At 65.4% G+C, this 55,152-nt stretch carries 59 protein-coding genes (2 of these 59 cut by a window edge); 39 read left to right on the top strand and 20 right to left on the bottom strand.

Features of this window, described 5'->3' with window-relative positions:
* The 3 genes in view from HDC35_RS19215 to HDC35_RS19205 are tightly spaced (each overlapping or abutting the next) and all read right to left on the bottom strand, a layout consistent with a single transcriptional unit that may run on beyond the window.
* Positions 1–40, bottom strand: partial view of an FAD-dependent oxidoreductase gene (locus HDC35_RS19215; protein WP_184649001.1) — the start only. 1,229 nt of this gene lie to the left of the window's left edge; the window shows 40 of its 1,269 coding nt (coding positions 1–40); its start codon is at positions 38–40; the stop codon falls past the left edge of the window.
* Positions 30–1,694 (bottom strand): amidohydrolase family protein, encoded by a 1,665-nt coding sequence (locus HDC35_RS19210; RefSeq protein WP_184649000.1) that lies wholly within the window; start codon positions 1,692–1,694, stop codon positions 30–32. The genes HDC35_RS19215 and HDC35_RS19210 overlap by 11 nt, the downstream gene beginning before the upstream one ends.
* Positions 1,691–2,569: an NAD(P)-dependent oxidoreductase gene (locus HDC35_RS19205; RefSeq protein WP_184648999.1), complete on the bottom strand. Its 879-nt coding sequence runs from the start codon at positions 2,567–2,569 to the stop codon at positions 1,691–1,693. The genes HDC35_RS19210 and HDC35_RS19205 overlap by 4 nt, the downstream gene beginning before the upstream one ends.
* Before the next feature lie 57 nt (positions 2,570–2,626).
* On the opposite strand from HDC35_RS19205, the gene HDC35_RS19200 reads away from it, so the two are divergent.
* The 4 genes from HDC35_RS19200 (at position 2,627) to HDC35_RS19185 (ending at position 5,794) form a co-directional block, all read left to right on the top strand.
* A complete protein-coding gene (locus tag HDC35_RS19200; RefSeq protein ID WP_184648998.1) occupies positions 2,627–3,877 on the top strand; it encodes a threonine ammonia-lyase in 1,251 nt (416 codons plus the stop codon).
* A complete protein-coding gene (locus tag HDC35_RS19195) occupies positions 3,874–4,272 on the top strand; it encodes a thioesterase family protein (protein WP_184648997.1) in 399 nt (132 codons plus the stop codon). The genes HDC35_RS19200 and HDC35_RS19195 overlap by 4 nt, the downstream gene beginning before the upstream one ends.
* Positions 4,273–4,344: 72 nt before the next feature.
* Positions 4,345–5,271: a homocysteine S-methyltransferase family protein gene (locus HDC35_RS19190; protein ID WP_184648996.1), complete on the top strand. Its 927-nt coding sequence runs from the start codon at positions 4,345–4,347 to the stop codon at positions 5,269–5,271.
* 40 nt (positions 5,272–5,311) lie between these two features.
* The gene (locus HDC35_RS19185; protein WP_184648995.1) at positions 5,312–5,794 is read left to right on the top strand and encodes a GNAT family N-acetyltransferase; all 483 of its coding nucleotides are present in this window, start codon (positions 5,312–5,314) and stop codon (positions 5,792–5,794) included.
* A 435-nt stretch (positions 5,795–6,229) separates the two neighbouring features.
* On the opposite strand, the gene HDC35_RS19180 is transcribed toward HDC35_RS19185, so the two are convergent.
* Both HDC35_RS19180 and HDC35_RS19175 read right to left on the bottom strand, forming a co-directional pair.
* The gene (locus tag HDC35_RS19180; protein WP_184648994.1) at positions 6,230–6,925 is read right to left on the bottom strand and encodes a class I SAM-dependent methyltransferase; all 696 of its coding nucleotides are present in this window, start codon (positions 6,923–6,925) and stop codon (positions 6,230–6,232) included.
* A complete protein-coding gene (locus HDC35_RS19175) occupies positions 6,918–7,382 on the bottom strand; it encodes an Rrf2 family transcriptional regulator (RefSeq protein ID WP_184648993.1) in 465 nt (154 codons plus the stop codon). Before HDC35_RS19175 ends, HDC35_RS19180 begins: the two co-directional genes overlap by 8 nt.
* Before the next feature lie 119 nt (positions 7,383–7,501).
* Between HDC35_RS19175 and HDC35_RS19170 the strand changes: the two genes are divergently transcribed.
* Positions 7,502–8,851: a hypothetical protein gene (locus HDC35_RS19170; RefSeq protein ID WP_184648992.1), complete on the top strand. Its 1,350-nt coding sequence runs from the start codon at positions 7,502–7,504 to the stop codon at positions 8,849–8,851.
* 198 nt (positions 8,852–9,049) lie between these two features.
* Positions 9,050–9,568 carry a GNAT family N-acetyltransferase gene (locus HDC35_RS19165; RefSeq protein ID WP_184648991.1) on the top strand — a complete coding sequence of 173 codons (519 nt, stop codon included), beginning with the start codon at positions 9,050–9,052 and terminating at the stop codon, positions 9,566–9,568.
* A 10-nt stretch (positions 9,569–9,578) separates the two neighbouring features.
* Here the strand turns inward: HDC35_RS19165 and HDC35_RS19160 are convergent, their stop codons facing one another.
* The 5 genes from HDC35_RS19160 to HDC35_RS19140 form a co-directional block, all read right to left on the bottom strand.
* Positions 9,579–9,902 carry a hypothetical protein gene (locus HDC35_RS19160; protein WP_184648990.1) on the bottom strand — a complete coding sequence of 108 codons (324 nt, stop codon included), beginning with the start codon at positions 9,900–9,902 and terminating at the stop codon, positions 9,579–9,581.
* Positions 9,903–9,945: 43 nt separating this feature from the next.
* Positions 9,946–10,686, bottom strand: coding sequence for a triacylglycerol lipase (locus HDC35_RS19155; protein WP_184648989.1), 741 nt, complete (start codon positions 10,684–10,686; stop codon positions 9,946–9,948).
* 43 nt (positions 10,687–10,729) lie between these two features.
* Positions 10,730–11,905, bottom strand: a complete 1,176-nt coding sequence (locus HDC35_RS19150) for a PQQ-dependent sugar dehydrogenase (RefSeq protein ID WP_184648988.1) — start codon at positions 11,903–11,905, stop codon at positions 10,730–10,732.
* A gap of 68 nt (positions 11,906–11,973) precedes the next feature.
* The gene (locus HDC35_RS19145) at positions 11,974–12,600 is read right to left on the bottom strand and encodes a sigma-70 family RNA polymerase sigma factor (protein ID WP_184648987.1); all 627 of its coding nucleotides are present in this window, start codon (positions 12,598–12,600) and stop codon (positions 11,974–11,976) included.
* A complete protein-coding gene (locus tag HDC35_RS19140; protein ID WP_184648986.1) occupies positions 12,600–12,857 on the bottom strand; it encodes a NepR family anti-sigma factor in 258 nt (85 codons plus the stop codon). The genes HDC35_RS19145 and HDC35_RS19140 overlap by 1 nt, the downstream gene beginning before the upstream one ends.
* 149 nt (positions 12,858–13,006) lie before the next feature.
* Here HDC35_RS19140 and HDC35_RS19135 point away from each other — a divergent pair, with 149 nt between their 5' ends.
* Together HDC35_RS19135 and HDC35_RS19130 are read left to right on the top strand one after the other, a co-directional pair.
* Positions 13,007–13,411, top strand: coding sequence for a BLUF domain-containing protein (locus HDC35_RS19135; RefSeq protein WP_184648985.1), 405 nt, complete (start codon positions 13,007–13,009; stop codon positions 13,409–13,411).
* Positions 13,412–13,553: 142 nt separating this feature from the next.
* Positions 13,554–14,108 carry a sigma-70 family RNA polymerase sigma factor gene (locus HDC35_RS19130; protein ID WP_184648984.1) on the top strand — a complete coding sequence of 185 codons (555 nt, stop codon included), beginning with the start codon at positions 13,554–13,556 and terminating at the stop codon, positions 14,106–14,108.
* Positions 14,109–14,141: 33 nt separating this feature from the next.
* Here HDC35_RS19130 and HDC35_RS19125 read toward each other — a convergent pair whose 3' ends face one another.
* Positions 14,142–14,936, bottom strand: coding sequence for a response regulator (locus HDC35_RS19125; RefSeq protein ID WP_184648983.1), 795 nt, complete (start codon positions 14,934–14,936; stop codon positions 14,142–14,144).
* 210 nt (positions 14,937–15,146) lie between these two features.
* Here HDC35_RS19125 and HDC35_RS19120 point away from each other — a divergent pair, with 210 nt between their 5' ends.
* From HDC35_RS19120 to fghA, 13 genes are all read left to right on the top strand, one after another.
* The gene (locus HDC35_RS19120; protein ID WP_184648982.1) at positions 15,147–16,694 is read left to right on the top strand and encodes a sensor histidine kinase; all 1,548 of its coding nucleotides are present in this window, start codon (positions 15,147–15,149) and stop codon (positions 16,692–16,694) included.
* A gap of 59 nt (positions 16,695–16,753) precedes the next feature.
* Entirely contained in the window at positions 16,754–18,004 is a 1,251-nt protein-coding gene (locus HDC35_RS19115; protein ID WP_184648981.1) for a putative DNA modification/repair radical SAM protein, read from the top strand.
* A complete protein-coding gene (locus tag HDC35_RS19905) occupies positions 18,001–19,428 on the top strand; it encodes a UdgX family uracil-DNA binding protein (RefSeq protein ID WP_184648980.1) in 1,428 nt (475 codons plus the stop codon). The genes HDC35_RS19115 and HDC35_RS19905 overlap by 4 nt, the downstream gene beginning before the upstream one ends.
* On the top strand, positions 19,428–20,444 hold the full coding sequence (locus HDC35_RS19105; RefSeq protein WP_184648979.1) for a ligase-associated DNA damage response exonuclease: 1,017 nt from the start codon (positions 19,428–19,430) through the stop codon (positions 20,442–20,444). The genes HDC35_RS19905 and HDC35_RS19105 overlap by 1 nt, the downstream gene beginning before the upstream one ends.
* The gene (locus HDC35_RS19100) at positions 20,441–22,009 is read left to right on the top strand and encodes a cisplatin damage response ATP-dependent DNA ligase (protein ID WP_184648978.1); all 1,569 of its coding nucleotides are present in this window, start codon (positions 20,441–20,443) and stop codon (positions 22,007–22,009) included. The genes HDC35_RS19105 and HDC35_RS19100 overlap by 4 nt, the downstream gene beginning before the upstream one ends.
* 111 nt (positions 22,010–22,120) lie before the next feature.
* Positions 22,121–22,735: a superoxide dismutase gene (locus HDC35_RS19095; protein ID WP_184648977.1), complete on the top strand. Its 615-nt coding sequence runs from the start codon at positions 22,121–22,123 to the stop codon at positions 22,733–22,735.
* 205 nt (positions 22,736–22,940) lie between these two features.
* The gene (locus HDC35_RS19090) at positions 22,941–24,320 is read left to right on the top strand and encodes an L-serine ammonia-lyase (RefSeq protein ID WP_184648976.1); all 1,380 of its coding nucleotides are present in this window, start codon (positions 22,941–22,943) and stop codon (positions 24,318–24,320) included.
* 361 nt (positions 24,321–24,681) lie between these two features.
* Positions 24,682–25,794, top strand: a complete 1,113-nt coding sequence (locus HDC35_RS19085; RefSeq protein ID WP_184648975.1) for an S-(hydroxymethyl)glutathione dehydrogenase/class III alcohol dehydrogenase — start codon at positions 24,682–24,684, stop codon at positions 25,792–25,794.
* Positions 25,794–26,180, top strand: a complete 387-nt coding sequence (locus tag HDC35_RS19080) for a VOC family protein (RefSeq protein WP_184648974.1) — start codon at positions 25,794–25,796, stop codon at positions 26,178–26,180. Before HDC35_RS19085 ends, HDC35_RS19080 begins: the two co-directional genes overlap by 1 nt.
* 1 nt (position 26,181) lies before the next feature.
* The gene (gene purU, locus HDC35_RS19075; RefSeq protein WP_184648973.1) at positions 26,182–27,054 is read left to right on the top strand and encodes a formyltetrahydrofolate deformylase; all 873 of its coding nucleotides are present in this window, start codon (positions 26,182–26,184) and stop codon (positions 27,052–27,054) included.
* Positions 27,055–27,106: 52 nt separating this feature from the next.
* Entirely contained in the window at positions 27,107–27,484 is a 378-nt protein-coding gene (locus HDC35_RS19070) for a VOC family protein (RefSeq protein WP_184648972.1), read from the top strand.
* A gap of 5 nt (positions 27,485–27,489) precedes the next feature.
* Positions 27,490–27,993 (top strand): prolyl-tRNA synthetase associated domain-containing protein, encoded by a 504-nt coding sequence (locus tag HDC35_RS19065; RefSeq protein WP_184649016.1) that lies wholly within the window; start codon positions 27,490–27,492, stop codon positions 27,991–27,993.
* Positions 27,990–28,838: an S-formylglutathione hydrolase gene (gene fghA, locus HDC35_RS19060; RefSeq protein ID WP_184648971.1), complete on the top strand. Its 849-nt coding sequence runs from the start codon at positions 27,990–27,992 to the stop codon at positions 28,836–28,838. The genes HDC35_RS19065 and fghA overlap by 4 nt, the downstream gene beginning before the upstream one ends.
* A 27-nt stretch (positions 28,839–28,865) precedes the next feature.
* Here fghA and HDC35_RS19055 read toward each other — a convergent pair whose 3' ends face one another.
* The 5 genes from HDC35_RS19055 to HDC35_RS19035 all read right to left on the bottom strand — a co-directional run bounded on the left by HDC35_RS19055 (position 28,866) and on the right by HDC35_RS19035 (position 33,752).
* Positions 28,866–29,852 carry a quinone oxidoreductase gene (locus HDC35_RS19055; protein WP_184648970.1) on the bottom strand — a complete coding sequence of 329 codons (987 nt, stop codon included), beginning with the start codon at positions 29,850–29,852 and terminating at the stop codon, positions 28,866–28,868.
* Positions 29,853–29,950: 98 nt separating this feature from the next.
* Positions 29,951–31,777, bottom strand: a complete 1,827-nt coding sequence (locus tag HDC35_RS19050) for a DEAD/DEAH box helicase (protein ID WP_184648969.1) — start codon at positions 31,775–31,777, stop codon at positions 29,951–29,953.
* Positions 31,778–31,924: 147 nt separating this feature from the next.
* Complete coding sequence (locus HDC35_RS19045) at positions 31,925–33,091, bottom strand: NAD(P)/FAD-dependent oxidoreductase (RefSeq protein WP_184648968.1); 1,167 nt, start codon at positions 33,089–33,091, stop codon at positions 31,925–31,927.
* A gap of 8 nt (positions 33,092–33,099) precedes the next feature.
* Positions 33,100–33,279 carry a hypothetical protein gene (locus HDC35_RS19040; protein ID WP_184648967.1) on the bottom strand — a complete coding sequence of 60 codons (180 nt, stop codon included), beginning with the start codon at positions 33,277–33,279 and terminating at the stop codon, positions 33,100–33,102.
* The gene (locus tag HDC35_RS19035) at positions 33,276–33,752 is read right to left on the bottom strand and encodes a GreA/GreB family elongation factor (protein ID WP_184648966.1); all 477 of its coding nucleotides are present in this window, start codon (positions 33,750–33,752) and stop codon (positions 33,276–33,278) included. The genes HDC35_RS19040 and HDC35_RS19035 overlap by 4 nt, the downstream gene beginning before the upstream one ends.
* A gap of 155 nt (positions 33,753–33,907) precedes the next feature.
* On the opposite strand from HDC35_RS19035, the gene HDC35_RS19030 reads away from it, so the two are divergent.
* The 8 genes from HDC35_RS19030 to HDC35_RS18995 all read left to right on the top strand — a co-directional run bounded on the left by HDC35_RS19030 (position 33,908) and on the right by HDC35_RS18995 (position 38,967).
* On the top strand, positions 33,908–34,201 hold the full coding sequence (locus HDC35_RS19030) for a DUF2282 domain-containing protein (protein WP_184648965.1): 294 nt from the start codon (positions 33,908–33,910) through the stop codon (positions 34,199–34,201).
* Between the two features lie 5 nt (positions 34,202–34,206).
* The gene (locus HDC35_RS19025; protein WP_184648964.1) at positions 34,207–35,070 is read left to right on the top strand and encodes a DUF692 family multinuclear iron-containing protein; all 864 of its coding nucleotides are present in this window, start codon (positions 34,207–34,209) and stop codon (positions 35,068–35,070) included.
* Positions 35,063–35,758 (top strand): DNA-binding domain-containing protein, encoded by a 696-nt coding sequence (locus HDC35_RS19020; RefSeq protein ID WP_184648963.1) that lies wholly within the window; start codon positions 35,063–35,065, stop codon positions 35,756–35,758. Before HDC35_RS19025 ends, HDC35_RS19020 begins: the two co-directional genes overlap by 8 nt.
* A gap of 3 nt (positions 35,759–35,761) precedes the next feature.
* Positions 35,762–36,220, top strand: a complete 459-nt coding sequence (locus tag HDC35_RS19015) for a DoxX family protein (protein ID WP_184648962.1) — start codon at positions 35,762–35,764, stop codon at positions 36,218–36,220.
* Positions 36,217–36,738: a sigma-70 family RNA polymerase sigma factor gene (locus HDC35_RS19010; protein ID WP_184648961.1), complete on the top strand. Its 522-nt coding sequence runs from the start codon at positions 36,217–36,219 to the stop codon at positions 36,736–36,738. The genes HDC35_RS19015 and HDC35_RS19010 overlap by 4 nt, the downstream gene beginning before the upstream one ends.
* A gap of 1 nt (position 36,739) precedes the next feature.
* Positions 36,740–37,390 carry an NrsF family protein gene (locus HDC35_RS19005; RefSeq protein ID WP_184648960.1) on the top strand — a complete coding sequence of 217 codons (651 nt, stop codon included), beginning with the start codon at positions 36,740–36,742 and terminating at the stop codon, positions 37,388–37,390.
* A gap of 58 nt (positions 37,391–37,448) precedes the next feature.
* On the top strand, positions 37,449–38,213 hold the full coding sequence (locus HDC35_RS19000; RefSeq protein WP_184648959.1) for a head GIN domain-containing protein: 765 nt from the start codon (positions 37,449–37,451) through the stop codon (positions 38,211–38,213).
* 67 nt (positions 38,214–38,280) lie between these two features.
* On the top strand, positions 38,281–38,967 hold the full coding sequence (locus tag HDC35_RS18995; protein ID WP_260397846.1) for a head GIN domain-containing protein: 687 nt from the start codon (positions 38,281–38,283) through the stop codon (positions 38,965–38,967).
* Between the two features lie 10 nt (positions 38,968–38,977).
* On the opposite strand, the gene HDC35_RS18990 is transcribed toward HDC35_RS18995, so the two are convergent.
* Entirely contained in the window at positions 38,978–39,781 is an 804-nt protein-coding gene (locus HDC35_RS18990; RefSeq protein WP_184648957.1) for an SDR family oxidoreductase, read from the bottom strand.
* 110 nt (positions 39,782–39,891) lie between these two features.
* Between HDC35_RS18990 and HDC35_RS18985 the strand changes: the two genes are divergently transcribed.
* The 8 genes from HDC35_RS18985 (at position 39,892) to HDC35_RS18950 (ending at position 48,901) form a co-directional block, all read left to right on the top strand.
* Positions 39,892–40,407 carry a hypothetical protein gene (locus HDC35_RS18985; protein WP_184648956.1) on the top strand — a complete coding sequence of 172 codons (516 nt, stop codon included), beginning with the start codon at positions 39,892–39,894 and terminating at the stop codon, positions 40,405–40,407.
* A gap of 9 nt (positions 40,408–40,416) precedes the next feature.
* Positions 40,417–41,457, top strand: coding sequence for a TonB family protein (locus HDC35_RS18980; RefSeq protein ID WP_184648955.1), 1,041 nt, complete (start codon positions 40,417–40,419; stop codon positions 41,455–41,457).
* A gap of 89 nt (positions 41,458–41,546) precedes the next feature.
* Positions 41,547–41,813 (top strand): hypothetical protein, encoded by a 267-nt coding sequence (locus tag HDC35_RS18975; RefSeq protein WP_260397845.1) that lies wholly within the window; start codon positions 41,547–41,549, stop codon positions 41,811–41,813.
* Positions 41,814–41,919: 106 nt separating this feature from the next.
* Positions 41,920–44,655 (top strand): preprotein translocase subunit SecA, encoded by a 2,736-nt coding sequence (gene secA / locus HDC35_RS18970; RefSeq protein WP_184648954.1) that lies wholly within the window; start codon positions 41,920–41,922, stop codon positions 44,653–44,655.
* A 271-nt stretch (positions 44,656–44,926) separates the two neighbouring features.
* Positions 44,927–46,366, top strand: a complete 1,440-nt coding sequence (locus tag HDC35_RS18965) for a circularly permuted type 2 ATP-grasp protein (protein ID WP_184648953.1) — start codon at positions 44,927–44,929, stop codon at positions 46,364–46,366.
* A gap of 5 nt (positions 46,367–46,371) precedes the next feature.
* Positions 46,372–47,316, top strand: coding sequence for an alpha-E domain-containing protein (locus HDC35_RS18960; RefSeq protein ID WP_184648952.1), 945 nt, complete (start codon positions 46,372–46,374; stop codon positions 47,314–47,316).
* A gap of 2 nt (positions 47,317–47,318) precedes the next feature.
* Complete coding sequence (locus tag HDC35_RS18955; protein ID WP_184648951.1) at positions 47,319–48,122, top strand: transglutaminase family protein; 804 nt, start codon at positions 47,319–47,321, stop codon at positions 48,120–48,122.
* A gap of 47 nt (positions 48,123–48,169) precedes the next feature.
* Positions 48,170–48,901, top strand: coding sequence for a peptidase (locus HDC35_RS18950; protein WP_184648950.1), 732 nt, complete (start codon positions 48,170–48,172; stop codon positions 48,899–48,901).
* Between the two features lie 189 nt (positions 48,902–49,090).
* Here HDC35_RS18950 and acs read toward each other — a convergent pair whose 3' ends face one another.
* Positions 49,091–51,055, bottom strand: a complete 1,965-nt coding sequence (acs, locus tag HDC35_RS18945; RefSeq protein WP_184648949.1) for an acetate--CoA ligase — start codon at positions 51,053–51,055, stop codon at positions 49,091–49,093.
* A 182-nt stretch (positions 51,056–51,237) separates the two neighbouring features.
* On the opposite strand from acs, the gene HDC35_RS18940 reads away from it, so the two are divergent.
* Positions 51,238–52,737: an aldehyde dehydrogenase family protein gene (locus tag HDC35_RS18940; protein WP_184648948.1), complete on the top strand. Its 1,500-nt coding sequence runs from the start codon at positions 51,238–51,240 to the stop codon at positions 52,735–52,737.
* 99 nt (positions 52,738–52,836) lie between these two features.
* On the opposite strand, the gene HDC35_RS18935 is transcribed toward HDC35_RS18940, so the two are convergent.
* A complete protein-coding gene (locus tag HDC35_RS18935) occupies positions 52,837–53,979 on the bottom strand; it encodes an NADH:flavin oxidoreductase (protein ID WP_184648947.1) in 1,143 nt (380 codons plus the stop codon).
* A gap of 1 nt (position 53,980) precedes the next feature.
* Positions 53,981–54,379: a RidA family protein gene (locus HDC35_RS18930; RefSeq protein ID WP_184648946.1), complete on the bottom strand. Its 399-nt coding sequence runs from the start codon at positions 54,377–54,379 to the stop codon at positions 53,981–53,983.
* Positions 54,380–54,508: 129 nt separating this feature from the next.
* Between HDC35_RS18930 and HDC35_RS18925 the strand changes: the two genes are divergently transcribed.
* Positions 54,509–55,152 carry the 5' portion of a LysR substrate-binding domain-containing protein gene (locus HDC35_RS18925; RefSeq protein WP_184648945.1) on the top strand. It continues 244 nt past the right edge of the window, so only the first 644 of its 888 coding nucleotides appear in the window; its start codon is at positions 54,509–54,511; the stop codon falls past the right edge of the window.

The following is a 55,152-nucleotide window of genomic DNA, read 5'->3' as shown; positions in this document are numbered from 1 at the left end:
CGGTGAGCAGCGCGCGGCGGGAGGGCGTATCACCGGCCAACGGTCGCGCCCTCCTTTTGCTTGTAATAGCGATAGCCGCCGACCCAAGTTTCGAGCGGTACCATATGGCGGATTTCGTCGGGGCTGGCGAGCATCGGGTCGGCATCGACGATCAGGAAGTCGGCGCGCATCCCTGGCATCAGCGTGCCGATGCGGTCTTCGGCAAAGCCGGCGAAGGCGGGGGTGCGCGTGAAGCCGTCGAGCGCGGCCTCGCGGCTGACGGCTTCCTCGGGGCGCCAGCCGCCGAAGGGTTCGCCCTTCGCGTCGGTGCGCGAGATTGCGGCGGCGATGCCGGGGAAGGGGTTGGCGCTTTCGACCGGCACGTCCGAACCGAAGGCGAGGCGGACGCCGGCATTCTGGAGGCTGCGCCACGCATAGGCCCCCTTGAGACGATCGGGGCCGAGCCGCGCTTCCGCCATCGCGCGGTCCGATGGCTGGTGGATCGGCTGCATCGAGGCGATGACCTTGAGCGTCGCGAACCGGGGGATGTCGACGGGGTCGATGATTTGCGCATGTTCGATGCGCCAGCGGCGTTCGCCGGGGAGATCGGCGGTGAGGTCGGTGATCGCGTCGAGCGCCTCGGCATTGGCGGCGTCGCCGATCGCGTGGATCGCGACCTGGAACTTGTCCATCGACGCGCGCACCATCTTGTTGCGGAGCTGCGCGGGGGTGAGGAGGGGCAAGCCCTTTTGCCCCGGCGCGTCGGCATAAGGCGCTTTCAGCCACGCGCCGCGCGATCCCAAGGCACCGTCGAGATAGAGCTTCACCCCGACCATGCGGAGCCGGTCGTCATAGAGCCAGGGCGTCGGGCCGGGTCCGGCGATCAGCGCCATATTGTCGATGTCGCCGCCGTAGGAGAGGATGCGGACCGCGAGCTGTTTCTTGTCGCCCGCGCGGCGATAGGCCTGCCATTCCTCGATCGTCGTGCCCATGTCGGCAATCGTCGTGATCCCCTGTTCAAGCAATTTCTGCTGCGCGAGATACAGCGCGCGGTCGAGGTCGCGCGCCAGCGGTTTGGGCTTGGCGCTGTCGATCAGCGTCATCGCCGCATCGACGAACACGCCCGAAGGCTTGCCGGCTTCCATCTCGATGCGGCCGCCCTCGGGCGCCTTGCTCGCGGCGGTGATCTTTGCCGCCGCCATCGCCGCGCTGTTTGCCCAGCCGGCGTGGCCGTCGACGCGGCCGAGCCAGACGGGGCGGTTCGGCACCGCGGCGTCGAGGTCGGCGGCGGTCGGGAAGCGGCCTAGGCCCCATTTTTCCTGGTTCCAGCCCGATCCGATGATCCACGGCATTTCGGGGTTGTCGGCGGCATATTTGCGGATCGCCGCCTGCGCCTCGGCAAGGCTGGTCGTGTCCGAAAGGTCGAGCAGCATCAGCTGGAAGCCCAGCCCCATGACATGGCCGTGCGCATCGATCAGGCCGGGGATCAGGGTCTTGCCCTTGCCGTCCTGCTTGAAATCGGGGCGTTCGGGGCGCTTGTCCTTGCGGTCGAGCAGCTGTTTCACCTTGCCTTCGGTATCGATGACCAGCCCGGTGAAGCGGACGAGCTTGCCGTCCTTGTCGAGCGTGATGCCGTTAACGTTGTCGACCAGCGTGTCGGCGTGCGCGGGGGCGGCGAGGGTGAGGGCGAGTGCCGGAAGGAGCAGGCGCTTCACTTTGGCAGCCTCGTTACCAGCGAACTGGTATCCCTGCGGCCGCCGCCGGCCTTTTGCACGTCGGCGTAGAATTGATCGACGAGGCTGGCGACGGGCAAGGTCGCGCCGTTGACGCGCGCTTCGTCGATCGCGAGGCCGAGGTCCTTGCGCATCCAGTCGACCGCGAAACCGAAGTCGAATTCGTCCTTCGCCATCGTGTCCCAGCGGTTGAGCATCTGCCAGCTCGCCGCGGCGCCGCCCGACACCGCCTCGAACACCTTGTCGGTGTCGAGCTTTGACGCCTGCGCGAAGCGGAGCGCTTCCGAAAGTCCCTGCAGCACCCCGGCGATCGCGATCTGGTTGACCATCTTGGTCGTCTGCCCTGCGCCGGGACCGCCGATATGGACCATGCGCGCGGCATAGGCCTGCATCACCGGCGCGGCGGCGTCGAACGCGGCCTTGGTGCCGCCGCACATGATCGACAGGGTTCCGTTCTGCGCGCCTGCCTCGCCGCCCGAGACGGGGGCGTCGAGGCAGAGCAGGCCGAGCCCGTCGGCTTCGACCGACAGCTGGCGCGCGATGCGCGCGGAGACGGTGGTGTGATCGACGAACAGCGCGCCGCGCCGCATCGCCTTGAACGCGCCGTCGCGGCCGAGCGTCACCTGCGCGAGGTCGTCGTCATTGCCGACGCAGGTCAGCACGACATCGGCGTCTCTCGCGGCCTCGGCGGGCGTCGCTGCGGCCGCACCGCCATATTGGCGCGCCCACGCATCGGCCTTGGCGCGCGTGCGATTATAGACGGTGAGGTGATGGCCCGCTCGAACGAGGTGACCCGCCATCGGCCCGCCCATGACGCCGGTACCGATGAAACTGATGCGCAATTTCTGTTCGCTCATGCGCGGTCCATAGCATTGTTTGCTTCGCGCGCCAGATGGGCTAGGGCGCATGCCGCTATGACCGATCAACTCACCCTGACCTCCGCCGCCGATTTTCCGGCGATCACATTGGACGATGTGCGCGCGGCGGCGGGGCGAATTAACGGCGCGGTGGTTCGCACCCCCACGCTCCATTCGCAGACGCTGTCCGAAATGGTCGGCGCCGAGGTGTGGCTGAAGTTCGAGAATCTTCAATTCACCGCGGCGTACAAGGAACGCGGCGCCTTGAATGCGCTGCTGCTGCTCGACGATGAGGCAAAGGCGCGCGGCGCCATCGCGGCATCGGCGGGCAATCATGCGCAGGGGCTGGCCTATCATGGCAAGCGCCTCGGCGTTCCCGTCACCATTGTGATGCCCAGTACGACGCCGCAGGTGAAGGTGTCGCAGACCGCGAGTCATGGCGCGACAATCGTGCTGCACGGCGAGACGTTCGACGACGCCTATGCCCATGCGCGCGTGCTCGAAAAGGAACGTGGGCTGACCTTCGTCCATCCCTTCGACCATCCGCATGTTGCGGCGGGGCAGGGGACGGTGGCGCTCGAAATGCTCGAGGATGTGCCCGAACTCGATACGCTCATTGTTCCGATCGGCGGCGGCGGGCTGCTTGCCGGCATGGGCACCGCGGCGCGCGGGATCAAGAACGACATGCGCCTCGTCGGCGTACAGGCCGAGCTTTATCCGTCGATGTACGCCGAATTGAACGGCGTCGATATGGCGTGCGAGGGTGACACGCTGGCTGAAGGCATCGCGGTGAAGGAGCCGGGAGGCTATACGCGCAAGCTGGTCGCCGAGCTCAACGACGATATCGTGCTGGTGGCCGAGCGCCATCTGGAACGCGCGGTCAGCCTGCTGCTCCAGATCGAAAAGACGGTTGTCGAGGGCGCGGGCGCCGCAGGGCTCGCGGCGATGCTGGCGCATCCCGAAGAATTCCAGGGCCGCAAGGTCGGGCTGGTGCTCACCGGCGGCAATATCGACACGCGCCTGCTCGCGAACGTGCTGCTACGCGACCTCGCGCGCTCGGGCCGCATCGCGCGGCTGCGCATCCGCTTGCAGGATCGCCCCGGCGCGCTGTTCAAGGTGATGAAGCTGTTCGACGAGAAACAGGTCAACATCATCGAAATCTATCACCAGCGCATCTTCACGACGCTGCCCGCCAAGGGGCTGATCACCGACATCGAATGCGAAGCGCGCGACCGCGAGCATCTCGACAGTCTCGTCGCCTCGCTGCGCGACGCGGGCTATATGGTGACCACCGTCGAACTGGCATGAGGGAGTTCACGCTCGAACTCACGGCAACCCCCGAGAGCATCGACGAACTCGGCCATGTCAACAATGCCGTCTGGGTGCAGTGGATTCAGCAGGTCGCGACCGGGCATTGGGAGGCCGCCGCGCCGCAGAGCCATAAGGACGCGTACATCTGGGTCGTGGTGCGGCACGAGATCGATTACCTCCGCGCGCTCGGCCCCGGCGAGACGGTGACCGCGCGGACGTGGGTCGCCGACAAGCCGCAGGGCGCGAAGTTCGACCGCTTCATGGAATTCACCGGCGAGGGCGGCAAGGTGCATGTCCGCGCGCGGACGGTGTGGGCGCTGCTCGACAAGGCAAGCGGGCGGCCGCTGCGCGTGACCGGAGAAATCGTGGCGCCTTTTTTGACGGGCGACTGACGCGGAGGTCCGATAGACAAGCGGTCCCATTCCCTTTAATATTCGCCGCGGATATTTGAGGGAGGGTTGACGATGGCGATCTCTTCATTACCGCAACTAGACCGGTTCTTCCTGACCGATGCGGGTCTCGAAACCGATATTTTATTCAACAAGGGCATCGACTTACCGCTATTCTCGTCGGTGACCTTGTTCACCTCGGACGAAAGCCTCGATGTCCTCGAAACCTATTATCGGGGTTTCCTCGATCTTGCGCGGGCGAAGGGCACCGGCCTGATCCTCGAAAGCGCGACCTGGCGCGCGAGCCCCGACTGGGCCGAACCGCTTGGTTTCTCGCCGTCCGAACTCGATGGGCTGAACGGCGCCGCGATCGACCTGCTCCGCGGGCTACGCGCCGAATATGCCGACGTGCCAGTGGTGATCAGCGGCTGCCTCGGCCCGCGCGGCGACGGCTATGACCCGGGACGGGTCATGACCGCCGACGAGTCGCGGACCTATCACGCGCATCAGGCGGGGGTGCTGGCGGCGGCGGGGGTCGACATGCTCGCCGCGATCACGATGACCAACGTGCCCGAGGCAGTGGGGGTGGCCAATGCCGCGAAAGCGATCGGGCTGCCGGTCGCGATCAGCTTCACGGTGGAGACGGACGGACGCTTGCCCACCGGGGAGACGCTGGGCGATGCGATTGCGGCGGTCGATGCGGCGACGGGAAGCTATCCAGCCTATTATATGATCAACTGCGCGCACCCGACGCATTTCGAGGGCGCGCTGGACGACGGAGCGGCGTGGACGGCGCGGATCGGCGGGGTGCGGGCGAATGCGTCGTGCCTCAGCCACGCCGAACTCGATGCGATGACCGAACTCGACATCGGCGATCCTGCGGATCTGGCCGCGCGGCATCGCGCGCTGGTCGACCGTTTCCCGCAGATCAAGGTGGTCGGCGGCTGTTGCGGCACCGATCTGCGTCATGTGACCGCGATTGCCGAGGCATGCCTCGCCTGACGCGGTTGCCCGTGCCGCCGCACGGGCTTAGGTCCGGCGGATGCTGATCCGACGCGCAACCAAAGCCGATTCCGCCGCGATATGGGCGATCCTCGAACCCGTGATCCGCGCCGGCGAAACCTATGCGCTGGGCCGCGACATGCGCAAGGCGGAAGCGCTCGCTTACTGGTTCGGGGCCGCCAAGGAGGTGTTCGTCGCCGAAGCGGCCGGCGCGATCCTCGGCACCTATTATCTCCGCGCCAATCAGGCGGGAGGCGGCGCGCATGTCGCCAATGCGGGCTATGTGACGGGCGCGACGGCGCGGGGGCGCGGGGTGGCGCGAGCAATGGCCCTGCATTCGATCGAGCATGCCAAGGCGCGCGGCTTTCGCGCGATGCAGTTCAACTTCGTCGTGAGCAGCAACGTCCGCGCAGTCGGGCTGTGGCAGTCGCTGGGGTTCGAAGTCGTGGGGCGTTTGCCGGGCGCGTTCGCGCATCCGGCCGAGGGCTTCGTTGACGCGCTGGTGATGTTCCGGAGACTTTGAGGGAATTCGCTTTCAGCCACCCGTGGGTCGCGCCTCGGTTGCGATGCGCTTTTGGGCGTGGTTTCGAGCTTGTCGAAGCCCTTGGCGAATCGCGTCGGGCGACGCGGGCGAACTATAGTCATCGCAGAGCGCGACGATTTCCTCGTGATCCCCGGCAGCGGTGCATAGCGTCACAAGGTCCGCGCTCCCTGCGCGGCACCCCCGTCGTCTGCGACCTGCTGCGTCGCCGGAACGTCGCTCGAAATCGGCTCGCCCATATCGTGAACGATGCAGAGCTTGAGCAGCTTCAGCGGGTCGATTTAGCGTAATTCCCGCTCGAACAACATCGCCATCAGGCGGGGACGCCAGCTATGCTCGGCCGTACTTTCGGCGCGGCCCTGCCGGCATACCGCAGCGCAGCGTACCCCTGAGCCTTTCGGCCGCCTTCCCGCCGGATCATGCGTAACCCACCCAGCCGCGCCAGGTGAAGGCGGCGTAGAATTGTTCGACGCCGGTGAAGCCCGCGGCGCGGAGCACTTCTTCGTCGGCCTCGGGGCTGAGCATCGCGACGTGCGTTGCGACCGCCTCGCGCCCTTTGGCGACCTGTTCGGGGTCGCCGCCCGATGCAATCGCATAGGCGGCATAGCGGTCAAGCCAGCGATCGCGCTCGTTCGGCCCCTGAGGGAAGCTGCCGTGCGCAGCGACGAAGGGCGCGCCGGGTTTCAGGCGCGCGCGGATCTGCGCGGCGGTGCGCGTGCGTTCGTCGCGCTCAAGGAAATGGAGGGTGAGAAGGCAGACCCCCCCGTCGAAGGGGCCGGACGGTGCGTCGTCGATCATGCCTTCGATCAGGTCGGCGCGGTGCGCGTTCGCGCCCATGACCTTGGCCGCCAGATCGAGCATCGGACCCGCCGGATCAACGCCGGTGAAGCGCCAGCCCGGATGAGCCTCGGCCATCGCTTTCATCTCGCTGCCGCCGCCCGCTCCGAGGACGAGGATATGCGCGTCGGCGGGGACACGCTCGGCGAGCAGCAGGCCGGTCATGCGGTGGAGGCCGTCGAGGCCGGGGACGAAACGCCGCGGTCCTTCGGTGTAGCGCGCGACCGCTTCGGGGTCCTTGAAACTGTCGAGGAAATGCCGGGCGCCTTCAGCCATGGATATGCTCCTGCGTCGTGGGGGAGAGGGAGCGCGCGGCCATGCGCGCGTGGAAATCGGCGGCAAGCGTGGCGAGCGTCACCTCGCCGAAGCGCGCGAGGAGCAGCGCCTCGGCCTCCTTAAAGCTCGTGTCGAGTGCGGCGTTGACCGCCTGCTCGACGAGGCAGCCCGGTGCCTCGGTACGGTTGCCCATTGCCATCAGGCTTGGTCGCCCGATCGCCTTGTAAACGTCATGCATCGTGATCGTCGCGAGATCGCGCGCGATCGTCCAGCCGCCGCCATGCCCCTTTTCGCTATGGACGAAGCCCGCATCGCGGAGGCCGCCGAGGATGCGGCGAATGACGACCGGGTGCGTCTGCATCGCCTTGGCGAGCTGCTCCGACGTCATCGGTTTGCCTTGCTCGACCATATGGAGGAGGACGTGAAGTACGCCCGAAAGTCGGCTGTCGCGTTTCATGTAACTTTAAATAGTGCGTGATTTGATTTGGTCAAGCGTGCGGGGCGTGCCGTGCGATTGACAGCGAATGGGCGGAATGGCTATTTCGCTGACTACCGGGGATTTTTCAGGGGGTATGCGTGAAATTTCTGCCGGTATTCTGTCTCGCCTTGCTGGCTGCTTGTGCTGCGCATCCGCCGAAACCGGGAGGCGGCGAGACTGCTGCGAGGACGGCTGCGAACGATGTGCTGATCTTTCGCGACGGCGACGAATGGAAAGCGCGCTTTCGTTTCGCGACCGATGCGCCCGTCTGGGCGTTCGAGCGTTCGGCGATGCTGCGCGCCGAGCAGCGGCCCTGGCGCCCCGAGAGCTGGGAGGTGACAACGCCGGGCGTGTCGCTGGAGCGGGTCGGCGATTTCGACGCTTTTGTCGCGGCCGACGGCGACGTCCCGCGCGAGGTGACGATCCGCTTTCGCCCGCTCGCAAAGGATCTGGTTGCCGATTATGATCCGGCGATCCGCCTCTCCGACGGCACGCTTGCCCTCTATGGCGGGCATTTCAAAATCTTTCCGAAGGAAAGCCGGGAAGCGGCCGCGGCGTTGCGCGAGCCGCAGGACTATCCGACGCGCATCGCGTTGACCGCGGCGGGCACGCCGCTGCTTTTTGGCGGTCAGCGCGTGACGCGCGCCGACGATGTCGGCGACAATTATGTCTATGTCGGCGAGGTCGCGGTGTCGGCGGACGATCCGGTCGCGACGATATTGGACCCGGGTCTGCCGGCATGGATATCGACGCGCCTGCGCGATTTCACACCGGCGGTCTTTCGCGATTTCGAAACGCGGATGGGGCCGCACAAAAGCGGCCGGCCGATGGTGATCGCGAGCTGGGCGGGTACGGATTTTGCCGGCGTGAGTACGGGCGGCAGCGTTTCGCCCGGTATGATCACGATGCGGCTCGAGGGCAAGCAGCTGCTGAAGGAGACGCCGGGAGCGCTCAACCAGATGCGCTGGTTCATCGCGCATGAGGCCGCGCATTTCTGGCTCGGTGAAACGGTCCGCTATGCGACGCCGGACGAGGCATGGATTACCGAAGGCGGCGCCGATTATCTGGCGATGCAGGCAGCGGTACGTGCCGACGCGAGCTATGACGCAAAGGCGTTCATGGCCGACGCGCGCAGCGACTGCATCGCGGCGCTGGCCAGGGGATCGCTCGCCGACGCGCGGCGGAGGAACGACCAGCGCGCCTATTATGCATGCGGCGCGCTGTTTGCGAAGGCGGTCGACGATGCAGGCCGGTCGCGCGGGAAAGGCTTCGCCGATTTCGTGCGCGGGCTGATCCGCGACGATGCCGACGGGCAGGTGACGGGCGCCGAATGGCTATCGGCGGCGCGCGCTTTTGGCATTTCGGACGCGCGGATCGGGAGGATCGAGGCGATGATTGCCGGCAAGGTCGACGCGGCGCCCGCGATCGACGCGCTGGTGGCGGATTGACCGAGACGCGAATTGCGAATAGGCCCGTCGTCGATGACCAATGACCGATCCACCCGATTCAAGGCGTATTGGCGCTCCTTTACATAGGAGCGGCATGGCATCACCTGTGACCATCGCCGCCGTGTTCGAGCAGGCGAATGGTCATCATCACACCACCAAACCTCCGGTCACGGCGTGCGCTTTTGAAGAAGACGCGACATGACCGATACCTTGCTTGCCCTGTCGACCGCCCATTGCCGCATCACGCCGCTGCTGCCCGACGATGCGCGCGCGCTCGCCGCGATCACCGACGAAACGGTGACTTCGCGCGTCCATTTCCTGCCCGCGCCCTTCACCGAAGCCGATGCCCGCGCGCTGATCGCGGGATCGGGGGGCGGGGATGTCTTTCATGCGGTGCGCGACACAAGCGGCCTCGACCTCAACGGCGTGATCGGGGTGCACCGCCGCTTGGGACAGGAATATGAGATCGGTTACTGGTTCGCGGCGCGCGTGCGCGGCAAGGGTATCGCGACCGAGGCCGTGCGCGCGGTGGTCGAGGCGCTGGCTTCGTCGCGGCCGGGCGCTTCGATCGTCGCCGAATGCCATCCCGACAACGAACGATCGCGCGCGCTGCTGCGCCGGATCGGTTTCGTATCGACCGGGCGCGCGGGGAAGCGGCCGGGACGGATGCTGATGGAATGGGGCGCGGCGCCCGCTTATCGCATCGACGTTTGTTAGGGTCCTGACCCTAACGGCTGACGATCGCGACGCGGTGGCGCGGCAGCCAGCCGCTTGCGCAGGTCGATGTGTAACGCAGGTCGAGGCCGGCCGCGGTGCCGGGGCACGAATGGCGCCGGTCGCGGTACAGGACATAGAGCCAGCCGGCTTTCGCGTTGCAGATAAACAACGGCGATCCCGAGCGCAGTTTCGCGGTCTTGCGCGCACCGGCGCTCGGTGCGCTATAGACCCAGATGCGCGCGCTGCCCGCCGCGAGCCCGGCGGGGCAGGCCGGCGGTGCGGGCACCGCGGCGGTTTGCATCGCAAGGGCAAGGGCGGACGTCATCGATAGCATCGGCAGGCTTCCTTGGGCGCGTCGGATATCGCCTTATGCCCGATTAACCTATGTCTTCGGTTAACGCCTTTGCAATCGCCGCGACCGAGGTGGGTGCATAGGCAAAGCCCATATGGCCGCAATCGACCTCGACCTGCCGGTCGCTTTCGTGGGGCAGCCCGCGTGCGCTGCTGACTGCGACGACGCCGTCATGTTTCGACCAGAGCGCGAAGGTCGGCATTTCGGGGCGCGGCGCGGGGTGGAAGTCGATCGGCGGATTGTCGACCGGGTGGCGCGCGACGAGGTGATAGAGCCGCCAGGCGCGGTTGGCGCGGCGGCTGCCCGAAAAGGGTGAACCCAGCGTGACGACGCGCGCGACCTTGTCCGGGTGGTGCTTCGCATATTCGCGCGCGTAAATACCGCCCAGCGACCATCCTACCAGCGCGGGGGCATAGCCGGTGCGGTCGATGATCCACTGGACGCGGGTGTCGATGCGGTCGATGATGTCGGCGGTCGCGCCGCGGTTGAAGCCGAGGCCCCAGGCATAGCAGCGGAAACCCGCGCGGCGCAGGTCGGCGCGCAGCGCCTTCGTCGCCCAGTCGCCCGACAGGAAACCCGGCAGCACCATCACCGGTGGATGCTCGCTGTCGGGATTGGGCTCGGGCGGCATCGGGCGGACTCGGCTCCACATCGCGCGCGCCAGCGACCCGATCTCGCGCCACAGCAAGGTCAGCGGCGGCAGCGCGTCGGGATCGGGAATGCGCGCGGGCCATTCGGCGCGCCGGGTGAGGAATCCGCGGATCATGGGAGCGATATAGGGATGCTTGCCCCGGGGTGAAAGCCGCAGGCTATTTCTTCGGGACGAGCTTCACCAGCTTGCCGTCCTCGCCGTCGGTGAGCAGCCAGACCGATCCGTCATCGCGCACCTCGACCTCGCGGATGCGCTGGCCGAAATCCCAGCGGTCGGACTTGTGGAGACGGTCGCCGTCGATCGCCATGCGGACGAGGCCCTCGCCCGACAGCGCCCCCATCAGCAGGCTGTTCTTCCAGCCGGGGTAAAGGTCGCCATTGTAGAAGGCGAGGCCGGCGGGCGAGACCGCGGGGTTCCACCACAGTTTCGGCGCGGCGAATTCGGGCCGCGTCACATGGTCGGGGATATCCTTGCCGTCATAATGGTCGCCGTTCGACACGATCGGATAGCCGTAATTGGCCTTCGCTTCGACCAGATTGACCTCGTCGCCGCCCTTCGGGCCCATTTCCTGATTCCACAGCTTGCCGGTGCCATCGAAGGCAAGGCCGAGGATATTGCGATGGCCGAGCGACCAGATTTGCGCGGTGATGCCGCCTTCGGATGCAAAGGGGTTGTCGGCGGGGATGCTGCCGTCGGGGTTGAGACGCAGCACCTTGCCGAGATTGGCCTTCATGTCCTGCGCCGGGTCGAATTTCTGGCGTTCGCCGGATCCGATGAACAGATATTTCCCGTCGGGCGAGAAGGCGAGACGATGCGAATAATGGCCGCGACCGGGGACCTTGGGGTCCTGTTTCCAGATGACCTCGAGCCCTTCGACGCGCGGCGCGAGGCCCTGGACGAGCTTGCCCCGGCCAACGACGGCGCCGAAGGTGCCGTCGCTGCCGGCTTCGGCCCAGCTCAAATAAATCGTGCCGGTCGCGGCGAAGTCGGGCGCGACGATCACGTCGCCGAAGCCGCCCTGACCGCCATAAGCAACGCTCGGTACGCCCGCGACATCCTGCACCGGACCAGTTTCTTGCCAGAGTTTGAGCTTGCCCGATTTTTCGGTGATCAGCGCGGCGCGCGTTCCGGGGACGAATGTCATCGCCCACGGTTCGTCGAAGCGCGCGACTTCCTGCACCGTGAAAGGTGCATCGGCGAGCGGCGTTGCGGGCTGCGCGCCCGATGCATCGAGGCTCGCCGTGTCGGCGGGGGCGGCTTCGGTCGAGGCGGGCGCGGTGCAGGCGGCGACGGCGAGCGCGGCGATCAGGGCGAGGGGGGGCAGGTTCTTCATGGAAGGGCTCGCTTTGCTGGGGAAGACATCTCGTTCTGACCACAGCCTGTGGCAAAGTCGAGAGGGTCCTAACGGTTCGCCGCCTCGCGCCGCGCGGTGATCGTCTCGACGCTGTCCATGATCGCGTCGACCGCTTCGCTCGACGGTGGCGCGTCGGCGCGCTTTTGCGAGAATTGGCCGCGGTTCATGATTTCCTCGAGCGCGGCGCGGGCGCGCGATACGCGGCTTTTCATCGTGCCGAGCGCGCAGTCGCAGATGCTCGCCGCCTCTTCATAGGATAGCCCGCCGGCGCCGACGAGGATTAGCGCCTCGCGCTGGTCTTGCGGCAATTCCATGAGGCCGCGCTGCAAATCGGCGATCTCGCCGCTGTCTTCCTGGCTCGCCGGGGTCGACATCGTGCGTTCTACCGCGGTCTCGTCATATTCGCCGACGAACTTGTTACGGCGCATCTGCGACAGGAAGGTGTTGCGCAGGATAACGAAGGTCCACGCCTTGATCGACGTGCCGCGTTCGAACCGCTCGCGCGACGCCCATGCCTTGACCATCGTGTCCTGCGTCAGGTCGTCGGCCAGGTCGGGATTGCCCGACAGGCTACGCCCATAAGCACGCAGGTGGGGGATAACGCCGGCCAGCAACGCCTTGAATTCGCTGTCCGACAGGGCGCCGGCCTGCGACGCGGCGGTGGCTTCGGTCATTATTGTTTCGGGCTTTTCTGGTCGAGCTGGGAGAGAAGATCGAGCATATGATCGGGCAATTGTTCGGAAACGATATTGCCGTAAATCATGCGCAGCTTCGCGCTCACCGGCTCGGGCGACTGCCGACCGGTCAGCGTACGATGCCACTCGTCGCTGCCGGTACCAGGAAAGCTTCCCTGCGGGCGATTCGGCGCGTCGGTCAGCGGGTGGTGGCCGCTTCCGTTGCCGTTCGTCCTGTTGTTGCCGTGCGTAGCCATGCCGAAGCAACGAGGAAAGGCGCCGCTGGTTCCACGGCTTCGCTTTTTTGCGACGAACGCGTTGCCAAGAAAGCACAGGGGCCGTAAGCGATGATGTGTGAGGGGTCACACTTTGCCATGCTTTTTGCCGGCATTCGAGAGGTGGCCTTTTGCTTTCCGTTACTTATGTCAGCGTCGCCGATCCGCTGATCCGCGAAGAGGATATTGCGGCGATCCTCGTTTCGGCGCGCCGCAACAATATCCGCGACGCACTGACCGGCGCGCTCGTCTATAACGGCGGCAATTTCCTGCAACTTCTCGAGGGGCCGGGCGAACGGGTCGACGCGTGCCTTGCGGTTATCCGCGCCGATCCGCGGCACAGCGGCATGATCGAAGTGCGCCGCCGGCCGGTCGAGACGCGCGATTTCGCCGAATGGGCGATGCTATATGATCCCCGGTTCGAATGGCAGGAGGACGCGCTGGCGCGGCTGGCCGCCAACGGCCGGATCGATGCCGAGGATGAACGGATTTTCGCCAATTTCATCGCGCTCGGCCGTCGCCGGCGTCCGGCATGACCGGGGGGTGCGCTTGCAATGCGATGCCAAGCCGCTAAGCCGGAGCTGTGATAACCATCCATCGCCATACAAAGGCCATTTTATCAGCGACGTAACGCCTCAACCGCTCGACGATGCCAGCTTCAAGCGCGAACTCGCGGCGATGTTGCCGCATCTGCGCGCTTTTGGACGCAGCCTCACCGGCAACGCCGACATGGCGGACGATCTGGTGCAGGAAACGATGTTGAAAGCGTGGAAGGCGCGCGAGCAATATGTGCCGGGGCCCGCCAGCATGAAAAGCTGGGCCTTCGTGATCCTGCGCAACTGTTTCCTGTCGCAGATGCGGCGCAAGAAATTCACCGCCGAATATGACGAAATGGCGGCCGAACGGCTGCTCGTCGCCCCCGACGACCAGGATGACAGCCTTCACCTCGCCGACGTCCAGCGTGCGTTGCTGATGCTGCCCGTCGACCAGCGCGAGGCGCTGGTGCTGATCGGCGCCGGGCAATTATCCTATGAGGAAGGCGCGGCGATCTGCGGCTGCGCCGTCGGCACGATGAAAAGCCGCGTATCGCGCGGCCGCGCCGCGTTGCAGACGATCCTGGACAGCGGCGAGATGCCGCGCCGCAGCGCCGACGAAATGCCTTCGAGCGAGGCGTTCCGCACGATTATGGACAATGTCGACCAGCTGACCGGTAGCGGGCCTTCGCCCGATTGAAGGATTTGGCCCGGCCGGTGCCGTTCGCGCTAATTACGCCGCGAGCTGCGGCGTGAACAACAAGCTCTGGCTGATCGCCGCGCGCACGGTGTTTTCGCGAAACGGCTTCGAAATCAGGAAGGTCGGTTCGACCCGCCCGCCGGTGAGCAGCCGTTCGGGAAAGGCGGTGATGAAGATCGCTGGCACCGGGGCGATCGCCAATATCTCCTGCACCGCGTCGATTCCCGAAGACCCGTCGGCGAGCTGGATATCGGCGAGGACGAGCCCGGCGTCGGTTTCCTCGAACGCCGCGACGGCGTCGTCATGTGTCGTCGCGATCCCGGCGACGCGGTGGCCGAGGTCGCGGACGATCTGTTCCAGTTCCATCGCGATCAGCGGCTCATCCTCGATGATCAGCACCGACGTGCGCGTTTCGCGATCCAGTTCGCCGACGGCGTCGGCGAGCAGCGTTTCGACCGTTTCGCTGTCGGCGCCGGTGATCAGCCCGGCCTCCTCGACCGAAAAGCCTTCGAGCGCGGTGAGCAGCAGGATCTGCCGGCCCAGCGGCGTGATCTGGACGAGGCGGCGATGCGCCGCGCGGACCAGCGGATGTTCGCCTTCGTCGGCATCGTCGCCTTCGTCGATATAGGCGCTTTCCCAGATGCGGTGGAAATTGCGGTAAAGATCGATGCGGGTCCCGTCGCCGCTGTGAAACTCGTCGGGGGCGGCGACGATCACTTCCAGCGTGGTATGCACGAAATTGTCGCCATGCTGCTGGCTGCCCGTCAAGGCGCGCGCATAGCGGCGCAGATACGGAAGATGGCCGCGAAGTTCCTCACCCAATGTCATCGAAAATGCTCCCTCATCAAGTGTCGTCATACGCGCCTGCGCGCGGGTGGGTTCCCGCTCCTCGCACCCAAATGCTCGCAGGATTGCTGCAACTTGTCCGGGCGCAATGCGTAGAGTCAGCCGGGACGCCAGGAGACCGCGCCATAAGTCGGTGTAATCATGCGGGTTTCCGCATGATATGGCCAGCATGCTTTTGTAGGGACCATATTCATGGCAAAGCAGCGCCCCGGGGAAATGAACGATGCGGCGTCCGCCGCATCGAAGGATGGTGAGGGACTGGGTTTGGCGGACGGGGAAGATGAGGCCGCGACTCAGGCCGAACGGCTGCGGCTCGACACGCTTCATGAATATCGCATCATGGATACCGACGCCGAACCGGCATTCGATCGCGTGACCCGTATGGTCGCCGATCTGTTCGATGTGCCGATCGCGCTGATATCGCTGGTCGATGACCGCCGCCAATGGTTCAAATCGGCGCATGGCATCGACACGCGCGAAATGCCGCGCGCCTATAGTTTCTGTCCCTATGTGATTGCCGAGGACGCGCCGGTGATGGTGACCGACGCGCTTTCCGATCCGCGCTCGCGCGAAAATCCGCTGGTGATCGGCGACACCCACATCCGTTTTTATGCCGGTGTGCCGCTGCGCGCCTATAACGGCCAAATCCTCGGCAGCCTCTGCGTCCTCGACCGCGAGGAGCGCGCCGCGCTGACCGAGGGCGAACTGGCCCGTCTCGAAGATTTTGCCGGGATCATCATGGCGGAGGCCGACCTCCGCCGCATCGGCACCGAACGCGACGACGCGCGCCGGACGCTCGAACGCGCGCTCGATTTTTCGGGGATCGCGACGTGGCGATACGACGCCCGCACGCAAGGAGTCGATTGGCGCGGTGCGGTCGCCGAACTGTGGGGCGCCGACTACCGGACCGCGCTCGCGACGCGGGACGACACGATCGCCCGCGTCCATCCCGACGACCGCAACGCGGTGCTGCTCGCGCTGCGCGAATCGGTTGCCGACGGCTCGCCGTACAAGGTCGAGCATCGGATCGTTCATCCCGAGCGCGGCGTCCGTTGGCTGGGGATCCGCGGCGACTGGGACGTCAACGCCGACGATGCCGTGCTGACCGGAATCTGCATCGATATCACCGAGCAGAAGAGCCGGCAGGAAAATGCCAATCTGTTGATGCGCGAATTGCACCACCGGATGCGCAACCTGTTCGCCACCGTCAGCGCGATCATCTCGTTAACCCGCCACGCGGCGCAAGATGTCGACGATTATGTCGAGCGGATCAACAGCCGGCTCGACGCGCTGAATCGCGCGCAGAACGTTCTGCTCGGTTCCAATTTCATGACCGGATCGATGCACGCGCTGATGCGCGAGGTCGAGGCCGCCTTTCCGCGGGTTCGCTGGTCGGGCCCCGACCTGTTGCTGCCCGAAAATGCGTTGGTCGCGATGGCGCTGCTGTTCAACGAACTCGCGACCAATGCCGTCAAGCACGGCGCGTTGACAGGGGAGAACGGGCGCGTCGATATCGCATGGACGCAGGACGCCGAAGGCGTCGAAGGCCGCACCTTCCGGCTGACCTGGGCCGAGAGCGGGGGTGCCCGCGGGGTCGTCGCGCCCGATCGCACCAGTTTCGGGACGTTGCTGATGGAACGCAGCGTTCGGAACAACCTGGGCGGGACGATCGAGCGGCGGTGGGAACCAGACGGGCTGATCGTCGATATCGCGCTGCCCGCGCGGTGGCGCGACGCATAAGCCCCGCAACTTAACGCAGTATATTTGTTCTCTATATGTTCGCGTGTTAGGCATGCGGCATGTCTGCGAAACCGATTCTCGAAAAGCTGGCGATCCTTGCCGATGCCGCCAAATATGACGCCTCCTGCGCATCGTCGGGCACCGTGAAGCGCGACGCGGTCGGATCGAAGGGCATTGGCTCGACCGAGGGCATGGGCATCTGCCACAGCTATGCGCCCGACGGCCGCTGCATCTCGCTTCTGAAAATCCTGCTCACCAATTTTTGCATTTACGACTGCCGTTTCTGCATCAACCGCGCGTCGAGCAATGTCGAGCGCGCGCGCTTCAGTCCGCAGGAGGTCGCGGCGCTGACGCTCGATTTCTACAAGCGCAATTATATCGAGGGGCTGTTTCTGTCGTCGGGGATCATCCGCTCCGAGGATTATACGATGGAGCAGCTGGTCGAGGTCGCGCGCATATTGCGCGAAGAGCATCGCTTCCAGGGCTATATCCATCTGAAGACGATCGCGGGCGCCGACTCCGCGCTGGTCGCGCTCGCGGGGCTATATGCCGATCGCCTGTCGACCAATGTCGAGCTGCCGACCGAGGCGGGGCTTTCGAGCTTTGCGCCGGAGAAAAAGCCCGAGACGATCCGCAAGACGATGGCGTCGGTGCGCGTCGGCGAATCCGAAGCAATCGAGGCCGCGAAGAGTCGGTTGATCGGCAAGGCAACGCCACCGCGCTTCGCGCCCGCAGGGCAATCGACGCAGATGATCGTCGGGGCGGATGCCGCACGCGACGACGATATATTGAAGACCGCTACGAATCTCTATTCGGGTTACCGGCTCCGCCGCGTCTATTATTCGGCGTACAGCCCGATCCCCGATGCCAGCCAGGACCTGCCGCCGGTGCGCCCGCCGCTGATGCGCGAGCACCGGCTGTACCAGGCCGACTGGCTGCTGCGTTTCTATGGCTTCGAGCGTGCCGAAATCATGGAAGGCGCATGCGGGGGGATGCTCGACCTCGCGATCGATCCGAAGCTTGCATGGGCGCTCCAACGGCGCGAGGCTTTTCCGGTCGACATCAACCGCGCGCCGCGCGAACTGCTGCTGCGCGTGCCGGGACTTGGTACGCGCGCGGTCGACCGCATCGTTGCGGCTCGGCGGCTGGGGAAGCTCAGGCTGGGCGATCTCGCCAGGCTGACGGCTTCGGTTAAAAAGCTCTTGCCCTTCATTGTCACCCCCGACTGGCGGCCGGGCAAGCTGATCGACAGCGCCGACCTCCGCGCGCGCTTTGCACCGCCGGCTGAACAGTTGGCACTCGCGCTGTGAGGGAAGTCGTCCTCAAGACGCCGGGTGATTTTGCGGAATGGCGCTGCGCGGCGCGGGGGCTGCTCGCGGGCGGCGTCGCGCCCGACGAGGTGAGCTGGCGCGGGAGCGAAGAGGGCGCGTCGCTATTCGGCGATGCGGTTGCGGCGGCGCCCGGGGCCCAACTCAGCCTGCCGCGCGAGCTGGTCGAGATTGCCGACCGGGTGATTTGCCATCGCGATGCAGAGGTGCCGGCGCGGCTTTACCGGATCATGTGGCGCGCGCTGCACGACCGGAACCTGCTTGCGCGCGCGACCGACGCCGACGTCGACTGGCTGCGAAAAGCCGACAAGGCGATCCGCCGCGACGTGCACAAGATGCACGCCTTCGTGCGCTTCCGCCGGCTCGGCGAAGAGCCGGGGCGTGAGAGTTTCGCGGCGTGGTTCGAACCGTCACACCGCATATTGCGGCTGACCGCACCTTTCTTTCAGCGGCGCTTCTACGGGATGGACTGGGCGATCGTGACCCCCGACGCGCGCGCGATCTGGCAGGATGAAACGCTGACCTATGGTCCCGGCGGGACGAAGGACGAGGTGCCCGATAGCGACGTCGTCGAGGATCAGTGGCGCACTTATTATGGCGCGATCTTCAATCCCGCGCGGGTGAAGATCGACGCGATGCGCGCCGAGATGCCGAAGAAATATTGGAAAAACCTGCCCGAGGCGCAGGATATCGCGCCACTGCTCGCGGGCGCCGAGGCGCGGGTGGAACGCATGCGCGCGGAGGCCGTTTCGATGGCGAACCCATTGACCGGCAAATGGCGGACGCGTGTGCAGGACGAATTGACCCGAGGCGAAGAGATCGAGACGCTGGCCGAACTGGCGAAGGCGGTCGATCGCTGCACGCGCTGCCCGCTCTATTGCGACGCGACGCAGGGCGTGGCGGGCGAGGGGCCGGAAGCGGCGCGCATCATGCTCGTCGGCGAGCAGCCGGGCGACCAGGAGGATCTGCAGGGACGCCCCTTCGTCGGCCCGGCTGGGCAGGTGTTGAATGAGGCGCTGGAAGAGGCAGGACTCGACCGGACGCAGCTGTTCCTCACCAATGCGGTCAAGCATTTCAAGTTCGAGCCGCGCGGCAAAAGGCGGCTTCATCAGAATCCGACGAACGCCGAGATCGACATCTGCCGCTGGTGGCTCGACAAGGAACGCGTCTTCGTCCAGCCCGGACTGATCGTGACGCTGGGAGCAAGTGCCTTGCGCGGGGTCACCGGAAAAAGCGCGAGCATCAAATCGATGCGCGGTGCGGTGCACGAGCTGGAAGGCGGGACGAAGCTGATCGCGACGATCCACCCTTCCTTCCTGCTCCGGCTGCCGGACCGCGCGCGGGCCGCCGAGGAAAGGGCGATGTTCGTCGCCGACCTGCTCCGCGCACGGAAACTTGCCGCCTGATGGCAAAGGCCAAAACCTGGATCGAGCCGCACCCCGGCGGCATATATGTCAAGCCCGCCGACCTGTGGATCGACCCGTCGCGCCCCGCCCCGCGCGCCGCGGTGACGCACGGCCATGCCGATCATGCGCGCAGCGGTCACGGCGCGGTGTTCGCGACGTCCGAGACGCTCGCGATCATGGCGCTGCGCTACGGCGTCGATGCCGAGGCGAGCCATAATCAGGCATATGGCTATGGCGACGGGTTCGAACGCGGCGGCGTGCGCTTCAGCTTCCATCCCGCCGGCCATGTCCTCGGCAGCGCGCAGATATTGATGGAATATGCGGGAGAGCGGATCGTCGTCACCGGCGATTACAAACGCCGCGTCGACCCGACCTGCGCGCGTTTCGAGGTTGTTCCGTGCGATATCTTTATCACCGAGGCGACCTTCGGCCTGCCGGTGTTCCGCCACCCGCCCACCCGCGACGAGATCGCCAAGCTGATCGGCGCGGTGCGCGCCGAGCCCGATCGCAGCGTGCTCGTCGGCGCCTATGCGCTCGGCAAGGCGCAGCGCGTGATCGCCGAACTGCGGGCGGCGGGGTGGGACGCGCCGATCTATATCCACGGCGCGCTCGAAAAAATGTGCGCGCTCTATGCGCTGCACGGCGTTGATCTTGGCGAACTCCGCCTTGTCAGCGAAACCGACAAGGCCGCGATGGCGGGGCAGATCGTGCTCGCACCTCCGTCGGCGCTGAATGATCGCTGGTCGCGGCGGCTGCCCGATCCGGTGACGGCGATGGCGTCGGGCTGGATGCGCGTGCGTCAGCGCGCGCGGCAGCGGATGGTCGAACTGCCGCTCGTCATTTCGGACCATGCCGACTGGGACGAACTCACCGCGACGATTGCGGAGGTGAACCCCGGCGAGACGTGGATCACCCATGGCAGCGAGGACGGCCTGCTACGCTGGTGCGAACTCACGCAGCGCAAGGCACGCGCGCTGCACCTTGTCGGCCGCGATCTGGAGGAAGAAGAGGCGTGAAGCGCTTCGCCGCCCTGATCGACCGGCTGATCTATACGCGCTCGCGCAACAGCAAGCTCGCGCTGATCGTCGATTATCTCCGCCACACGCCGGACCCCGACCGCGGCTGGGCGATCGCGGCGCTGACCGAGAGCCTCGATTTTCCGGCGGTAAAGGCGGGGACGGTGCGGGCCTTGCTCGCGACCCGCATCGACGAGGAATTGTTCCGCCTGTCGCGGCATTTCGTCGGCGACACGGCCGAGACGGCGGCGCTGCTCTGGCCAGATGCGCCGGGAACGAAGGCGGAGCTCAGCGTGGCGGAGGCGGTTGATGCGCTGGCAGCGACCAGCCGCAGCGATGCGCCCGCGGTCGTCGCGTCCTTACTCGACCAGCTCGATGCCGACGGGCGCTACGCGCTGCTCAAGCTCGCGCTTGGCGGCATGCGCGTCGGCGTGTCGGCGCGGCTCGCGAAACAGGCGTTTGCGCAGGCGTTCGACGTGCCGGTCGACGATGTCGAGGAGCTGTGGCACGCGATCGCGCCGCCCTATGCGCCGCTGTTCGCTTGGGGCGAGGGGAGGGCGGAGCGCCCCGACCTGGCCGACGTCGCTTTCTTCCGCCCCTTCATGCTCGCGCACCCGCTGGAGGAGGAGAGCGTCGATCTCGCCGACTATGCCGCCGAATGGAAATGGGACGGTATCCGTGTCCAGATCGTGCATGGGGGCGGCGAGACGCGCATCTACAGCCGCGGCGGTGAGGAGATCGGCGGCGCCTTTCCCGAACTGGTCGCGGCTTTCGACCAGGATGCGGTGATCGACGGCGAACTGCTCGTGCGCGGCGAGGTGCAGGGGGGCGAGGCCGCAAGCTTCAATGCGCTCCAGCAAAGGCTCGGCCGCAAAACGGTGTCGAAGAAGATGCTCGCCGATTATCCGGCGTTTGTCCGCGTGTACGATCTGCTCGCGCTCGATGGCGACGATTTGCGCGCCCTGCCGTGGACCGAGCGGCGGCGGCGGCTGGAGGCCTTCGTCCCACGCCTCGCCGCGAGTCATTTCGACCTGTCGCAGGTGATCGACCCCACCGATTTCGACGACCTCGCCAAGCGTCGCGCCGGCGCGCGCGACGCCGCGATCGAGGGGGTGATGCTCAAGCGCCGCGACGCGCCCTATGTCGCGGGACGGCGCGCCGGGCTGTGGTATAAATGGAAGCGCGATCCGCTCACCGCCGATTGCGTGATGATGTACGCGCAGCGCGGCAACGGCCGCCGCGCGAGCTTCTATTCGGATTATACCTTCGGCTGCTGGTCCGACGCGGGCGAGCTTCTTCCCGTGGGTAAAGCCTATTCGGGCTTCACCGACGCGGAATTGAAATGGCTTGACAAATTCGTGCGCGACAACACGCTGAACCGCTTCGGCCCGGTGCGCGAGGTCGAAAAGTCGCTCGTGCTCGAAGTCGCCTTCGATTCGATCCACAGCAGCAAGCGCCACAAGTCGGGGCTCGCGATGCGCTTCCCGCGCATTTCGCGTATCCGCCGCGACAAGCCTGCCGAAGAAGCCGACCGAATCGCGACTCTGCGGGGGATGGTGACCTAGGCCGCCTCCTCTTCAGAGGAAGGCTTAACCAAAGGAAAATTGCCGTCACGGGGTTGCAACTTGCGGGCAAGATACCGAGTTAGTCCCCCGACACCAAAAAAGGAGACTGCCATGACGATCGCTTTCCCGCCGCTGCCCTATGCCCAGGATGCGCTCGAGCCGCATATTTCGGCCGACACGCTGGCGACGCACCATGGCAAGCACCACAAGGCCTATGTCGACAAGACCAACGCCGCGATCGAAGGCACCGACCTGGCCGGTAAGAGCCTCGAAGAAATCATCCACCACGCCGAAGGGTCGGGCAACAAGGGTCTGTTCAACAATAGCGCCCAGTCGTGGAACCACGCCTTTTACTGGAACAGCTTGAGCCCCACGAAGACCGCGCCCGCCGATGATCTCGCCGCGGCGATCGACCGCGATTTCGGTTCGCTCGACGAACTAAAGAAGAAATTGAAGGAAACCGCCGTCAATCATTTCGCGTCGGGCTGGGCCTGGCTTGTCGCGCGTGACGGCACGCTGTCGGTCACCGATACGCACGACGCGGGCACCGAGCTGACGGCGGGCATCAAGCCCCTGCTGGTGATCGACGTGTGGGAACATGCTTATTACATCGACCGCAAGAATCTGCGCCCGGCTTATGTCGACGCGGTGGTCGACGAACTGCTGAACTGGGATTTCGCGGCGGAAAATTTCGCGCGCGAGGGAACCTGGACCTATCCGGCGTAATTTTATGATCCTCCCTGTGGCGAGGGGAGGTGGCAGCGCGAAGCGCTGACGGAGGGGCAGCGGCGCAACGTCGCCCGCCCCTCTACCGCCTTTGGCGGTTCCCTCCCCATACCTTTGGCACCGGGAGGATTTTTCATACAAGCCGTAACGAAAATTGGCCCGCGCGGGCCTATCCCGATGATCGCGATGCGCCTATAGGCGCGCCATGACGATCAGCCTGTTCGAACTCTTCAAAATCGGTGTCGGTCCTTCCAGCTCGCATACGGTCGGGCCGATGGTCGCGGCGCGGCGTTTTACGGTGTGGCTCGACGAGCATGGCCTCCTCGCCAAGACCGCGCATGTCGAAGCCGACCTTTACGGCTCGCTCGCGCTGACCGGGAAGGGTCACGCCGCCGATACCGCTGTCGTCGCGGGACTCGCGGGCGAAATCCCCGCCTCGACCAGCCTTGCCGCGATCAAGGCGCATTGGGACCGGGCGGAGAGCGAGGGCTTTCTCTACCTGCTCGGACGGCAGCGCGTGCGCTTCCAGCCGGCGCGCGACCTGCATTTCCAGATGCGCCAGCGCCAGCCGTTCCACAGCAACGCCTTGAGCTTCACCGCGCGCGACGGCGAGGGCGAGATCCTCGCGAAGCGCATGTATTTCTCGATCGGCGGAGGCTTTGTCGTCGACGAGGATGAGGCGGGGCGCAACAGCCGCGGTGCCGAAGATGAGGTCGAATTGCCCTTCGCCTTCACCTCGGGTGCCGATCTGCTGACTATGGGCGCGGCGTCGGGCAAGAGCTTTGCCGAGATGATGCTCGACAACGAACTCGTCCACCGCAGTCTCGAAGAGGTGAACGCCGGACTCGACCAAATCGCCGCCGCGATGGACGCCTCGATCGACGCGGGCTGCTGCAGCACCGGCACGCTGCCCGGCGGATTGAAGGTCAAGCGCCGCGCGCCGCAGATCGCAACCGACATCCGCGAACGGCACGAGGCGAATCTGTCCGATCCGATGGCGATGATGGACTGGATCAACCTGTGGGCGATGGCGGTGAACGAGGAAAATGCCGCGGGCGGCAAGGTCGTCACCGCGCCGACCAACGGCGCGGCGGGGATCATCCCGGCGGTGATCCGCTACTATAAACGCAGCTATCGCGGCGACGCAGCGGGCGTCCGCACCTTCCTGCTCGCCGCGGGCGCGGTCGGCGCGCTCTACAAGCGCAACGCCAGCATCTCGGGCGCCGAAGTCGGCTGCCAGGGCGAGGTCGGCGTCGCCTGCTCGATGGCGGCGGCGGGGCTGACCGCGGCGCTCGGCGGCACCAACGCACAGGTCGAAAATGCCGCCGAGATCGGCATGGAGCATAACCTCGGCCTCACCTGCGATCCGATCGGCGGCCTCGTCCAGATCCCGTGCATCGAGCGCAACGCGATGGGCGCGATCAAGGCGATCGATGCGAGCCGCATCGCGATGATTGGCGACGGCACCCACGTCGTCAGCCTCGACACGGTGATCGCGACGATGCTGCAGACGGGCCGCGACATGCGCGACAAATATAAGGAAACGTCGAAGGGCGGGCTGGCGGTTAGCGTGGTGGAGTGTTGAGCGGACCCGGGATGGGCGGCAAAAGTTGCTTTCCTACATTGTTTCGCTGTGTCAGCCTGTGCTCGGGTTCATTGAACTCGTCGATATTCGCACCTTCGCTTAAAGCCACAAAGGACACAGTTTGGATGCGCGCACGCGGGGCTTTTGTGGCTTTAAGGTCAGGATTGATCCTCCCTGTCGCGTAGCGATGGGCAGGTGGCAGCGCGAAGGCTGACGGTGAGGCAAGCGGTGCGACGTTGCGGCCCCTCCGCCACCGTTTCGCGGCGGTCTCCCTCCCACGGCTTCGCCGCAGGGAGGATCATGAGCATCTTGCATTGCCGCCCCATTTGCCTGATTGGGACCGCCAAGAAGGAGACCGCCCATGAAGACCCGCGCCGCCGTTGCGTTCGAAGCGAAGAAGCCGCTCGAGATCCTCGAACTCGACCTCGAAGGCCCGAAGGCGGGCGAGGTGCTGGTCGAGATCATGGCGACGGGCATCTGCCACACCGACGCCTATACGCTCGACGGCTTCGACAGCGAGGGCATCTTCCCGAGCGTGCTGGGGCATGAGGGCGCGGGCGTGGTGCGCGAGGTCGGCGCGGGCGTGACCAGCGTCGCCCCCGGCGATCATGTCATCCCGCTCTACACCCCCGAATGCCGCCAGTGCAAAAGCTGCCTGTCGGGCAAGACCAACCTCTGCACCGCGATCCGCGCGACGCAGGGCAAGGGACTGATGCCCGACGGCACGACGCGCTTCTCGTACAAGGGCCAGCCGATCTTCCATTATATGGGCTGCTCGACCTTCTCGAACTTCACCGTGCTGCCCGAAATCGCGGTCGCGAAGATCCGCGAAGACGCGCCCTTCCAGTCGAGCTGCTACATCGGCTGCGGCGTGACCACGGGCGTCGGCGCGGTGATCAACACCGCGAAGGTCCAGGTCGGCGACAATGTCGTCGTTTTCGGTTTGGGCGGCATCGGCCTCAACGTGATCCAGGGCGCGCGCCTTGCCGGCGCCGACAAGATCATCGGCGTCGACATCAACCCGGACCGAGAGGAATGGGGCCGCAAGTTCGGCATGACCGAATTTTTGAACTCGAAAGGCATGAGCCGCGAGGATGTCGTCGCGGCGATCGTCGCGATGACCGACGGCGGCGCCGATTACACCTTCGACGCGACGGGCAATACCGAGGTGATGCGCATCGCGCTCGAAGCCTGCCACCGCGGCTGGGGCACCTCGATCATCATCGGCGTCGCCGAGGCGGGCAAGGAAATCGCGACGCGACCCTTCCAGCTCGTTACCGGCCGCAACTGGCGCGGCACCGCGTTCGGCGGCGCAAAGGGGCGCACCGACGTGCCGAAGATCGTCGACATGTATATGACCGGCAAGATCGAGATCGACCCGATGATCACCCACGTCATGGGGCTGGAAGAGATCAACAAGGGCTTCGACCTGATGCATGCCGGCGAGAGCATTCGCAGCGTGGTGGTCTACTGATGTTCAGCCATGTGACCCTGGGGTCGAACGATATCGCCGCGAGCAAGCGTTTCTATGACGCGATCCTTGGCGTGCTCGGTGCGCCCGAGGGGGTGGTCGACGAGCGTGGGCGGCTCATCTATATGCACGCCGGCGGGCGTCTGGTGATTACGCGGCCGGTCGACGGCGATGCGGCCGCCTGCGGCAATGGGCATACGCTCGGTTTCCTGGCATTATCGCCCGACATGATCGACGCCTGGCACGCCGCGGGTATCGCGAACGGCGGCACGACGGCCGAAGGCCCGCCGGGCGTTCGCAATGCCACCGAAGGCCGCACCGTCTACCTTGCCTATCTCCGCGACCCCGACGGCAACAAGCTTTGCGGCTTTCACAAGATTTCGGGTTGATATGCAGACGGGCGATGATGCGAGCTATGTGCTGACCTTCAGCTGCGTCGATGCAGTCGGCATCGTCGCGGCGGTGACGGGACTGCTTGCGGAACGAGACGGGTTCATCCTCGATAGTCAGCAATATGCCGATCTCGATTCGGGGCGCTTTTTCATGCGCGTCGAATTTCGCGGGGCCGGCGCGCGTTTTCCCGAAGGGCTGGCGCGCGTGGAGGAGGCCTTTGCGCCGATTGTCGACCGTTTCGGGATGGACGCACGGATCAGCGACCGCACCGTCAAACCGCGCTTTATCATCGCCGTGTCGCAAGGCAGCCATTGCCTCAACGACCTGCTCCATCGCTGGTCAACCGGCAATCTGGCGATCGATATCGTCGCCGTCGTGTCGAACCATGAAGCGCAGCGGCGGCTGTCCGAATGGCACGGCGTGCCGTTTCACTATCTGCCGGTGAGCGAAGCGAACCGCGCAGAGCAGGAAGCCGCAATCCTCGACGTGATGACGCGGGGCGGGGCAGAATATCTGGTGCTCGCGCGCTATATGCAGGTTCTGTCGGAGGATTTATCGGCGAAGCTTGCAGGGCGCTGCATCAATATTCATCACAGCTTCCTGCCGGGATTCAAGGGCGCGAAGCCCTATCATCGCGCGCACGAGCGCGGGGTCAAGCTGATCGGAGCGACCGCGCATTTCGTGACGAGCGATCTCGACGAGGGACCGATTATCGAACAGGCGGTCGAGCGCGTCGATCACCGCGACGGCATCGACGACCTGATCCGCATCGGCCGCGATGTCGAGGCGCAGGTGCTGGCGCGCGCTGTGCGCTGGGTTGCGGAACAGCGCGTACTGATCGACGGGCGCAAGACGGTGGTGTTCCGCTGATAAGGCTGGCAGAAGTTCGGTATCGATTCGCAACGCAAAAAGGGAGAGAAAAATGTTCAGCCATGTCATGGTGGGGTCTAACGACATCGACGCCTCCAAGAAATTTTATGACGCGCTCTTTGCCGCCCTCGGCGGGCCGGAAGGCGTCATCGATCCCAAGGGCCGACTTTTCTATATGAGCAAGACCGGCATCTTCGGCGTTTCGGTGCCGATCAACGGCGAGCCCGCCTGCCATGCCAATGGCGGCACGATCGGCTTCGCGGTCGAATCGCCCGAGCAGGGCGACGCCTGGCACGCTGCGGGCGTCGCCAACGGGGGCACGCCCTGCGAAGATCCGCCGGGCATCCGCACGAGCGAAATGGGCAGCATGTATCTGGCCTATCTGCGTGATCCCGCCGGCAACAAGATTTGTGCCCTGAAACGCATGTGAGCGCGATGCGCGGCGAAGCGGGATTGCTGGCAGACCTTGGCGCGCTCGGCATCCCCTTTGCCGCGCACGAGCATGAGGCAGTGTTCACCGTTGCTGAAAGCGACGCGGTGAACGCCGCGATTCCCGGCGCGCATACCAAAAATCTGTTCCTTAAGGACAGTGGCGGGGCGTTCTGGCTCGTCACCGTACCGTCGGACGCGCGCGTTGACCTGAAGGCGCTCCCCGCTGCGATCGGCAGCAAACGCGTCAGCTTCGGCAAGGCCGACGATATGGAGCGTCTGCTCGGCATCGCGCCGGGGTCGGTAACCCCGCTCGCCGCGATCAACGCGCCGTCCGGAAGCATCGCAGTGGTGCTCGACGCAGGATTGGCGGACGCAGAAACGGTGAACGTCCACCCGCTGCGCAATACGGCAACGCTAGGACTGTCGGGGGCAACGATTCTCGACCTGCTGCGTCATTGGGGGCATCAGCCCATCGTTGCACCTATCCCCGTTCAGGACGCCGCATGACCATCGAAACCCTCTCAACGACGCGCAGCCATGGCGGGACGCAGGGCGTTTACAAACATCCGAGCACGACCACCGGCACCGATATGACCTTCGCGGTTTTCGTCCCCGATCATGCGGCCGGCACCAAGCTGCCCGTACTCTGGTATCTGTCGGGGCTGACTTGCACCCACGCCAATGTGATGGAAAAGGGCGAATATCGCGCCGCCTGCGCCGAGCATGGCGTGATCTTCGTCGCGCCGGATACCAGCCCGCGCGGTGAGGACGTTCCGGACGACCCCGGTGCGGCCTATGATTTCGGGCTGGGCGCGGGCTTTTATGTCGACGCGACCGAGGAGCCCTGGGCGAAGAATTATCGCATGCGCTCGTACATCGAGGACGAGCTGCCCTCGCTTATCCTGCGCAATTTCGCGGGCGCGGACATGACGCGGCAGGGCATCACCGGCCATTCGATGGGCGGGCATGGCGCGCTGACGATCGGGCTGCGCAATCAGGATCGTTTCCGCTCCGTCTCGGCCTTTTCGCCGATTGTTGCGCCCTTGCACTGTCCGTGGGGCGAAAAGGCTTTGACGGGATATCTCGGTGATAATCGCGAGGACTGGCACGCTTATGACGCGTGCGCACTGCTCGATCAGGGGCTGCGCTTACCCGATCTGCTCGTCGATCAGGGCGAGTCGGATAATTTCCTCGCCGAACAGCTCAAGACCGAATTGCTGGTCGAAGCGTGCGAGCGAAACGGACAAAAGGCCGAAATCCGGATGCAGCCGGGATACGACCATAGTTATTTCTTCATCTCGACCTTCATGGCCGAGCATGTCGCGTGGCACGCCGAGCGGCTAAAGGCGTAAAGCTCCCCTCTCTGAAAGAGAGAGAGACTAAGAAAGCCCCGGAATCAGCAGGCTCGACCCCGTCGTCCGTCCGGCAGCAAGGTCGGCATGCGCCCTTGCCGCATCTTCGAGCGAATATCGCTGGCCGACGGTGATCTTCACCGCGCCGCTCTCGATCATCTCGAACACGCGTGCGGCGCCCGCCGCGCGTTCGCCGGGCAGGTGATAGTAATCGAACAGCGTCGGACGGGTCACGAACTGCGACCCATGCTGCGCTAGGATACCGAGGTTGACGCCCGTGACCGGCCCGCCGGCATTGCCGTAGCTGACGATCAGCCCGCGCCGCGCGGTCGCCTTGAGCGATGTCGCCCAGGTGGCCATGCCGATGCCGTCGAAGGTGACGGGGACGCCTTGGCCGTCGGTGATTTCGCGGACGTGCGCGGCGACATCGTCGGTCTTGTACATTAGTACATGGTCGGCACCGGCTTCGCGCGCGGCATGGGCCTTGGCCTCGGTGCTGACGGTGCCGATCACGCTCGCGCCGATCGCCTTCAGCCACTGGACAAGGATCAGCCCGACTCCGCCCGCCGCGGCGTGGACGAGGACGGTCGCGCCCGCCTCGACCCTTGCACAGCGCTCGACAAGCGCTTCGACCGTGCAGGCTTTGAGCAGCGCGGCGGCTGCGGTTTCGTCGTCGATGCCCGGAGGTAGCTTGAACAGCGAGGATGCGGGAATGAACCGCGCCGAGGCGTAGGCGCTCCGCTGCGGGCCGAACGTGGCAACGCGGTCGCCGGGCCGGAGTCCGTGGACGTCGGCGCCGATCGCGACGACCTCACCCGCGGCTTCGACCCCGAGTCCGCCGGGCAGTTCGACCGGATAGGTGCCGTCGCGGTGGTAGATATCGATGTAATTGAGCCCGACCGCGGTCTGGCGGACGAGCACCTGCCCGGGGCCGGGGTCGCCGATCGTCACCGTGCGCCAGTCGATGACCTCAGGTCCGCCCTGGCTTTCGATAAAGGCTTCGATCGCTTGCATGCGCCGCTCTCCTGCTGTCCGGTCCATCTGGTGGGCCGGAGCAGAGAGCGCAAGGGCAGTGCGATGCAAGCCCCTCCCTGGAGGGGAGAGGTTTTCTTTTACTTCGAAGGGCGACGCGGGCTGCGCTGGCCGTACGGCTTGGGCTTGTAGCGTTCGGTGTTGCCGCCGGGCCCGCCCAAGCCCCGCGGTCCACGCGGACCTGCACGGTGGCCACCCGGCGCTCCACGCGGGCCAGCGTCGCGTGGGCCTTTATCGCGGCGCGGCGGATAGGTCGGGCCGTCGGGCGCCGGGGTGATCGATACGCCGCTGTCGTCCTCGCCGTCCTGGTTCGCGGTGCGTACCACGGCTTCTGCAAAACGGTCGGCGATCGCGCGCGGGATGTTGAACATCGTTTCCTTGGGACCGATGCGGATCGCGCCGATCTCGTTCTTGCTCACATGGCCGCGACGGCAGAGCAGGGGCAGGATCCAGCGCGGATCGGCATTCTGGTGGCGGCCGATGTTGAGGCGGAACCAGACGCTGTCCTCGAAGCCATCGCGGCGTTCGCCACCCCCCCGCTCGGGTCGTTCGAACCGCTCGCCGCGTTCGCCACGCTCGGGACGGTCGCGGCCGCGCGGGCCGTTGTCGAGCAGATCCTCAGGCGGCGGCATCAGCGCGCGGTGCGCGCGGACGAGCGACGCGGCGATATCCTCGGCGCTGCGCTCGGCCATCAGCCGCGCGGCGAGTTCCAAATCCTCGGGCTCATGCTCGACCGGCGCGAGCAGTTTCTCGATCAGCCGTTCCTGATCCTTTTGTCTGACGTCGGCGGCGGTTGGGGCGTCCATCCATTCGGCGTTGATGCGCGCGCCGCGCAGCATGCCGTCGACGCGCCGGCGGCGGGGATAGGGGACGATGATGACTGCGGTGCCCTTTTTGCCGGCGCGGCCGGTGCGGCCCGAACGATGCTGGAGCGTTTCGGCGTCGCGCGGGATTTCGACGTGGATCACGAGGCTGAGCGTCGGCAGGTCGATGCCGCGCGCCGCGACGTCGGTCGCGACGCAGACGCGGGCACGGCGATCGCGGAGCGCCTGCAAGGCGTGGTTGCGTTCGTTCTGGCTATGCTCGCCCGACAGCGCGACCGCGGCAAAACCGCGCTCGATCAGGCTGGCGTGCAGGCGGCGGACATTGTCGCGCGTCGCGCAGAACAGCATTGCGGTTTCGGCTTCATGGAGGCGCAGCAGGTTGATCACCGCGCCCTCGATGTCGGCGGGCGCGACGGTCACCGCCTGATAGGCGATGTCGCCATGGCCGCGGTCCTCGCCGACGGTCGAGATGCGCAGCGCATCCTTCTGGTAGCGCTTGGCGAGCTGCACGATCGGTTTCGGGATCGTCGCGGAGAAGAGGAGGGTGCGGCGCGTCTCGGGGGTCGCGTCGAGGATTTCCTCCAGGTCTTCGCGAAAGCCCATGTCGAGCATTTCGTCGGCCTCATCGAGCACGGCGACGCGTAATGCTTCGAGGTCGAGCGCGCCGCGCTCGAGATGGTCGCGCAGGCGTCCCGGGGTGCCGACGACGATGTGGACGCCCTGGCTGAGGTTGCGGCGTTCCTTGCTGGCGTCCATGCCGCCGACACAGGTCGCGATACGCGCGCCGGCCTTGCCGTAAAGCCAGCTCAGTTCACGGCTGACCTGGAGCGCGAGTTCGCGCGTCGGGGCGATGATGAGCGCGAGCGGCGAGGCCGCGAACGGCAGGCGGCCGTCCTCGATCAGCTCGTCGGCCATCGCGAGGCCGAAAGCGACGGTCTTGCCCGAACCGGTCTGTGCCGAGACGAGCAGGTCGCGGCCCCTGGCTTCGTCTTCGGCGACATGCGTTTGAACGGGAGTGAGGGCTTCATAGCCGCGCGCGGTGAGGGCGTCCGAAAGGACGGGCGAGAGATTGTCGAAAGTCATTTGTTCTTCTTATCCTGTGCGGCAAAGGTGCCGTGGTTTGGTTCTTCGCCGCCCGGGATCCGGTTCGGGTCTGCTGCCCGAGTCCAAAGAAATTGGGTCATGGATGCTGAACGAGATCAGCATGACGAGGAAATATGTGGGTTTTTCCTAAAGTGCCTGGCCCGCAGCGTGTCCGCTGGCCCAAGCCCATTGAAAATTATAGCCGCCCAGCCACCCGGTGACATCCACGGCTTCGCCGACCGCATACAGCCCCGGCACGCTTTTGGCCATCATTGTTTGCGAGGACAGATTTGCCGTCGAAATTCCGCCGACGGTGACCTCGGCCTTGGCGAAGCCTTCGGTGCCGTTCGGTTGAAAGGTCCAGCGTTTCAGCCGCGCCTCGGCATCGGCGAGCTTGCGGTCGGTGTGGGCGCCGAGTTCGCCGGGGAGGGCGAGGCGGTCGACCAGGGTCTGCGCGAGGCGTTCCGGGAGCGCGAGCGCCGACGCGAGCGTCGCGCGTGGGCGCGCGCGCTTTGCGTCGATGAGCCAGCCCGGCGGCGTATCGGGCAGGAAGTCGATCGTTACCGGGTCGCCGTGGCGCCAATAGCTGCTGACCTGTAGGACCGCGGGCCCTGAGAGCCCCTTGTGCGTGAAGAGCGCGGCTTCGCGAAAGACCGCCTTGCCCGCGCGCGCCTCGACCGGGGTCGCGACTCCCGACAGGTCGCGGAACAGCACGTCGTCGCCGCCGAGCGTGAGTGGGACGAGCGCGGGGCGCGGCTCGACGACCTTGAGGCCGAATTGGCGCGCGAGGTCGTAGGCGAAGCCGGTCGCGCCCATCTTCGGTATCGACGGTCCGCCGGTGGCGATGACGAGGCTGGGGGCGGTGAAACGGAAGTTGCCGAAAGTGCCGCGGAAGGTCGCATCGCAATGCTCGATTTGTCCTATAACTTCGCCGCACCGGACATCGACGCCGCCCTTGGCGCATTCGTCGAGCAGCATCGCGACGACCTGCTTCGCCGATCCGTCGCAGAAGAGCTGGCCGAGGGTTTTTTCGTGGTACGCGATGCCGTAGCGTTCGACGAGCGCGATGAAATCGGCGGGGGTGTAGCGCGCGAGCGCCGATTTGGCGAAATGCGGGTTCGCCGAGATATAGCGGTCGGCGATGGTGTGGATGTTGGTGAAGTTGCAGCGCCCGCCACCCGAGATAAGGATCTTCTTGCCCACCTGATCGGCGTGGTCGAGCAGCAAGACGCGCTTCCCCCTTTGCCCCGCGACCGCGGCGCACATCAGTCCGGCCGCGCCGGCGCCCAGCACGATGGCGTCGTAACTTGTCATCGGAAGGCTTAGTGCAACTTCGCGATCGAAAGGCCGTCGGCCTTGGCGCGCGCCTTCACCGATTCCTCGCTACGCGTCAGCGCCTTGGCAATGGCCTTGAGCGCCATGCCCTTTTTCGCGAGCGTGTGGAGCTTGTCGATTTCGGCCGCGGTCCAGGGCTGTTTATGACGTTCGAACCTGTCTTTCATGCTTGTGTCTCCGGATCGGGCTCGACCGAAAGGATCGTTATCGCGTCCTCGCGACCCTGATATTCGACGCGTTCGCCCGCTTCCGCCCCCATCATCGCGCGGGCGAGCGGCGCGAAGAAGGCGATGGTGCCGAGCGCCGGGTCGGCCTCGTCGCCGCCGACGATGGTCAGCCGGTTCTCGGTTTCGTTCAGCCGGTACTGCACGCGGCTGCCGATCCCGATGCTGCCGTCGGCGGGCGGGGCCTGCACTTCGGCGGTCGAGTGGCGCGTGTCGAAATAGCGTAGGCGGCGCTGGAGCTTCTTGCGCGCCTCCTCCTCGTCGGCCGCGGCAACATCGGCCTCGATCCGCGCGACCTCTTCGCCGAGCAGGCGCAGTCCGCGGGGCGTCACCAGATTGGGGCCGACCGGAATGGGCAGCTCATATTCCGGTTCCTTGTGCTCATCGTCGCTTTCGCGGCGAAACGCTACGCTCATCGTCTCTCTTTCCTATGGGGAGTCGGCGCATCTGGCGCACGAAGGTGGCGACAAGATGGCACGAAATTTCGGGTGCCGCGTAACCGCGCCGGCTTCGCCTGCGAAACCCTCCCGATGCCATCCTCCGCATCATCCATTTTGAAGGGACAATCCGAATGTCCAATACGCTGAAACTGTCGCTCGCCGCCTCGGCCGTCCTCGCCATGGCCGCCGGCACCATGGCCGTCCCCGCCGCCGCCGCCGATGGCGCCAAGGAAAAATGCTATGGCGTGTCGCTGAAGGGCAAGAATGACTGCGCCGCGGGTCCTGGCACGAGCTGCGCCGGCACGTCGACCGTGGACTATCAGGGCAATGCCTGGAAGCATGTGCCCAAGGGCGAATGCGTGAAGATGGGCGGCACGCTCGCCGCGCACAAGGGCAATGCCAAGCCGGTTCCGAAGAAGGGCTGACACCTGTGCTCCCCCGCCCGCTTCGCACCTTGCCGCCGCGCGCCGGTTTCGGGCTGAAGCCCGAACATTATGCCGATGTGCTGACGGCGGCGGAGCAGGGCAACCCGCCCGCCTGGGCCGAAGTACACCCCCAAAACTACTTCGGCGCAGGCGGGCCTCCGCATCGCTGGCTGACCGCGATCGCGGAGCATATGCCGCTGAGTTTCCATTCGGTCGGACTGTCGCTCGGTTCGGCGGCGGGCGCCGACCGCGACGAGCTTGAGGCGCTGGCGGCGCTGTGCGCGCGCTATGGCCCCGCGATGGTGTCCGACCATCTGAGCTGGAGCAACGGGCCCGAGGATAAATTCCCCGACCTGCTGCCCGTCCCCTACAGCCATGCGGCGCTCGACCATTTCGTCGCCGAGGTGGGCCGCGTGCAGGACCGGCTGGGCCGGACGATACTGATCGAAAATCCCTCACGCTATCTCGCCTATGCGGGCGACGATTGGAGCGAGGTCGATTTCCTCCACCACCTCTGCCGCCGCAGCGGCTGCGGGCTGCTGCTCGACATCAACAATATCGAGGTGTCGGCGTTCAACCTCGGGCTCGATCCGGGGCCCTGGCTCGTTGCCATCGACCCGTGTCTCGTCGGCGAAATCCATGTTGCCGGCCATGCGGTGAAGGACGACGACATCGGCGGGCAGATCGCGATCGATGATCATGGATCGGCGGTGCGCGCGAGCTGCTGGGAATTGCTTGCGGCCTTTCTGGATCGCGCCGGCCCGAAACCGGTGCTGGTCGAATGGGACAGCGACGTTCCGCCCTATGCCATGCTGATGGCCGAGGTCGCCAAGGCCGATGCCTTGCAAGTCGCGCCGGCCGATGCGTGACGCGCAGGCGGCGATCGCCGCGACCCTGCTGCACGGCCCCGATCATCTGCCCGCCGGCCTGTTTGCGGGCAGCGAAGGCGATGTGCTGCGCGGGCTGCGTGTTCATGCCAACACTATCTCGCGCGCGCGGCTCGTCGCGCTCGAAGACACGTTTCCGCATACGCGCGCCTATCTGGGCGACGCCGAGTTCAACCGACTGTCGCGCGCTTTCGTCGATGCCGGGGGCGCCCGCTACCGGCTGCTGGCCGATATCGGCAAGGGCTTCGCAGATACGCTGGCCGACCCGGTCGCCGCCGACCTTGCGCGGATCGAAGCGGCTTGGCTCGAAGCCTACCATGCCGCCGACACGCCCGCGCTGGAGCTTGCCGATCTGGCCGGGCTGGACGAAGCCGGCTTGCTCGCTCTGTGCGTACGGCGACACCCCGCGGCGCGCGGCTTGACGCTTGCCAGCCCCGCCGCGGCCCTGGTCGATCCTGCGCTCGCGCCTGCTGTCGGCGCGTTGCTCGTGACGCGGCCCGCGGCGGAGGTTCGCCTGTCGGCGGTCCCTGCCTCCGCGATGGCGGTGCTTGCCATGGCCGAGGAAATTTCGCCTCTCGGTAACCTGATCGCCGCACTCGACGAAATCCATCCCGACGGCGGTGCCGCGATCGCGGCGCTGATCGCCGCCGGGGCGTTCGAGAGGGTTTGAGAGATGGACAGGCTAATCGCATTTTACGATCGCGGTGTCGCTCTGGCGGCGGGACGCATTCCTGAAGCGCTGGCTTTGCTGCTGCTGCGTATTGCGCTGGCCGGCGTCTTCTGGCGTTCGGGGCAGACGAAGGTGGTCGAGGGCGGCTTCCTGCAAATCGATCCGTCGCAATATGATCTGTTCGCGTCCGAATTTTCGGGGCTGCCGCTCGACCCGTCGATCGCAGTGCCGCTCACCGCTTATGCCGAGCATCTCTTCCCGGCCCTGCTGCTGTTCGGGCTGGCGACGCGCCTGTCGGCGGGCGCGCTGCTCGTGATGACGCTGGTCATCCAGATCTTCGTCTTTCCCGATGCATGGTGGCCGGTCCATTCGCTGTGGACGGCAATGGCAGCGATGCTGATCGTGCGCGGCGGCGGCCTGTTCTCGCTCGACGCGCTTGTTGATAAGGTGCGCGCGAAATGAGTATCGACGAACCCTCGCTCGCGCGCCTGATGGCGGCATCGCAGCGCGGGGATCGCGCGGCCTATCGCGCGCTGCTCGGCGACAGCCGCAAATGGCTCGAACGCTATTTCGCGCGGCGCAGCGCGCCGCATCAGATCGACGACCTGGTACAGGAAACGCTGGTGTCGATGCACCGCAAGCTCGCGACATGGGATCCGTCGCGCGCCTTCCTGCCGTGGCTCGCCGCGATCGCGCGCTATCGCTGGATCGACATGCTGCGGCGTCAGCGCGACGAGGCCGAGCTGGGCGACAATGACGCGGCGATCGGCGCCGAAGACGACGCCGTGCACGCGCGGCTCAGCATCGATCACCTGCTTGCACAATTGCCGCCGGCGCAGGCTCAGGCGATCTCGCTGGTCAAGATCAAGGGGGCGTCGATCGCGGAGGCGTCGCAGATTTGCGGCCAGAGCGAGTCGCTGGTCAAAGTGAATATTCATCGCGGGCTCAGGAGGCTCGCTCAACTGGTTGAAAGCGAATGACATGACCAAAGCATCGATCGACGATTTGATCGACGGCCTTGCCGACGAGCTCGAACCCGTCCGGCCGCGGCGGGTCGCGCGCGGGTCGCTTTGGGTCGTCGCGGGGTGGATCGGCGGCGGTGCGGCGCTGCTCTGGCTGTCGGGTGCGCGTCACGACCTTGCCGACGGCGCGATGATGCCGCCGCTACCGATGCTGTCCTTCTGGCTGATCGTCGCGCTGGGCCTGGCCGCGGCGTGGAGCGCGCTGCGCATGGGCCTGCCGGGCGTCGGGCGCGACTATAGCGGGTGGCGCTGGGCCGGGCTGGCGACGCTTGCGTTGCCGCTTTCGGCGCTGGTCATCGGCTTTGGCGACAGCCATGCCGCGATGGAGGCAGCGCGTCCGGAAAACGGCCTGCGCTGCATGATCGAGGGCGCTCTGTCGGGGCTCGGGGTCGGTGCCGCGCTTTTCTTCTGGCTGAAGGGCGGCGCGCCAACCTCGCCGACGCGCGCCGGCTGGGTGATCGGGTTTGCCGCGGGGGCCGCGGGGGCGGCGATTGTCGCGCTGCATTGCACGTCGAACGACATGATCCATATCGCGCTGTGGCACGGCCTTGCCATCTTGTTGTCGGGGGTCGTCGGCCGCTGGCTGCTCCCTCCGCTGCTTCGCTGGTAGTTCACTGGACAGCAAATCTCCCGTGTGTTAGGCATACAATACACACAGGAGATTTGCGATGCGTAACTGGACGATGGCGATTTTGCCGCTGGCTCTCGGCATGACGGTGACGGCGTGCAACGGCACCGATCATGACGGTAAGCCGCAGGGCAAGAGCGAAACGGAGGCGCCCGCTGCAGCCGGTCCGGTGACGACGCAAAGCTATGCGCTCACCGGCTTTACCGGGGTCGAAGTGGCAGGACCCGACGATGTCACAATCCGTCAGGGCGACAATTTTTCGATCAGCGCGCGCGGCCGCGCGGACGTCGTCGACCGGCTCGAGATCAAGGTCGACGGGACGCGGCTGGTCATCGGCCGCAAGCGCGACGGCTTCAGCTTTTCGAGCCGCGACGACGACGATCTCGATATCGCGATTACCATGCCCCGCCTCGACGCGCTGCGGCTGACCGGATCGGGATCGATCGACGCCGACGCCGCCGAGGGCGATGCGGTCGAAGCCGTCGTGACCGGATCGGGCGACCTCAAGGTCGCGAAGCTCACCGCCCAGAGCGCGGAGATCAAGGTTTCGGGGTCAGGCGATATCGATATCGGCGGCGGAACGGTCGCGTCAGCCGAGCTCGCGGTGACCGGATCGGGCGACATCGACGCCGACGGGCTCGCGGCGACGACGCTGGACGTGTCGGTGACCGGGTCGGGCAATGTCGATGCGCAGGCAACGGGCAACGCCGACGTCAGCATCCTCGGGTCAGGCGACGTCACGATCGGTGGCGGCGCCAAATGTTCGACGCGTCAGATGGGATCGGGCACCGCGACCTGCAAATAAGGCCAGACTGGCGCCGTCCCGCCCGACGCGGTAAGGCGGCGCTATGACCTTTGCGATACGATGCGCCATGCTGGCCGCTGCCCTCCTGTTCACCGGATCCGCGTCGGCGGCCGAGAAGCGGTTCGGCCTCACCAGTTTCGAGGCGATCGAGGTCAATGCCGATTATATCATCGACGTGACGACGCGCGCGCCGGTCGGCGCGGTGGCGACGGGGCCGCAGGATGCGATCGACCGGTTGAGCCTCGAGGCGCGCGACGGGCGGCTGGTGATCGGCACGCGCCAGTTCGCCGGCGATGAAAAGCGCGGCGCGCCGCACGGCGCCGTGACGATCCGCATCAATGCCGCCAGCCTGCGATCGGCGACGATGGGCGGGGCGGGATCGCTGGCGATCGACCGGATGAAGGGCGGCCGCGTCACCATCGGCCTGCGCGGGCCCGGTTCGCTGTCGGTCGGCGCGATCGAGGCCGACCGGCTGTCGGTAGCGATGATCGGCAACGGGACGATGACGCTGGGCGGCGCGGCGAAACAGGCGCAGATGACCTTGTCGGGCGCCGGGGTGTTCGACGCCGGCGCGCTCGCGGTCGCGGAACTGACGCTCGATAGCGAGGGCGCGGGCGACACGCGGCTGAACGCGGTCAAGACTGCGGCGGTGACGACGCGCGGCATCGGCAAGACGGTCGTACTCGGCAAGCCCGTCTGCACCATCCGCAACATCGGCAACGGGTCGGTGCAGTGCGGGAGGGCAAAGAAATAGGCGAAAGGGGCTAGTGCCCCGCCGCCCCCAGCGCATCGATCTTCTTCGACTGGCGCACGATCAGCCCCGGGAACCAGCGCGCGAGGCGTGACAGGCGTTTCGCCATCTTGCCGACGGTCGTGTGGATCGCGGTTCCGTGGACGGCCTCCCACGCCGCATCGGCAACGCGTTCGACAGGGACGATCTCGAACCCGCTGTCCGACAGGCGGTTGCGCGCGGGTTCGTTGCTGTCGGCGCTGACCTGGTCGAGCAGGGGGGTGTCGATGAAGCCGGGCATCAGCGAGCGGACCTTGATGCCATGTTTTGCGAATTCGATTTCGAGCGCCTCGGTCAGCCCGCGTACCGCGAATTTGGTCGCCGAATAGACGGCGAGGCCGGCGACACCGTAAAAGCCCGATGCCGATCCGGTGTTCAGGATCGTCGCGCCGGGTGTGGCGCGGAGAAGCGGGAGCGCGGCATAGATGCCGTTGACGACCCCGCCGAAATTGATCGCGATCAGCCGGTCGGCCTCTTCGGGCGCCATGTCGATGAACTGTCCGCCCGACCCGATGCCGGCATTGTTGAACAACACGTCGAGGCGGCCGCCGCTCGCGGCGGCAAAGGCGTTGAGCGCGCCCTTCCACTGGTCGCGGTCGCGCACGTCCATCACATGGCGCGACGCGGCGCCGTCGGGCAGCAGCGCGGCGGTTTCGTCGATCCCCGTGCCGTTCACGTCGGCGATACCGACGAACCAGCCCTGCCCGGCGAAATGGCGCGCAACCGCGCGGCCGATGCCCGATCCGCCGCCCGTGATGAAAATCGCCTTCCGTGTCATAGCGCCCCTCCTTACATCATTGTCAGTGTGACAAGATGCGAAGTGAGCGTTTCCGTCAAGCGGCAATCGCGAGTTGGCAATCGACGGCGCCGCTCGCTAAGAGAGTGGCGATGACCCGCGGCCTCCGCCTGATCTTCCTGCCGCTACTGCTATTTTGTGCGGGTTTCGCCGTCCCGGTGCGGGCGGAGGTCGTTGTGAGCTTCTACAGCCATGATTTCGGCGATCGCTTTCCACACGCCTTTGTCGTGCTGAAAGGCACGGTCGATGCAACGGGAGAAGTGGTCGATGCCAATTACGGCTTTACCGCGACATCGGTCAGCCCCGCCATCCTGTTCGGGTCGGTGAAGGGCAAGGTGGAATCGTCGAAGCCCGATTATGTCGCGAAGAGCGACCGCCAGTTCGATGTGACCGTCGATGACGCGACCTATGCGCGGCTGCTGGCAAAGATCGACGAATGGCGGACGCGAGACCAGCCGAGTTACAGTCTGAACAAGCGCAACTGCGTGCATTTCGTCATGGAGCTTGCCGAAATCGCCGGGCTCGCAGTCAATCGCAAGAGTAAGTTGTTCAAGAAGCCCAAGAGCTTCCTTATAGAAGTGAAAGAATTGAATCCGCAATTGGGGTAGGGGGCATCGATGTTTGCGATATTTTTGGCGCTGGCCGCGCCCGGCGAGCTTGTGACGCAGGTCGTTGTCGAGGAGGGCGGCGAACCGATGATGCCGGCGACCAATCCGGGCAGTTGGGCGACCAATGACGATTATCCGGTCAGCGCGATGCGCGAGGAGCGCGAGGGCACGACGGGGTTCAAATTGACGGTCGGCGCCGACGGCCTGCCCACCCAATGCGAGATCATATCGCCGAGCGGTCATGACGACCTCGATGCGACCACCTGTCGGCTGATCATGGAGCGCGCGCGCTTCACGCCCGGCCGTGACAAGGCCGGCAAGGCGGTCGGCGGGACATACAGCAACCGCATTCGCTGGCAGATCCCCGAATATGACGATTCGATCGCAGTCGCTGGCTTCGCGCTCGATGCGGTGCAGGAGAGCTGGCCGCGCGGACCCAGGCCGGACGATGCGCTGACCCGGATCGACCCTGCCGCCCATTACCCGGCCGCAGCGCGCGCCGCGGGCGAGGAGGGGGTTGTCCATATGGAACTCGGCATCGACGCCGCGGGGCAGGTCACTAGCTGCAAGGTCAACGAGAGCAGCCTTTCGTTCGCGCTCGACGAGGCGGCCTGCGCGCTGATGCGCAGCGACGGAAAATTCTCGCCCGCGCTCGACAGCGACGGAAAGCCCGTTCGCTCGGTCGTTGCGACGACATTCCGATGGACGTTGCCGGAAGAGGCCGGGGAAGGCCCCGGCGGCGTGGCGGTCCAGCGCGAGCGCAGCTTCCCGATGGGCAAGCCGGGGAGCGCGACCGTGACGGTGCTGTTGGGTGCCGATGGTCGCGTCGCCGATTGCCGTTTTTCGAAAACAGGGGAATTCGGTTCGATGCCGAACGGGATGACGCCGTGCGACATGTTCCCGGCGCAGGGGCGTTACGCGCCATTCGTCGGCAGCGACGGCAAGCCCGCCGCGAAACGCGTGACCCTGCGCACCGAACTGGTTATCGAGGATGCGCCACCGCCGGCGGAGGCCAAGCCGGCACCCGTCAAACCAGCGGTGGCCAAATAGCGACGGGTCTGGACGCGGCGGCGCTTTCACCCTATGTTCAGCGAGCGGGGCGCAATATTTATCGCTCCGGACGTGTAGAGGGGCAATTCTTGCGGTTACTGCTGACCCTTTTGGCATTGCTGACCGGTCTGGCGACAGCCGACCGCGCGGTTGCCGCGCCTGCCACGCCGGCGGCGATGGGAGCCCTCGTCATGCTTGCCGAAACGGCGGGTAAGGCCGAGACCAGCGACAATACGCGTCGTCCGGCGACCACCGCGCCGACGCGGCGCACCACGAGCGGTAGCGGCAAACCGCGCAAGGCTTCGCCGCCGCATCTTCCCGGTCTGCTGACCCGCAGCGACCGCGCGCTCGAATAGAGCCAGGGTCCAGCGTCTCCTTAAAGGCGCCGCCCCGTATATCGGGGTTTTGAGCATATACCGCGGCCTTGGTGCCGCCATCTCATTTAATTCCAAGGAAAATACGATGTTTGCTGGCCTCGCCAAGAGCCTGTTCGGTTCGTCCAACGACCGCTATGTCGCCTCGATCCGCAAGATCGTCGACAAGATCAACGCATTCGAACCCGCGATGCAGGCGCTCGATGACGCCGGATTGCAGGCGCAGACGCAGAAATTCCGCGACCGGCTGACCGCCGGCGAGACGCTCGACGACATCCTGCCCGAAGCCTTTGCGACGGTGCGCGAAGCTGCGGTACGCACACTCGGCATGCGCCATTTCGATGTCCAGATGGTTGGCGGCATCGTGCTGCATCGCGGCGAGATCGCCGAAATGGCGACGGGCGAGGGCAAGACGCTGATGGCGACCCTGCCCTGTTACTTGAATGCGCTCGAAGGCAAGGGCGTGCATGTCGTGACGGTGAACGATTATCTTGCCACGCGCGACGCCGAATGGATGGGTGCCGTCTATGGGTTCCTGGGCCTGACCACCGGGGTCATCGTTCCCAACCTCAACGAAACGCAGCGCCGCGACGCCTATAACAGCGATATCACTTATGCGACGAACAACGAGCTGGGGTTCGATTACCTGCGCGACAATATGAAGTTCGACCGTCAGCAGATGGTCCACCGCGCGTTCAATTTCGGCATCGTCGACGAGGTCGATTCGATCCTGATCGACGAAGCGCGCACTCCGCTGATCATCTCGGGCCCGACCGATGACAAGTCGGAGCTTTACATCCGCGTCAACGATGTCGTGCTCCAGCTGGTCGACGAGGATTATGAGAAGGATGAAAAGTCCAAGTCGATCAACCTGACCGAGGAAGGCACCGAGCATGTCGAGCGCCTGCTCGAAGCGGCGGGGCTGCTCCAGGGCAGCAATCTTTACGACATCGAGAACACGCAGGTCGTCCATCACGTCAACCAGGCGTTGAAGGCAATCCAGATGTTCCGCATCGACACCGACTATATCGTCAAGGACGGCAAGGTCGTGATCATCGACGAATTCACCGGCCGGATGATGGACGGCCGCCGCTGGTCCGACGGCCTGCACCAGGCAGTCGAGGCAAAGGAAGGCGTGCAGATCGAGCCCGAGAACCAGACGCTCGCGTCGATCACCTTCCAGAATTATTTCCGCATGTACCCGAAACTCAGCGGAATGACCGGCACGGCGGCAACCGAGGCGGCCGAATTCTTTGACATCTACAAGATGAACGTCGTCACCATCCCGACAAACCGGCCGATCGCGCGCATCGACGAGGAAGACGAGTTCTACAAGAATATCACCGACAAGTTCGGTGCGATCGCCCGCACGATCCGCGAGGCGAACGAGCGCGGCCAGCCGGTGCTCGTCGGCACCGTGTCGATCGAGAAATCGGAGCTGCTCTCTTCCTATCTCGAAAAGGAAGGCGTGCCACACAGCGTCCTCAACGCGCGTTTCCACGAAAGCGAAGCGCATATCGTCGCGCAGGCGGGGCGCACCGGCGCGGTCACGATCGCGACGAACATGGCGGGCCGTGGCACCGACATCAAACTTGGCGGCAACGAAGAATTCCGCATCGACGACGAACTGAAGGACCTGCCCGAAGGCCCCGAACGCGATGCCGCGATCGAACGGATCAAGGCCGAAGTCGCCGCCGAGCGCGAGGCAGTGAAGGCGGCGGGCGGGTTGTTCGTGCTCGCGACCGAGCGCCACGAAAGCCGCCGCATCGACAACCAGCTGCGCGGACGTTCGGGGCGCCAGGGCGACCCCGGCCTGTCGAAATTCTACCTCTGCCTCGACGACGACCTGCTGCGCATCTTCGGTCCCGACACGTTGTTTTCCAAGATGATGAACAAGAATCTGGAGGATGGCGAGGCGATCGGGTCGAAATGGCTGTCCAAGGCGATCGAGACCGCGCAGAAGAAGGTCGAGGCGCGCAATTACGACATTCGCAAACAGGTCGTCGAATACGACAACGTCATGAACGACCAGCGGAAGGTCATCTATGAGCAGCGCGGCGAGATCATCGACAGCGAGACCGTCGACGACGTCATGCTCGCGATGCGCGCCGAGACGGTGAACGCCATCGTCGCCGATGCGTGCCCGCCGGGCAGCTATCCGGAACAGTGGAACATCGAGCAGATGAAGGAGCGCGTCGCGAACATCCTCGACCTCGAACCGCCGATCGACGCGTGGATGCAGGAAGACGCGGTCGATCCCGAAATGTTCGAGGAGCGCATCCAGGCGCAGGCCGATGCGGTTGCGGCCGAAAAGGCGGCGCTGGTCGATGCCGAAACGTGGAAGGGCATCGAAAAGTCGGTGCTGCTCCAGACGCTCGACCATCACTGGAAAGAGCATCTCGCGACGCTCGACGCGTTGCGGCAGGTCGTGTTCCTGCGCGCCTATGCGCAGAAGCAGCCGATCAACGAATATAAGCAGGAGGCCTTTGCGCTGTTCGAACGCATGTTGTCGAACATCCGCGAGGATGTGACGCGCACCGTCGCGCGCATCGACCTGCGCTTCGAAGAGCCCGAACCGATGCCGCTGCCCGACCTGCCCGATTTCCTGACGACACACATCGATCCCTTCACGGGCGAGGATAACAGCGGCGATATCGACGCGGGATCGCTGGGCGTGATCGCGAATACGCTGCCGCCCATGCAGGTGCCGAAGCCCGACATGCCGCAGGGGGAGAATCCCTATGCGGCGCTCGACATCAGCCGCAACGCGCCGTGCCCATGCGGTTCGGGGCGCAAGTACAAGCATTGCCACGGGGCGATCTGACCGGTTCATCCTCGTCATGCCGGACTCGATCGGGCATCCATGGTTACGGCGTAGCGGTGGACCCCGGATCGAGTCCGGGGTGACGAAGGAATAACGTGTCAACTCCATAAGTTACGGTAACAGAGCGCTCTTACGAGCCCGCTTGCCAAGGCGCGCGGGCGCGATTAGCATCGCCCTCACAAGCTTGGGGGCCGCGTAGCCAGACAAGCAACGCAGCAGGCAGGAATATGGGGCCGTTTGCCCGAGCGATCGGGCGCGGCCGGACGATGGCATGCTGCGTGGAAAGGGCTGGCGCATTTCCTTTTTCGACGAGATGACAGGACGAGGAGGCGAGGTCCGGTCGCCCTATCGCGAATATTCGGACTGGTTCGGCCGCGAGGATGTCGCGCGCATCCAGCGCAAGGCGCAGCAGGCCGAGGCCTTTTTTCGTACCACGGGCATCACCTTCAATGTTTATGGGCAGGATGAGGCCGACGAGCGGCTGATCCCCTTCGACGTCGTTCCGCGGATCATTTCGGCGAGCGAATGGCGCCGCCTGTCGCGCGGCATCGAACAGCGCGTGCGTGCGCTCAACGCTTTTCTGTACGATATCTACCACCGGCAGGAGATTTTGCGCGCAGGACGGGTCCCGACCGAATTGATTTCGCGCAACGAGGCCTTCCTGCCGATGATGATGGGCATGGACCCGCCGGGCGGAATCTATACCCATATCAGCGGCATCGACATCGTGCGCACCGGCCCTGACGAATTCTACGTGCTCGAGGATAATGCGCGGACGCCATCGGGCGTGTCCTATATGCTCGAGAATCGCGAGACGATGCTCCAGATGTTTCCCGAGCTGTTCGCGAAGATTTCGGTGCGCGAGGTGAGCGATTATCCGCTCAACCTCCTGAAATCGCTTTCCGCCTGCGCGCCCCCCGCATGCGGCGGCACGCCGACGGTTGCGGTGTTGACGCCGGGCATCCACAACAGCGCCTATTTCGAACATAGCTTCCTTGCCGACCAGATGGGCGCCGAACTGGTCGAGGGGCATGATTTGCGCGTTGTCGACGGGCGCGTGGCGATGCGGACGACGCAGGGCCATACGCCGATCGACGTCCTCTATCGCCGCGTCGACGACGATTTCCTCGACCCGCTGAATTTCCGGCCGGACTCGATGCTGGGGGTGCCGGGGATATGGGACGTCTATCGCGCCGGCGGGATCACGATCGCCAATGCGCCGGGGACGGGGATCGCCGACGACAAGGCGCTCTACAGCTATATGCCCGACATCATCGAATTTTATACGGGCGAGAAGGCGCTGCTGCCCAATGTGCCGACCTGGCGATGCGGCGAGCCCGAGCATCTGCGCGAGGTGCTCGACCGCCTGCCCGAACTGGTGGTGAAGGAAGTGCACGGGTCGGGCGGATACGGGATGCTCGTCGGGCCTGCGGCGAGCAAGAAGGCGATTGCGGCCTTCCGCGCCAAATTGGAGGCCAATCCACGTAATTATATCGCGCAGCCGACGCTGTCGCTCTCGACCGTGCCGATCTTTACCAGGGCGGGGCTGGCGCCGCGGCACGTCGACCTGCGCCCCTTTGTGCTGATGTCGCCGCAGGGGATCAGGATCACGCCGGGCGGACTGACGCGCGTCGCGATGAGCAAGGGGTCGCTGGTGGTCAATTCGAGCCAGGGCGGCGGGACTAAAGACACCTGGGTGTTGGAGGACTGACGGCGATGCTGGGCAAAACCGCAGGCGGTCTCTATTGGATGGCGCGCTACCTTGAGCGCAGCGAGAATAATGCGCGGCTGATCGACGCCGGTTTCCGTATCGCGCTGACGCGGTCGAACACCGCTGCGGCCGAATGGCGCTCGGTCCTCGTTACCGCGGGACAGGATTATTATTTCCGGCAGGCGCATGGCGACGATTATACCTCGCAGCGCGTCGTCGACTTCATGCTGCGTGACCCCACCAATCCATCGAGCATCATGTCGGTGATCAAGCAGGCGCGCGACAATGCGCGAACCGCGCGCACCTATCTGACGCGCGAAGCGTGGGAGGCGGTGAATACGAGCTGGATGACGCTGGGGGCGCTGCTGAAACGGCAGGTGCGCGAGGACGACCTCCCCGACGTGCTCGCCGCGATCCGCCAGCAAAGCGGGCTGGTGCGCGGCGCCTTTGCGGGAACGATGCTGCGCAACGACGGTTATAATTTCTCGCGGCTCGGCACCTTTCTCGAGCGCGCCGACAACACGGCGCGCATCCTCGACGTCAAATATTATCTGCTGCTGCCCTCTGTCGCGCATATCGGCACTTCGATCGACAATGTGCAGTGGGAGACGATCCTGCGGTCGGTGTCGGCGCACCGCGCCTATCACTGGCTTTACGGGACCGAGATCAGCGCGCTCAAGATCGCAGAATTCCTGATCCTTTACAAACAGATGCCGCGCAGCCTGGCCTTTTGCTGCGACAAGATGAACGACAATCTCGATTGGCTGGCGCGCGCCTATGGGGAGGAGACCGAGGCGGTGCGGTTGGCCGCGTCGATCTGCAACGAACGGCTCTCGCGCCCGATTGCGTCGATCTTCGACGGCGGGCTGCACGAGTTCATCACCGACTTTCTTCGCGCCAACGCCGCGCTCGCGCGGCAAATCGAGCGCGACTATCGCTTTGTGGAATGACGATGAAATTGCGCGTCGAACATATCACCCATTATCAATATGACGGCCCGGTCCGCTATGCGCTCCAACAGGTCAGGCTGACGCCCAAGGAACGTCCGGGACAGCAACTGATCCACGATTGGACGGTCGCGATCGAGGGCGGTTCGCGGCAGCTTCACTATACCGATCATCTGGGCAATGGCGTCGACCTGATATCCGTCGACAGCGGGACGAGCGAACTGGTGATCCGCTGCACCGGCGAGGTCGAGCTGGTCACTTGGGACGGGGTGATCGGGCCGCATCGCGGAGCGATGCCGTTATGGACCTTTCTGCGTCCGACGCCGCTGACGCGCGCGGGGCGCGGGGTGCGTTCGCTGACCGCCGAACTGGGGCGCGATTTCGCGAACGATATCGAACGCGCGCATGCGCTGTCCGCGCTGATCATCGACAAGCTGCCCTATCGGATCGGGGTGACCGATGCCGAAACGACCGCCGAACAGGCGCTCGCCGGCGCCGGCGGGGTGTGCCAGGACCATGCCCATATCTTCGTTACCGCGATGCGCCACCTCGGCCACCCGGCGCGCTATGTCTCGGGCTATCTGATGATGAACGATCGCACCCATCAGGATGCCACACACGGTTGGGCCGAGGCGCATTTCGACCATATCGGCTGGATCGGTTTCGACGTCAGCAACGGCCACTCGCCCGACCAGCGCTATATCCGCGTTGCAACCGGCCTCGATTATCAGGGCGCCGCGCCGGTTCGCGGAATGCGCTATGGTGCAGCGCAAGAAAATCTGGTTGTCCAATTGCAGGTCCAGCAATAAGCGGGCCCGAGCAACCGGAATTTTCCGGGCGGGGAAAACAGGATAAGATGACTTATTGCGTTGGCATGCGGTTGAACAAGGGGCTGGTGTTCATGTCGGACACCCGAACCAACGCCGGTGTCGACGACATCTCGCAGGTCCGCAAGATGCGCAGCTGGCATTTGCCCGGCGAGCGGGTGATCACGCTGATGTCCGCGGGCAATCTCGCAACAACGCAGGCGGTGGTCAGCCTGCTCGACGAACGCACCAAGGCGCCCGAGGAACGTCATCCGTCAATCCTAGCCGCGCCGTCGATGTTCGCGGTCGCCAATATCGTCGGCGAGACGCTGCGCAGCATCGTAATGCGGCACAATGACGAAGGCCCGGCGGCCGAATCGCTGTTCCGCGCGTCGCTGATCGTCGGCGGGCAGATCAAAGGAGCCGAGCCGCGGCTGTTCCTGATCTATCCCGAAGGCAATTTTATCGAGGCGGGTGAGGACAATCCCTTTTTCCAGATCGGCGAGACGAAATATGGCCGCCCGATCATCGTCCGATCCTATGACCCCGCCATGTCGTTCGAGGATGCGGTGAAACTGCTCTGCGTGTCGTTCGATTCGACGATCCGTGCGAATGCCGGGGTCGACCTGCCGATTGATCTCAAGGTTCACGAACGCGACGATTTCACTACCGTCCGAGAGCGGCGGTTCGAACGCCACGACCCCTATTTCGAAAGCGTCGCCAACGGATGGGCCGAGGCGCTGGGCATCGCACTGGCGGAACTGCCCGACTTTCATTTCTGACGATATCGGCCGATCGGAAAAAGGGAGGCCCGGAAGGTAAGAAACCTTCCGGGCCTTGTTGCTCCGGCCTTCAGGGAGGGGGAGGAACGGCCGGAACCGGGGCTGCTCCCTCTATGGCGGCCATCGGCCCTCCGCTCAATCATACGAAAGGATGGGGGTGTCTATCCCGGACGCGTCGCGCGCCCGGAATCAGCGGTTCTTTCGCCCTTCGATCAACCCGTCGACCAAGCTCGGATCGGCGAGCGTCGAGGTGTCGCCGAGTGATCCGAAATCATTTTCGGCGATCTTGCGCAAAATCCGCCGCATGATCTTGCCCGAGCGCGTCTTGGGCAGGGCGGGGGTCAGATGGATATGGTCGGGGGTCGCGATCGGACCGATCTCGGTGCGCACCTGCTGTTTCAGCGCGGCGGCGACCTCTTCGGTCGGCTCGACCCCGGCGTTGAGCGTGACATAGGCATAGATGCCCTGGCCCTTGATATCGTGCGGGAAGCCGACGACCGCCGCTTCGGCGACAAGATCGTGGAGGACCAGCGCGCTTTCGACCTCGGCGGTGCCCATACGATGGCCCGAGACATTGATCACATCGTCGACGCGCCCCGTGATGCGCCAATAGCCGTGGGCGTCGCGGCGGCAGCCGTCGCCGGTGAAATATTTGCCCTTGTAGGTCGAGAAATAGGTTTCGGCGAAACGCTGGTGATCGCCATAGATCGTCCGCGCCTGCCCCGGCCAGCTGTGCGTGATGCAGAGGTTGCCCTCGGCCGCGCCGCCCGTTTCTTCGCAGACGAGCTTGGTGCCTTCGGCATCGACGAGTTCGGGGCGTATGCCGAAAAAGGGCTTGCCCGCGCTCCCCGGCTGCATCGGATGCGCGCCGGGCAGCGTGGTGATCATGATCCCGCCGGTCTCGGTCTGCCACCATGTGTCGATGACCGGGACGCAGCCCTTGCCGACGACCTGATGATACCAGCGCCACGCTTCGGGATTGATCGGCTCGCCGACGCTGCCGAGCAGGCGGATCGACGAGAGATCGTGGCGCGTCACATAGTCGTCGCCCTCGCGCATCAGCGCTCGGATCGCGGTTGGCGCGGTGTAGAGGATGTTGACCCGATGCCTGTCGACGACCTGCCAGAAGCGGTCGTGGTCGGGGTAGTTGGGCACGCCTTCGAACATCAGGGTCGTCGCGCCGTTCTGCAGCGGGCCGTACACGACATAGCTGTGGCCGGTGACCCAGCCGATGTCGGCGCTGCACCAGAAAATCTCGCCCGGGCGATAGTCGAAGCCGTACCAGAAGGTCGACGCGGTCCAGACGCTGTAGCCGCCGACGCTGTGGAGCACACCCTTGGGTTTGCCCGTCGATCCCGAGGTATAGAGGATGAAGAGCGGATCCTCGGCATTCATGGGCTCGCACGGGCATATCGCGTCGACGTCGGCCGACAGCGCATCGTACCAATGATCGCGGCCTTCCTTCATCGCGATGTCGCCGCCGGTGTGCGCAATGACGAGCACCGCCTTCACGTCGATCCGTTCGAGCGCCTTGTCGACATTGGCCTTTAGGGGAACGACCTTGCCGCCGCGCAGCCCCTCGTCGGCGCAGATCACCCAGTCGCTGCCGCAATCCTCGATGCGGCCGTGGATCGCCTCGGGCGAGAAGCCGCCGAAGACGACGCTGTGCACCGCGCCGATACGCGCGCAGGCGAGCATCGCCACTGCGCCCTCGGGGATCATCGGCATATAGATGGTGACGCGGTCGCCCTTCCGGACGCCCATTTTCTTGAGCGTATTGGCGAAGCGGACGACGTCGGCGAGCAACGCCTTGTAGCTGATATGCCGCGTCTCGCCGTCGGGGGCGTCGGGTTCGAAGATGATCGCGGTGCGGTCGCCATGGCCGGCGGCGACATGGCGATCGACGGCGTTGTGGCAGAGGTTGAGGACGCCGTCCTCATACCATTTGATACTCACCGGGTCGTAGGACCAGTTGGCGATCTTCGTCGGGGGCGTGATCCAGTCGAGCCGCTGCGCCTGCTCGGCCCAGAAGCCGTCGGGATCCTCGACGCTCTGCGCGTAGAGGCGGTCGTAGTCGGCGGCGGTGCAATGCGTATTCGCGGCGGCGTCGGCGGGGACGGGGACCAAAGGCTCGGAGGGGGGTAGGTCGGACACGGCAGCTCTCCTCTATTTGCTCTCCCCTTAGCCGTTCGCATCGAGCGAAGTCGAGATGCCCGTCGGCCGCATACGACGTCGGGGTGTCTCGACCCCTCGGCACGCTCGGGACAGGCTTCGCTCGACACGAACGGGGAGGGGAGAGTAGACGGCGCCGAACAGCGATTTGGAAAGGATCGAGAATGGCCGGGATCGGCGAAGATGTTGGGCGGCTGCTCGATGGACTGGGCGTCGACCGGCGCGCGTGGACCGAAGGATCGATGCCCTCGGTGACGCCGCTGACCGGCGAGCAGGTCGCCTTGGTGCGCGTCGCCGACGCTGCGGCGATCGACGAGTCGCTCGGGCACGCGACCGCGGCCTTTCGCGCCTGGCGCAGCGTCCCGGCACCGCGCCGCGGCGAGTTGGTGCGGTTGTTCGGCGAAGAATTGCGCGCGGCGAAGGACGATCTGGCGAAGCTGGTGACGATCGAGGCGGGTAAAATCCCGTCCGAGGGTGCGGGCGAAGTACAGGAAATGATCGATATCTGCGACTTTGCGGTCGGCTTGTCGCGCCAATTATATGGCCTGACGCTCGCGACCGAGCGGCCGGGACACCGGATGATGGAGGTCTGGCACCCGCTGGGCGTCGTCGGCGTGATTTCGGCGTTCAACTTTCCCGTCGCGGTGTGGGCTTGGAATGCGGCGCTTGCCCTTGTGTGCGGCAACAGTGTTGTCTGGAAGCCGTCCGAAAAGACGCCGCTTACGGCCTTGGCGACGCAGGCGGTTTTCGCGCGTGCGGTTGCGCGCTTCGGCGACGCGCCCGACGGTCTGGTGCAGTTGCTGGTCGGCGGACGCGAGGCGGGCGAGGCGCTCGTCGACGATGCGCGCGTTGCCCTCGTCTCAGCGACGGGTTCGACGCGCATGGGGCGCGCGGTAGCGCCGCGGCTGGCGCAGCGTTTTGCGCGCGCGATCCTCGAACTCGGCGGCAACAATGGCGTGATCGTTGCGCCGTCGGCCGACCTCGACCTCGCGTTGCGCGGTGTCGCGTTCGGTGCGATGGGGACCGCGGGGCAGCGTTGCACGACGACGCGACGCCTGTTCGTGCACGACAGAATTTACGACGGATTCGTCGCGCGATTGAAGTCAGCCTATGCCAGCGTCAGTGTCGGCAACCCGCTGGAGGGCGAAGTGCTCGTCGGGCCGCTGATCGACCGCGCGGCGTACGAGATGATGCAGGGTGCGCTGGGCGCTGCCGAGGCGGCGGGCGGCGTGGTGCACGGCGGGACGCGCGTCGGCGAGGGGGCGAGCTATTACGTAAAGCCCGCGCTGGTCGAAATGCCGGGGCAGGTCGGGCCGGTGCTCGACGAGACCTTCGCGCCGATCCTCTATGTCATGCGCTATTATGATCTTGATGCCGTGATCGAGCAGCATAACGATGTCGCGGCGGGCCTGTCGTCGGCGATCTTCACCACCGACATGCGGGAGGCCGAACGCTTCCTGGTCGCGAGCGACTGCGGCATCGCGAACGTCAATCTGGGTACGAGCGGGGCAGAGATCGGCGGGGCCTTCGGCGGCGAGAAGGAAACGGGTGGCGGGCGCGAAAGCGGCTCGGACAGCTGGCGCCAATATATGCGCCGCGCGACCAACACGGTGAATTATTCGGACGCGCTGCCGCTGGCGCAAGGGGTTTCGTTCGAGATCTGAGCGGATCGCAAGGTCGCACCCGGTTTCCATCGCGCGTAACCTTCCCCGCCTGGATCGTACCTGCGGGGAAGGCTCGAGAACCTCGAAGCGAAGTTCATGCTATACGTCGGTGGCCTGCTTCGCGGCGTGGACGCGGTCGGCGTTGGCAAGGTCGGCGAGCGGCGCGAGTATCGTCTGGTCGAAAGCCTTGGTCGCCGTGCCCGTCTGCACTCGCCGTGGCCAGTCGGCGTGGGTCAGCGCGCCGCGACCGAGCGCGACAACATCGGCGCCGTGCCCCGCCAGCATGTCGGCCGCGCGTCCCGGATCGTGGAGCGACCCGTTCGCCAGCACCGCCAGGCCGCTGTGACGCTTCGCAAGGCTGGCGAGGCTTGCGCCCTCGCCGAACGCGGGCTGCCACGCCTCGAACTCGGTCGTGTGCAGATAGTCGATCGGAAGCTGGCCCAGTAAAGCATAAATCTGTGCCGCCTCCTCTTCGCCGCGCCATTTGTGGTGGAAATCATTCACCTTGCCTTGCGAACTGCGCACGCCGACGACAAAGGCGGGGCCGACGGCGGCGCGAACCGCCTCTGCCACCTCGATCGTGATTTGCAGACGCGCGGCGGCATCGCCACCATAGGCGTCGGTGCGAAGATTGACGCCTTCGGTCAGAAACTGGTCGAGCAGATAGCCGTTCGCTGCATGAATCTCGACGCCGTCGAAGCCGGCCTCGCGCGCCCGGTACGCCGCCGCAGCAAAACCCGAGGCCGCTTCGTCTATCTCGCTTTTGGACATGGCGGTCGGCACCGGATATTCGCCCGATCCGCGATAAACGGCCATTTGCTGACCGACCGGGCGCACCGCCGACGGACCGCGCGTATCGCCGCGGAACCGGTTGGCCTGCGACAGCGCGCCGGCGTGCATCAGTTGGGCGATGAACCGCGCGCCGCCGGCGTGAACCCGCTCGACCAGCGGTTTCCACGCATCGCGCTGCGCCGCGTCCGACAGGCCCGGCTGGAAAAGATAGCCTTGGGAAAAGGCTTGATCGGTATACAGTCCTTCGGTGATGATCAGGCCAAAGCCGCCATCGGCAAAGCTTCCATAATAGTCGCGCATCCGGGGGGTCGCGTATCCCGTTTCGGTGGCGCTGACGCGCGTCATCGGCGCGACCGCGAGGCGGTTGGGAATGTCCATCGCGCCGATCTTGAACGGGGCGAAGAGACGCTCGGCGGCGGTGTCCGCCGCCGCGATTGCGGTTGCCGTCATGTTACTCGTCCCCGGCCGTGCGGACTGCCGCAATCGCTTCGATCTCGATCATCACGTCGGGGTCGTAAAGCGCTTTGACTTCGGCGATCGTGTCGGCCGGATAAGGCGCGGTGAAAAACTGGCGGCGCAGTTCGACCACGTCCTTGAAATTGCCCATGTCGGTAACGAAAATCGTCACCTTGATGACGTCTTCCAGGCTCGATCCGCCTGCTTCCAGCGCGCGGCGCAGATTGGCAAAGGCCTGTTCGCCCTGCGCGCGGAAACCGCCCGCGACGATTTGGCCGTCCTCACCGGCGCCCGCCTGGCCGGAGACGAAGAGCAGATTGCCGAACCTGATGCCCTGCGACAGCAGGAAAGGGGCGTAATTGTCCGGGGTGGTGACGACGCGTTCCAGTTTCATCTTCAACTCCTTCGGGCCGGGAGTTCTTAAAAAAATTCATTGGCCTCCGGCCGATGTTTGGAATATCCTCTTGTTTATCAGTAGCGACAAACGCCCAATTGTCATTCGATAAACAAGATCAATTCATCTATGAACCGGCGCCTTCCGCCCTTATCCGCCCTTCGCGCCTTCGAGGCGGCGGCGCGCCACGGCAGTTTCAAGGAAGCCGCGGTCGAGCTTGCCGTGACGCCCACCGCGGTCAGCCATCAGATCCGCGCGCTGGAGGCGCATATCGACCTTGCGCTGTTCGAACGCCGGACGCGGCAGGTGGTGCTGACCGACGCGGGCGCCCGGCTCTATCCCGTGCTCCGCGATGGCTTCGACGCCTTTGCGGAGGCGATCGAGCGGCTGACGCGCCGCCGGGGACGCCGGTATGTGACGATTTCCGCCACGATCGCCTTCACGGCGCGCTGGCTCGTACCGCGCGTCAACGCCTTCCGCGTGCTCCACCCCGATATCGACCTGCAGCTTCAGGCGTCCGATCAGCTCGTCGATCTGGAGCGCGCGGGGGTGGACATCGCGATCCGCTACGGCGCCGGTCCCTATCCCGATTTTTCGGTAATGCCCTTGTTCGCCGATCGCTTCGCGCCCGTGTTTAACCCGATGCTGCGAATCGCGGCTGTGGCCGACTGGCCGCGCATCGATTTCGAATGGCGGCGACGGCACCCCGACAATCCGACTTGGTCGCGCTGGTTCGCCGAAGCCGGTTTACCCGAACCGGCCGAGCCTGCGCA

Source organism: Sphingopyxis sp. JAI128 (assembly GCF_014207235.1).
Lineage (GTDB): Bacteria > Pseudomonadota > Alphaproteobacteria > Sphingomonadales > Sphingomonadaceae > Sphingopyxis.
This window is presented reverse-complemented; position numbering and strand designations above follow the sequence as displayed.

What these genes read in the sequence shown, in the direction of transcription:
- HDC35_RS19160 (WP_184648990.1), bottom strand. Translation starts at nt 9,902, where the DNA reads ATGCTATCGATGACGTCCGCCCTTGCCCTTGCGATGCAAACCGCCGCG.
- HDC35_RS19020 (WP_184648963.1), top strand. Translation starts at nt 35,063, where the DNA reads ATGCGTGACGCGCAGGCGGCGATCGCCGCGACCCTGCTGCACGGCCCC.
- HDC35_RS19150 (WP_184648988.1), bottom strand. Translation starts at nt 11,905, where the DNA reads ATGAAGAACCTGCCCCCCCTCGCCCTGATCGCCGCGCTCGCCGTCGCC.
- HDC35_RS19185 (WP_184648995.1), top strand. Translation starts at nt 5,312, where the DNA reads ATGCTGATCCGACGCGCAACCAAAGCCGATTCCGCCGCGATATGGGCG.
- HDC35_RS19105 (WP_184648979.1), top strand. Translation starts at nt 19,428, where the DNA reads ATGGCAAAGGCCAAAACCTGGATCGAGCCGCACCCCGGCGGCATATAT.
- HDC35_RS19085 (WP_184648975.1), top strand. Translation starts at nt 24,682, where the DNA reads ATGAAGACCCGCGCCGCCGTTGCGTTCGAAGCGAAGAAGCCGCTCGAG.
- purU (WP_184648973.1), top strand. Translation starts at nt 26,182, where the DNA reads ATGCAGACGGGCGATGATGCGAGCTATGTGCTGACCTTCAGCTGCGTC.
- HDC35_RS18965 (WP_184648953.1), top strand. Translation starts at nt 44,927, where the DNA reads ATGCTGCGTGGAAAGGGCTGGCGCATTTCCTTTTTCGACGAGATGACA.
- HDC35_RS19040 (WP_184648967.1), bottom strand. Translation starts at nt 33,279, where the DNA reads ATGAAAGACAGGTTCGAACGTCATAAACAGCCCTGGACCGCGGCCGAA.
- HDC35_RS19125 (WP_184648983.1), bottom strand. Translation starts at nt 14,936, where the DNA reads ATGACATTGGGTGAGGAACTTCGCGGCCATCTTCCGTATCTGCGCCGC.
- HDC35_RS18950 (WP_184648950.1), top strand. Translation starts at nt 48,170, where the DNA reads ATGACTTATTGCGTTGGCATGCGGTTGAACAAGGGGCTGGTGTTCATG.
- HDC35_RS19145 (WP_184648987.1), bottom strand. Translation starts at nt 12,600, where the DNA reads ATGACCGAAGCCACCGCCGCGTCGCAGGCCGGCGCCCTGTCGGACAGC.
- fghA (WP_184648971.1), top strand. Translation starts at nt 27,990, where the DNA reads ATGACCATCGAAACCCTCTCAACGACGCGCAGCCATGGCGGGACGCAG.
- HDC35_RS19155 (WP_184648989.1), bottom strand. Translation starts at nt 10,686, where the DNA reads ATGATCCGCGGATTCCTCACCCGGCGCGCCGAATGGCCCGCGCGCATT.
- HDC35_RS19000 (WP_184648959.1), top strand. Translation starts at nt 37,449, where the DNA reads ATGCGTAACTGGACGATGGCGATTTTGCCGCTGGCTCTCGGCATGACG.
- HDC35_RS19045 (WP_184648968.1), bottom strand. Translation starts at nt 33,091, where the DNA reads ATGACAAGTTACGACGCCATCGTGCTGGGCGCCGGCGCGGCCGGACTG.
- HDC35_RS18995 (WP_260397846.1), top strand. Translation starts at nt 38,281, where the DNA reads ATGCTGGCCGCTGCCCTCCTGTTCACCGGATCCGCGTCGGCGGCCGAG.
- HDC35_RS18985 (WP_184648956.1), top strand. Translation starts at nt 39,892, where the DNA reads ATGACCCGCGGCCTCCGCCTGATCTTCCTGCCGCTACTGCTATTTTGT.
- HDC35_RS19120 (WP_184648982.1), top strand. Translation starts at nt 15,147, where the DNA reads ATGGCAAAGCAGCGCCCCGGGGAAATGAACGATGCGGCGTCCGCCGCA.
- HDC35_RS19010 (WP_184648961.1), top strand. Translation starts at nt 36,217, where the DNA reads ATGAGTATCGACGAACCCTCGCTCGCGCGCCTGATGGCGGCATCGCAG.
- HDC35_RS19080 (WP_184648974.1), top strand. Translation starts at nt 25,794, where the DNA reads ATGTTCAGCCATGTGACCCTGGGGTCGAACGATATCGCCGCGAGCAAG.
- HDC35_RS19205 (WP_184648999.1), bottom strand. Translation starts at nt 2,569, where the DNA reads ATGAGCGAACAGAAATTGCGCATCAGTTTCATCGGTACCGGCGTCATG.
- HDC35_RS19175 (WP_184648993.1), bottom strand. Translation starts at nt 7,382, where the DNA reads ATGAAACGCGACAGCCGACTTTCGGGCGTACTTCACGTCCTCCTCCAT.
- HDC35_RS19115 (WP_184648981.1), top strand. Translation starts at nt 16,754, where the DNA reads ATGTCTGCGAAACCGATTCTCGAAAAGCTGGCGATCCTTGCCGATGCC.
- HDC35_RS19005 (WP_184648960.1), top strand. Translation starts at nt 36,740, where the DNA reads ATGACCAAAGCATCGATCGACGATTTGATCGACGGCCTTGCCGACGAG.
- HDC35_RS19195 (WP_184648997.1), top strand. Translation starts at nt 3,874, where the DNA reads ATGAGGGAGTTCACGCTCGAACTCACGGCAACCCCCGAGAGCATCGAC.
- HDC35_RS18960 (WP_184648952.1), top strand. Translation starts at nt 46,372, where the DNA reads ATGCTGGGCAAAACCGCAGGCGGTCTCTATTGGATGGCGCGCTACCTT.
- HDC35_RS19095 (WP_184648977.1), top strand. Translation starts at nt 22,121, where the DNA reads ATGACGATCGCTTTCCCGCCGCTGCCCTATGCCCAGGATGCGCTCGAG.
- HDC35_RS19015 (WP_184648962.1), top strand. Translation starts at nt 35,762, where the DNA reads ATGGACAGGCTAATCGCATTTTACGATCGCGGTGTCGCTCTGGCGGCG.
- secA (WP_184648954.1), top strand. Translation starts at nt 41,920, where the DNA reads ATGTTTGCTGGCCTCGCCAAGAGCCTGTTCGGTTCGTCCAACGACCGC.
- HDC35_RS19140 (WP_184648986.1), bottom strand. Translation starts at nt 12,857, where the DNA reads ATGGCTACGCACGGCAACAACAGGACGAACGGCAACGGAAGCGGCCAC.
- HDC35_RS19130 (WP_184648984.1), top strand. Translation starts at nt 13,554, where the DNA reads ATGTTGCCGCATCTGCGCGCTTTTGGACGCAGCCTCACCGGCAACGCC.
- HDC35_RS19050 (WP_184648969.1), bottom strand. Translation starts at nt 31,777, where the DNA reads ATGACTTTCGACAATCTCTCGCCCGTCCTTTCGGACGCCCTCACCGCG.
- HDC35_RS18940 (WP_184648948.1), top strand. Translation starts at nt 51,238, where the DNA reads ATGGCCGGGATCGGCGAAGATGTTGGGCGGCTGCTCGATGGACTGGGC.
- HDC35_RS18980 (WP_184648955.1), top strand. Translation starts at nt 40,417, where the DNA reads ATGTTTGCGATATTTTTGGCGCTGGCCGCGCCCGGCGAGCTTGTGACG.
- HDC35_RS19190 (WP_184648996.1), top strand. Translation starts at nt 4,345, where the DNA reads ATGGCGATCTCTTCATTACCGCAACTAGACCGGTTCTTCCTGACCGAT.
- HDC35_RS19180 (WP_184648994.1), bottom strand. Translation starts at nt 6,925, where the DNA reads ATGGCTGAAGGCGCCCGGCATTTCCTCGACAGTTTCAAGGACCCCGAA.
- HDC35_RS19200 (WP_184648998.1), top strand. Translation starts at nt 2,627, where the DNA reads ATGACCGATCAACTCACCCTGACCTCCGCCGCCGATTTTCCGGCGATC.
- HDC35_RS18935 (WP_184648947.1), bottom strand. Translation starts at nt 53,979, where the DNA reads ATGACGGCAACCGCAATCGCGGCGGCGGACACCGCCGCCGAGCGTCTC.
- HDC35_RS18990 (WP_184648957.1), bottom strand. Translation starts at nt 39,781, where the DNA reads ATGACACGGAAGGCGATTTTCATCACGGGCGGCGGATCGGGCATCGGC.
- HDC35_RS18930 (WP_184648946.1), bottom strand. Translation starts at nt 54,379, where the DNA reads ATGAAACTGGAACGCGTCGTCACCACCCCGGACAATTACGCCCCTTTC.
- HDC35_RS19165 (WP_184648991.1), top strand. Translation starts at nt 9,050, where the DNA reads ATGACCGATACCTTGCTTGCCCTGTCGACCGCCCATTGCCGCATCACG.
- HDC35_RS19035 (WP_184648966.1), bottom strand. Translation starts at nt 33,752, where the DNA reads ATGAGCGTAGCGTTTCGCCGCGAAAGCGACGATGAGCACAAGGAACCG.
- HDC35_RS19055 (WP_184648970.1), bottom strand. Translation starts at nt 29,852, where the DNA reads ATGCAAGCGATCGAAGCCTTTATCGAAAGCCAGGGCGGACCTGAGGTC.
- HDC35_RS19030 (WP_184648965.1), top strand. Translation starts at nt 33,908, where the DNA reads ATGTCCAATACGCTGAAACTGTCGCTCGCCGCCTCGGCCGTCCTCGCC.
- HDC35_RS19065 (WP_184649016.1), top strand. Translation starts at nt 27,490, where the DNA reads ATGCGCGGCGAAGCGGGATTGCTGGCAGACCTTGGCGCGCTCGGCATC.
- HDC35_RS19070 (WP_184648972.1), top strand. Translation starts at nt 27,107, where the DNA reads ATGTTCAGCCATGTCATGGTGGGGTCTAACGACATCGACGCCTCCAAG.
- HDC35_RS19090 (WP_184648976.1), top strand. Translation starts at nt 22,941, where the DNA reads ATGACGATCAGCCTGTTCGAACTCTTCAAAATCGGTGTCGGTCCTTCC.
- HDC35_RS18955 (WP_184648951.1), top strand. Translation starts at nt 47,319, where the DNA reads ATGAAATTGCGCGTCGAACATATCACCCATTATCAATATGACGGCCCG.